The organism is Fulvimarina fulva (assembly GCF_039652615.1).
Lineage (GTDB): Bacteria > Pseudomonadota > Alphaproteobacteria > Rhizobiales > Rhizobiaceae > Fulvimarina.
Window position 1 is genome coordinate 111968 of record NZ_JBDJAC010000009.1, and the last position, 50499, is coordinate 162466.

43 protein-coding genes and 1 pseudogene (1 of these 44 running past the window's edge) are annotated in these 50499 nt (G+C 63.0%); 33 read left to right on the plus strand and 11 right to left on the minus strand.

Going from position 1 to position 50499, the window contains the following annotated elements:
- Positions 1–283, plus strand: the final stretch of a protein-coding gene (locus ABDX79_RS13730) for an exopolysaccharide biosynthesis protein (RefSeq protein WP_346220868.1). Its footprint begins 332 nt before the window's first position; only the last 283 of its 615 coding nucleotides appear in the window; its start codon lies off the left edge, out of view; its stop codon occupies positions 281–283.
- A 21-nt stretch (positions 284–304) separates the two neighbouring features.
- Here the strand turns inward: ABDX79_RS13730 and ABDX79_RS13735 are convergent, their stop codons facing one another.
- From ABDX79_RS13735 to ABDX79_RS13750, 4 genes are all read right to left on the minus strand, one after another.
- Positions 305–1750: an alpha,alpha-trehalose-phosphate synthase (UDP-forming) gene (locus ABDX79_RS13735; RefSeq protein ID WP_346220869.1), complete on the minus strand. Its 1446-nt coding sequence runs from the start codon at positions 1748–1750 to the stop codon at positions 305–307.
- Positions 1743–2513, minus strand: a complete 771-nt coding sequence (gene otsB / locus ABDX79_RS13740; RefSeq protein ID WP_346220870.1) for a trehalose-phosphatase — start codon at positions 2511–2513, stop codon at positions 1743–1745. Before otsB ends, ABDX79_RS13735 begins: the two co-directional genes overlap by 8 nt.
- Positions 2514–2594: 81 nt before the next feature.
- Positions 2595–3404 (minus strand): N-acetylmuramidase domain-containing protein, encoded by an 810-nt coding sequence (locus tag ABDX79_RS13745; protein WP_346220871.1) that lies wholly within the window; start codon positions 3402–3404, stop codon positions 2595–2597.
- 100 nt (positions 3405–3504) lie between these two features.
- Positions 3505–4779: a D-amino acid dehydrogenase gene (locus tag ABDX79_RS13750; RefSeq protein ID WP_346220872.1), complete on the minus strand. Its 1275-nt coding sequence runs from the start codon at positions 4777–4779 to the stop codon at positions 3505–3507.
- Between the two features lie 301 nt (positions 4780–5080).
- On the opposite strand from ABDX79_RS13750, the gene ABDX79_RS13755 reads away from it, so the two are divergent.
- From ABDX79_RS13755 to ABDX79_RS19740, 3 genes and pseudogenes are all read left to right on the plus strand, one after another.
- The gene (locus tag ABDX79_RS13755; RefSeq protein WP_346220873.1) at positions 5081–5605 is read left to right on the plus strand and encodes a TetR/AcrR family transcriptional regulator; all 525 of its coding nucleotides are present in this window, start codon (positions 5081–5083) and stop codon (positions 5603–5605) included.
- Positions 5602–6735, plus strand: coding sequence for an MFS transporter (locus tag ABDX79_RS13760; RefSeq protein ID WP_346220874.1), 1134 nt, complete (start codon positions 5602–5604; stop codon positions 6733–6735). Before ABDX79_RS13755 ends, ABDX79_RS13760 begins: the two co-directional genes overlap by 4 nt.
- Before the next feature lie 377 nt (positions 6736–7112).
- A pseudogene (locus ABDX79_RS19740) lies at positions 7113–7427 on the plus strand (arginase family protein); the annotation flags it as partial.
- Between the two features lie 160 nt (positions 7428–7587).
- Here the strand turns inward: ABDX79_RS19740 and ABDX79_RS13765 are convergent.
- Together ABDX79_RS13765 and ABDX79_RS13770 are read right to left on the minus strand one after the other, a co-directional pair.
- A complete protein-coding gene (locus ABDX79_RS13765; RefSeq protein WP_346220875.1) occupies positions 7588–8772 on the minus strand; it encodes an extracellular catalytic domain type 1 short-chain-length polyhydroxyalkanoate depolymerase in 1185 nt (394 codons plus the stop codon).
- A 128-nt stretch (positions 8773–8900) separates the two neighbouring features.
- On the minus strand, positions 8901–9320 hold the full coding sequence (locus tag ABDX79_RS13770) for a CopG family transcriptional regulator (protein ID WP_346220876.1): 420 nt from the start codon (positions 9318–9320) through the stop codon (positions 8901–8903).
- 309 nt (positions 9321–9629) lie between these two features.
- Here ABDX79_RS13770 and ABDX79_RS19745 point away from each other — a divergent pair, with 309 nt between their 5' ends.
- The 11 genes from ABDX79_RS19745 to preA all read left to right on the plus strand — a co-directional run bounded on the left by ABDX79_RS19745 (position 9630) and on the right by preA (position 24472).
- On the plus strand, positions 9630–9821 hold the full coding sequence (locus ABDX79_RS19745) for an aldehyde dehydrogenase family protein (RefSeq protein ID WP_463671175.1): 192 nt from the start codon (positions 9630–9632) through the stop codon (positions 9819–9821).
- Positions 9822–10106: 285 nt separating this feature from the next.
- The gene (locus ABDX79_RS13780) at positions 10107–11138 is read left to right on the plus strand and encodes a TAXI family TRAP transporter solute-binding subunit (RefSeq protein WP_346220877.1); all 1032 of its coding nucleotides are present in this window, start codon (positions 10107–10109) and stop codon (positions 11136–11138) included.
- Positions 11139–11203: 65 nt separating this feature from the next.
- Positions 11204–13312, plus strand: coding sequence for a TRAP transporter permease (locus ABDX79_RS13785; protein ID WP_346220878.1), 2109 nt, complete (start codon positions 11204–11206; stop codon positions 13310–13312).
- Between the two features lie 452 nt (positions 13313–13764).
- Positions 13765–15450 carry an acetolactate synthase large subunit gene (locus ABDX79_RS13790; protein ID WP_346220879.1) on the plus strand — a complete coding sequence of 562 codons (1686 nt, stop codon included), beginning with the start codon at positions 13765–13767 and terminating at the stop codon, positions 15448–15450.
- The gene (locus ABDX79_RS13795; RefSeq protein ID WP_346220880.1) at positions 15447–16601 is read left to right on the plus strand and encodes an iron-containing alcohol dehydrogenase; all 1155 of its coding nucleotides are present in this window, start codon (positions 15447–15449) and stop codon (positions 16599–16601) included. Before ABDX79_RS13790 ends, ABDX79_RS13795 begins: the two co-directional genes overlap by 4 nt.
- Before the next feature lie 4 nt (positions 16602–16605).
- Positions 16606–17439, plus strand: a complete 834-nt coding sequence (locus ABDX79_RS13800; RefSeq protein ID WP_346220881.1) for a poly(R)-hydroxyalkanoic acid synthase subunit PhaE — start codon at positions 16606–16608, stop codon at positions 17437–17439.
- The gene (locus ABDX79_RS13805) at positions 17429–18532 is read left to right on the plus strand and encodes an alpha/beta fold hydrolase (protein ID WP_346220882.1); all 1104 of its coding nucleotides are present in this window, start codon (positions 17429–17431) and stop codon (positions 18530–18532) included. The genes ABDX79_RS13800 and ABDX79_RS13805 overlap by 11 nt, the downstream gene beginning before the upstream one ends.
- Positions 18533–18536: 4 nt before the next feature.
- Complete coding sequence (locus tag ABDX79_RS13810; RefSeq protein ID WP_346220883.1) at positions 18537–20453, plus strand: acyl CoA:acetate/3-ketoacid CoA transferase; 1917 nt, start codon at positions 18537–18539, stop codon at positions 20451–20453.
- Between the two features lie 113 nt (positions 20454–20566).
- The gene (locus ABDX79_RS13815; RefSeq protein ID WP_346220884.1) at positions 20567–21436 is read left to right on the plus strand and encodes an alpha/beta fold hydrolase; all 870 of its coding nucleotides are present in this window, start codon (positions 20567–20569) and stop codon (positions 21434–21436) included.
- Positions 21437–21749: 313 nt separating this feature from the next.
- Complete coding sequence (locus tag ABDX79_RS13820; RefSeq protein ID WP_346220885.1) at positions 21750–23108, plus strand: NAD(P)-dependent oxidoreductase; 1359 nt, start codon at positions 21750–21752, stop codon at positions 23106–23108.
- Positions 23109–23119: 11 nt separating this feature from the next.
- Positions 23120–24472, plus strand: coding sequence for an NAD-dependent dihydropyrimidine dehydrogenase subunit PreA (gene preA, locus ABDX79_RS13825; RefSeq protein WP_346220886.1), 1353 nt, complete (start codon positions 23120–23122; stop codon positions 24470–24472).
- A gap of 27 nt (positions 24473–24499) precedes the next feature.
- Here preA and ABDX79_RS13830 read toward each other — a convergent pair whose 3' ends face one another.
- Positions 24500–25141 carry a TetR family transcriptional regulator C-terminal domain-containing protein gene (locus tag ABDX79_RS13830; RefSeq protein ID WP_346220887.1) on the minus strand — a complete coding sequence of 214 codons (642 nt, stop codon included), beginning with the start codon at positions 25139–25141 and terminating at the stop codon, positions 24500–24502.
- Between the two features lie 149 nt (positions 25142–25290).
- On the opposite strand from ABDX79_RS13830, the gene ABDX79_RS13835 reads away from it, so the two are divergent.
- From ABDX79_RS13835 to purU, 17 genes are all read left to right on the plus strand, one after another.
- The gene (locus ABDX79_RS13835; RefSeq protein ID WP_346220888.1) at positions 25291–26538 is read left to right on the plus strand and encodes a Zn-dependent hydrolase; all 1248 of its coding nucleotides are present in this window, start codon (positions 25291–25293) and stop codon (positions 26536–26538) included.
- A gap of 33 nt (positions 26539–26571) precedes the next feature.
- Positions 26572–26793, plus strand: a complete 222-nt coding sequence (locus ABDX79_RS13840) for an antitoxin MazE-like protein (protein ID WP_346220889.1) — start codon at positions 26572–26574, stop codon at positions 26791–26793.
- Positions 26790–27155 carry a type II toxin-antitoxin system PemK/MazF family toxin gene (locus tag ABDX79_RS13845; protein ID WP_346220890.1) on the plus strand — a complete coding sequence of 122 codons (366 nt, stop codon included), beginning with the start codon at positions 26790–26792 and terminating at the stop codon, positions 27153–27155. The genes ABDX79_RS13840 and ABDX79_RS13845 overlap by 4 nt, the downstream gene beginning before the upstream one ends.
- Positions 27152–28603 carry a dihydropyrimidinase gene (hydA, locus tag ABDX79_RS13850; protein ID WP_346220891.1) on the plus strand — a complete coding sequence of 484 codons (1452 nt, stop codon included), beginning with the start codon at positions 27152–27154 and terminating at the stop codon, positions 28601–28603. The genes ABDX79_RS13845 and hydA overlap by 4 nt, the downstream gene beginning before the upstream one ends.
- Before the next feature lie 16 nt (positions 28604–28619).
- Positions 28620–29246, plus strand: coding sequence for a hypothetical protein (locus tag ABDX79_RS13855; protein ID WP_346220892.1), 627 nt, complete (start codon positions 28620–28622; stop codon positions 29244–29246).
- Entirely contained in the window at positions 29243–30019 is a 777-nt protein-coding gene (locus tag ABDX79_RS13860; RefSeq protein ID WP_346220893.1) for an ABC transporter ATP-binding protein, read from the plus strand. The genes ABDX79_RS13855 and ABDX79_RS13860 overlap by 4 nt, the downstream gene beginning before the upstream one ends.
- A 24-nt stretch (positions 30020–30043) precedes the next feature.
- A complete protein-coding gene (locus ABDX79_RS13865; RefSeq protein WP_346220894.1) occupies positions 30044–30937 on the plus strand; it encodes an ABC transporter permease in 894 nt (297 codons plus the stop codon).
- A complete protein-coding gene (locus ABDX79_RS13870) occupies positions 30934–31803 on the plus strand; it encodes an ABC transporter permease (RefSeq protein ID WP_346220895.1) in 870 nt (289 codons plus the stop codon). The genes ABDX79_RS13865 and ABDX79_RS13870 overlap by 4 nt, the downstream gene beginning before the upstream one ends.
- 42 nt (positions 31804–31845) lie before the next feature.
- On the plus strand, positions 31846–32871 hold the full coding sequence (locus ABDX79_RS13875; protein WP_346220896.1) for an ABC transporter substrate-binding protein: 1026 nt from the start codon (positions 31846–31848) through the stop codon (positions 32869–32871).
- A 235-nt stretch (positions 32872–33106) separates the two neighbouring features.
- Positions 33107–34105: a BMP family lipoprotein gene (locus tag ABDX79_RS13880; protein WP_346220897.1), complete on the plus strand. Its 999-nt coding sequence runs from the start codon at positions 33107–33109 to the stop codon at positions 34103–34105.
- A gap of 22 nt (positions 34106–34127) precedes the next feature.
- A complete protein-coding gene (locus ABDX79_RS13885; protein WP_346220914.1) occupies positions 34128–35705 on the plus strand; it encodes an ABC transporter ATP-binding protein in 1578 nt (525 codons plus the stop codon).
- Complete coding sequence (locus tag ABDX79_RS13890; RefSeq protein WP_346220898.1) at positions 35705–36868, plus strand: ABC transporter permease; 1164 nt, start codon at positions 35705–35707, stop codon at positions 36866–36868. The genes ABDX79_RS13885 and ABDX79_RS13890 overlap by 1 nt, the downstream gene beginning before the upstream one ends.
- On the plus strand, positions 36868–37836 hold the full coding sequence (locus tag ABDX79_RS13895; RefSeq protein WP_346220899.1) for an ABC transporter permease: 969 nt from the start codon (positions 36868–36870) through the stop codon (positions 37834–37836). The genes ABDX79_RS13890 and ABDX79_RS13895 overlap by 1 nt, the downstream gene beginning before the upstream one ends.
- Before the next feature lie 5 nt (positions 37837–37841).
- On the plus strand, positions 37842–38633 hold the full coding sequence (locus tag ABDX79_RS13900) for a purine-nucleoside phosphorylase (RefSeq protein WP_346220900.1): 792 nt from the start codon (positions 37842–37844) through the stop codon (positions 38631–38633).
- Positions 38634–38722: 89 nt separating this feature from the next.
- Positions 38723–39466, plus strand: coding sequence for a deoxyribose-phosphate aldolase (gene deoC, locus ABDX79_RS13905; protein WP_346220901.1), 744 nt, complete (start codon positions 38723–38725; stop codon positions 39464–39466).
- Between the two features lie 12 nt (positions 39467–39478).
- A complete protein-coding gene (deoA, locus tag ABDX79_RS13910) occupies positions 39479–40834 on the plus strand; it encodes a thymidine phosphorylase (protein ID WP_346220915.1) in 1356 nt (451 codons plus the stop codon).
- Positions 40835–41177: 343 nt separating this feature from the next.
- The gene (gene purU, locus ABDX79_RS13915) at positions 41178–42062 is read left to right on the plus strand and encodes a formyltetrahydrofolate deformylase (RefSeq protein WP_346220902.1); all 885 of its coding nucleotides are present in this window, start codon (positions 41178–41180) and stop codon (positions 42060–42062) included.
- Between the two features lie 51 nt (positions 42063–42113).
- Here purU and ABDX79_RS13920 read toward each other — a convergent pair whose 3' ends face one another.
- The 3 genes from ABDX79_RS13920 to ABDX79_RS13930 are packed head-to-tail and all read right to left on the minus strand — an operon-like array spanning position 42114 to position 47496.
- Positions 42114–45203, minus strand: a complete 3090-nt coding sequence (locus tag ABDX79_RS13920; RefSeq protein ID WP_346220903.1) for an efflux RND transporter permease subunit — start codon at positions 45201–45203, stop codon at positions 42114–42116.
- Positions 45200–46327, minus strand: a complete 1128-nt coding sequence (locus ABDX79_RS13925; RefSeq protein WP_346220904.1) for an efflux RND transporter periplasmic adaptor subunit — start codon at positions 46325–46327, stop codon at positions 45200–45202. The genes ABDX79_RS13920 and ABDX79_RS13925 overlap by 4 nt, the downstream gene beginning before the upstream one ends.
- Positions 46328–46356: 29 nt before the next feature.
- A complete protein-coding gene (locus ABDX79_RS13930; RefSeq protein WP_346220905.1) occupies positions 46357–47496 on the minus strand; it encodes an efflux RND transporter periplasmic adaptor subunit in 1140 nt (379 codons plus the stop codon).
- 72 nt (positions 47497–47568) lie between these two features.
- Here ABDX79_RS13930 and ABDX79_RS13935 point away from each other — a divergent pair, with 72 nt between their 5' ends.
- Positions 47569–48081, plus strand: a complete 513-nt coding sequence (locus ABDX79_RS13935; protein WP_346220906.1) for a MarR family winged helix-turn-helix transcriptional regulator — start codon at positions 47569–47571, stop codon at positions 48079–48081.
- Between the two features lie 492 nt (positions 48082–48573).
- On the opposite strand, the gene ABDX79_RS13940 is transcribed toward ABDX79_RS13935, so the two are convergent.
- A complete protein-coding gene (locus ABDX79_RS13940) occupies positions 48574–50175 on the minus strand; it encodes a bifunctional metallophosphatase/5'-nucleotidase (protein WP_346220907.1) in 1602 nt (533 codons plus the stop codon).
- Positions 50176–50499 lie beyond the last annotated feature (324 nt).

Here is a 50499-nt window from a genome sequence, read left to right on the forward strand (position 1 = left end):
GCGGCTGGACCGGCTGTTCAAGGACCGTTTGGAGGCCTTGACGAGCATGGTCTTCGAGCGCATCGCGGCGCTATGCTGCGTGCTGCTTGCGCTCCTTGTCCCGCCGCTCGAATTCGTGCCTTTCGCTGCCGCGGTGCCGTTTCTCGCGATCCTCCTCTTCGGCATCGCGCTCGCGGTTCGCGACGGCCTCGTCATGCTGGTCGCTTTCGCATCCGCAGCCGGCGCGGCCTATGCGGCCTACATCTTTTTCCCGTCGGACACGCCGTCCTGGGTGCCGTTCTGAAGGCTGCGACGGCCAGAAGGATCAGGAGGCTTCGGCCTCGCCGCCCTGCTCGTGGCTCGCTTCCAGCGTCTCGATGAAGCTCTGACACCAGCTTTGGGCCGTGACCGTAAAGACCGCCTCGCGCATCGCTTCCCAGCGGCGCTTGCGTTCTTCAAGCGACATGGTGAGGGCTCGCTGCATGGCGGCGGCGACATCGTCGGTGTTGTAGGGGTTGACGACGATACAGCCGCTTTTGAGTTCGTCGTGCGCACCCGCGAAGCGCGAAAGGATCAGGACGCCGGGATCTTCCGGGTCCTGGGCTGCGACGAATTCCTTGGCGACGAGGTTCATGCCGTCGCGCAGCGGCGTGACGAGGCAGACGCGGGCGGCGCGGTAGATACCGGCCAGCGCCTTTCGGGTGAAGCCGCGCGTCATCATCTGCAGCGGCGTCCAGTCGAGGGTCGCGAACCGGCCGTTGAGATGGCCCGCCGTGCGTTCCAGTTCGTCGCGAAGTTCGGCATAGGCGTCGAGTTCGGAGCGCGAGAGCGGCGCGACCTGAAGGAAGATGGCGCTTCCCCGGTTCGCCGGATAATCTTCCAGCAGGCGCTCGAAACCATAGAAGCGTTCGAGCAGGCCCTTGGAATAGTCCATCCGGTCGACGCCCACGATGAGCTTGCGCTCGGCATCCTCGCCTTCGCTGTTGCGCCGGTCACGTGTCATGGAGACCAGCATTTCCTCGTGCTCGCTCGCCTCCGGGGAGACCGCGAATCGGGCATAGCCCTCGGCATCGATGCCGATCGGGAAGGCCTTGGCGATGACCGTGCGATCGCCGACCCTGACGCGGTCCCCGTCCAATTGTTCGCCGCCGAGCTCGCCGACGCAGAAGCGCACGAAATTGCTCCGGTCGGTATTGGTCTGGAAGCCGATCACATCATAGGCAAGGAGCGCGCGGGCGATATCGTGGCTCGCCGGCAGGGCGGAAAAGACCTCCGGCGCGCAGAAGGGAATATGCAGGAAATAGCCGAGCCGGCCCTTGTAGCCCGCCTGGCGCAGCTCCGATCCCATGTAGAAGAAGTGGTAGTCGTGGATCCAGACGAGATCATTTTCCTTCAGATGGGGGATCAGGCGAACGGCGAACCGGTGGTTCACCTGCCGGTAGACCTTGTCCGAGGCCCGGTCGAATTCGGCGAGATCCAGCCGGTAATGCAGCAAGGGCCACAGGGAGCGGTTGGCGTAGTGGTAGTAAAAGCCCTGCAGTTCGTCCGGGGTCATGTCGATCGTGGTCATTTCCACGTTGTCCTGAACCTCGGTCCTGGCCTCTCCCTGGGTGCCCTGGTCCGAGGTCTCGCCGCTCCAGCCGAACCAGAGGCCGCCGCGCCGTTTCAGGGCGTCGGAGAGACCTACCACGAGACCGCCGGCCTGCCCTTCGTCGCTGAGCGGACCGACGCGGTTCGAAACCGCAACGAGACGCGGATTGCTGTCAGCCATGGGAATTCACCTCGTTCTTGTCCGTATTGCCGGTCGCAGCGGCGATCCAGCGATGAACTGCCGCGACATCGGCCAGTCGATAATCGGCAGCGCTTTCCCGGCTGCCGACCTTGACCGAGAGTCCGCCTCGCCGCTTCACCTCTTCCAGCGCGTATTCGTCGGTCGTGTCGTCACCGGCATAGACCGGTATGCGCCCCCTGAAGGGCGCGGTCTCCATCATCGCGGCGAGCGCGCGGCCCTTGTCCATGCCGGCGGGATGCACCTCGACGATGTTGTCGCCGTCCATGACGAGAAGATCGTCGCGGTTTTCCACCGCGCGCTTCATGGCCGCTCGGGCGGCCTCTTTCAGGTCCGGTGCGGTCCGGTAGTGAAGGACGAGGGCGAGCCCCTTGTCCTCGAGATGAAGACGCGGATTTTCCTCGACCAGCGAGGCCAACGCGCGGCGCACGGGATCGAGTTCGTCCTCGGTCATCAGGCGGCTCGTCTCGCCGCCCGGCTCGATCCGCCGCTCCAGACCGTGGACGCCGGCCGCCGCAAAGGTCATCGGGCTGAGGAAGCGGTCGAGGTCCGAGACCTTGCGACCGCTGACGATCGCGAGCGCCCCGTCCGAGGCTTGCTGGAGCGCCATCAGCGGCTCGAGCGTGCCCTCAGGAAGCGCGACGGCATCGGGATCGTCGACGAGTTCGGCGAGCGTGCCGTCGAAGTCGAGAAAGATCGCGTGGGTTTCGGGATCAATCGGGGGCGGTGCGGTGTGATCTGTCATGATGACCGGGAACCTAGCGCCAAGGAGACTGGCGCCAAGCGTTTTCAAGCGAACGAACGCCTCTGTGAACGGTTCAATCGGCTAAAGGCGAAGCATCTTCCCGGTGCGTTCGTCGACGACGCCGGTGGGGGCAAGGCCTGCCGCCACCTGCCAGGCAGCAAGGGCCGCAGCGGTGCGCGAACCGAAGAGACCGTCGACACGGATGGCAGATCCTGCGGACCGCAAGGCTTCCTGCAACTGGAGCACCGCCCTTCCCCTCGCGCCAATGGCGAGCGGCCCGGTCTTGTGGTCCAGGGCCTCCAATGCCGCGCAGGCGCGCCTGTAGGCCGCCGCGATCTTCGTGTCGTAACCGTTGCGGCGATAGCCGGGGCCGTTATAGCGCCGCGCGAAACCGGCATAATCGCCATTGGACAGGCGATCGCACAGGGCGCCGATCCTGAGGAACCGCGCCGCGACCTCGAACTGTCCGGCGATGGAGCGCCGCGCCGCCGCCGCGAGTGCTTCAGCGGACTGATAGCCGAGCGCTTCGCCATGCGATCCCATCACCTGGCAGAGCCCCCAGGACACCGAGGCGCAGGCCGCCTCCCCATCGATCCTAGAGGCCCGCTCGAAGAGCTCCCAGCGTGCGGCCTGTCCGACCGGATTCATGATCCGACCGGCGCGCGGACTGGATAGGCCCTCACCGCGTGCGAGCGTCCGCGCCGCATCCGAAAGCCGCCGGTCGAAGTAATGGCCTTCGAAGCGGATCAGCGGTTCTGGCCGCCCTTTAATCTCGGCAAAAGGCACGGCGCGGGTTTCGACCAGCGCAACCGCCAGCAACACATCGGGGCCGACGCCCGTTTCATCGGCGGTCTGCCGCGCCGCCTCGATCACCCGTTTCTCGATTCCCATCGTCACCATCCTTGTCCTCGGCTTCAGTTCCGGGGATCGAGGATGCGGGCGGTCTCAAAGGGCGGGGACAAGGACCGGCCGGGGCATGGGGATATCAGGCCTATTCGGCAGCCCTCGGCTGGGCCGGCACCTCGCTGGCAACCGAGGTCCGACCAAAGGCTTCGGCGATCTCGTTCGAAATCATCTCGGCGGTCACGGGCCCGAGGGTCCAGCCGAGATGGCCATGGCCGGTATTATAAAAGACCGTCTTCGTGCGGCCCGGCCCGACCTTCGGCATCATGTTCGGCATCATCGGTCGAAGGCCTGCCCAGGATTCGTAATCGCCAATCGCAACGCCCGGAAAACGCGTGCGGCACCAGGCCAGAAGCGGCTCGATCCGTTCCTGTCGCACGGTCCGGTCCTCGCCGGTGAATTCGGCAGTGCCGGCGATCCGCAGGCGCTCGCCGAGACGTGTACCGACGATCTTGGCGTGATCGTCGAGGATCGAGACATGGGGCGCGGCCTTCCGGCTCTCCTCGTCCTTCAATTCGATCGTGATCGAATAGCCTTTCACCGGATAGACGTTGACGCGGTCGCCCAGCATCTTCGCGATCGCCCGGCTTCGAACGCCGGCGCACACGACCACCGCATCGAAGGTTTCCGAGCGTTCCGGCCCATCGTCGCCGAGATCGCGGGCCGTCAGCTCGACGCGGCTTTCGTCCGCGTTCGCGCCGGTTACCTTCGTCGCATAGCGGATCGTCGCCCCATTGCGCTGGCAGGCTTCGGCAAGGCCGCGCGTGAAGGAGTGAATGTCGCCGGTAAAATCGCTTTCCGTGTAATATCCGCCGATGAAATTCCCGGTGACGGCCGGTTCGATGCGCCGGATATCCTCGGGCGAGATGTAGCGGCGGTTCAGCCCGCCCCGTTCAAGAAGCCTGTTGACCTCGGTCGCATGCTCCAGTTCGCCCGTATCCTCGAACACATGCATGATGCCGCGCTTTTCGATGTCGAAATCGATGCCCTCGCGATCTGCCATGTCGAGAAGGTGATGCCGGGCCGCGATCGCCATCTCAGTCGTGCGGACGGTATTCTCCTCGTAGGAGCGCGAGGCGAGCACGAACTCCACGAGCCAGGAGAGCTTGTGCGGGGTCGGGGCCGGATGGACGAGCAGCGGCGCATCCTTGGTGAACATCCATTTCAGACCTTTCAAAAAGGTCGAAGGCCGGTTCCAGACCTCGGCATTCGAGGCGGACAATTGCCCGGCATTGGCGAAAGAAGTTTCCATCGCAGCGCCCGGACGCTGCTCGAAGACGGTGACGTCGAACCCTCGCTCCAGCAGCTTGTAGGCCGTGGTGATGCCGGTGATCCCGGCTCCAAGAACGGCGATGGAGGTCATGGCGTCACTCCGCTTTTAAGCTCGAACAGACGGTCAAGTCTGGGCGCTGGAGGGCGGAAAGGCAATCGTCGGGCTTCACATCACCGCGAAGACGGATGGCTCGCGAGGGATGGCGGAGGCGAACATTCATGAAAGCGTTTCAAAAGCGGGTGCCAGAAGGACTGTGACGCCAGGGGCGGGCGGTCGCAAGATCTCTCACCGTGGCAGCGATGCGGCGTGAAGCGTCGGTTGATATCGATCGCCTTGAAATGTAAAACGATCGTTTTACATTAGTGTCTGCGGAAACACACGGAGACACGCCATGGACACGACAACCAAGCTCATCGCCGCCGCCGAGCGACTGTTCGACCGCCGCGGTTTCGTGGCGACCGGCATGGACAGGCTGACCGAGGCCGCCGGCATGTCGAGCCGGACCCTCTACAAGCATGCCGGCAGCAAGACGCAATTGATGGCCCGTGTTCTCAGCGAGAGAGACCGCCGGTTCATGGCGCGGCTCGATGTCCGGACGGTCGACGCACTCTTCAAAGCCCTCGACGACTGGATCCGGGTCGAGGGACCACGCGGATGCCTGTTTCTGAGATCGCGGGCGGAGACCGGCGGCGATACGCCCGAGATCGCGGAAGCCGTTCGGCTGCACAAGACAGCCTTCCAGAACCAGATCGCGCGGACCGTCGCCGCCGATCTCGGCCGCGAAGACGCCGAGCTTGCCGAGCAGGTGCTGGTTCTCTTCGAGGGCGCGACCCATGCGGCGGTCTATAGGGGCGAAGGAGCGGTGCGCGCGGCGCAGTCCGCTGCGGCAATCCTGACCGACAGGGCTCGCTCGTGAGCCCGGCCCTTCGCATCGGCGCCGTCGGCTTCGGTGTCATCGCCGTCTGCTACGGCTTCGCCCGCTTCGCCTTCGGGCTATTCCTGCCGCAGATCGACGGCGATCTTAGCCTTGGTCCCTCGATCAGCGGCATCATCTCCGGCGGCTCCTTCGCGGGCTATTGCATCGCCATCATCATCTCGGCGAGCCTGACGGAGCGGATCGGGGCACGCGGGGTCGCAACGGCCGCAGCGATCGTTGCCGCGATCGGCATGGCAGCGATCGCGCTCGCGCCGAGCCCCATCATCCTGGCCGTCGGCGTCCTCGTCGCCGGATCGAGCACGGGCCTCGCCTCGCCGCCCATGGCGGCCGCGGTCGCCGCGGCGGTCCGCAAAAGCCGGCAGGATCTCACCAACACCGTCATCAATGCCGGCACCAGCGCGGGCGTCGCCCTCTCGGGGCCGATCGCGCTGGCAATGGCCGGACAATGGCGTCTGGCCTTCGGCATCTTCACCGCGGTCGCGATCGTGCTGGCGTTCGCCGCCGCCTTTTCGCTGCCGAATGCGGCGAGCGGCCAAGGAGCGGGCGGCTTCCCGCCGATGTCCGGCCCCGTTCTTCGCCTGATCGCCGCCTCCTTCCTCATGGGTGCGGCAAGCACGGCGCTCTGGTCCTTCGGCGGGCAGATCGTCTCGGCGCGCCTTGACTGGGGATCGACGGGAACGGGCATCCTGTGGAGCTGTATCGGCGCAGGCGGCATCGCCGGGGCATGGGCCGGCAGCCTCGTCGCACGGTTCGGTCTCGACCGGGTCCACTGGGCATTCCTGGCGGTGATGTCGACAGGGATTCTCGCGGTCGGCTTTGGCCCGACGTTTCCGGCCGTCGTGCTGGCCGGCGGGGCGTTCTTCGGTGCGGCCTACGTCATGCTGACCGGAGTCTATCTGCTCTGGGGCGTCCGCGCCCTGCCGGACCGGCCAGCGACGGGGCTCATGATCGGGTTTTTGACCATCGCCGTCGGTCAGACGGCGGGTGCACCCATCTTCGGTCTTGTCTTGCAGGGACCGGGGATGGGACCCGCCGTCATCGGCTTTGCAGGTTGCGCGCTCATTGCGGGAGCGTTCCAAGTGCAGCGCGCAAGTGCGACGGCGTCTTGAAGGATGCCGTCGCGGCCTTCGACCAGCTCGCCCCCGGGCTTTTGACGGATCATGGCCCGATACCGTGGTGACTGCGCAATCGTCATTCCTTGCTGCGCCAGAAGCTACAAATCACGATTTCGGTTTCGTCCCGCACGACTGATACGGATCGGCGGATCTTCGAATGACTGGTTTCCACCATTCAGCTCCATTCGCCGAGCAGCGCGGCACAAGCCCGGGGCCACCTCGATCCGGTTGAGCCTGCTGGCCGAAGCCGATACATTCGGCGATCCACTCGGCCAATCGCTCGCGACCTATCGCAGTCTGGTCCGGAACCTGGCCCGGCGCATACCGCCCCGGCTGCTTGCCGAAACTGCCGATGGCGCGGAGGTGCAATGATGACCGGGGACACAAAGACCTGCGTTCTGATCGGAGCTCCGGTCGACAGCGGCAAGATGCGCAAGGGCTGCCTGATGGGGCCGGACAGCCTGCGCACAGCCGGCATCGCCGAGGCGTTGCGGGATCTCGGCCACATGGTCATTGATCAGGGCAATCTGATTGCGATACCGCAACCGGATGATGCGCTTCCGCCCCATATCATCGGCGGCAGCGAAACCATCGGCTGGACCGAGGTCATCGCCGACGCGGTCGAGGCCGCGATGGGCGCCGGGGGCTGTCCCATCAATCTCGGCGGCGATCACAGCATGTCCCTCGGCACACCGACGGCCCGATGTCGGCTCAGCCTGCAGCATCGGACCGAAGAGTGGTTTTCAGGTTTTCGGATGATCCGATGCGTACCTGCTGGCGCCTGGCCTTTGGTGGCGCAATCCGCTCGATCGCTTGGCGACAGCGGGTTTCTCATGTCCGTGAGGATCAGCCGGTCACCCGAAGAAAGAAGCGGATCATCTCCTTGCTTGCGTCGGGTCCGCCCGGCAGGGTGTAGCTTCCCGAAGCGTCGCCGCCCGACCAAGCATGGCCGACATTATGGAGACGCCAGCTTTCGAGCCGTTCGCGTCCATCTGCCTCCCGCTGGACGATCCGCGTATAGGCAACGCCGCCTTCGGTCGTCCCGCGCGTTTCCACAGCTTCGGAATGCATCCCGGCTTGCGCCTGCTGCAACACCTGATCGCCGTTGACCGGCGCGACCGTGGTATCGCGATCGCCGTGAAAGACGATCGTCGGGACGATCCGCTTGCCCGACTGGATCGGCGCCCCGCCGCGCATTGCGGAAAACGCCGAATTGAGATCGCGGGCAGCGCCGCATGCCAGTCCCGAATGGACGCCGACCGCGGCATAGATCTCAGGGTATCGCTGGCCCATGATCGCCGCTGCCGCGCCGCCAGCCGAAAGCCCTGCCACAAAGACCCGCTTCGGATCGACCCTGTAATCCCCCATGACCTCACGTGTGATCCCGGCGATGAGGCTCGGCTCGCCGGTGCCCCGCTGCTGATCCTTCGCCTCGTACCAGTTCCAGCATTTCTGCATGTTCGCCGATTGCGACTGGCCGGGATAGACGACGAGAAATCCCCTCTCCTCGGCGATCTCGTTCATCCGCGTGCCCCGGGCGAAATCGTCCGGGGACTGGGTGCAGCCATGCAGCATGACCACGAGCGGCAGTCGTGGGCCCGCTTCCGCGTAGGTGCTCGGCAGGTAGAGCTTGTAGTCCCGCTGGCCGCCTGGCCCGCTATGAACGTGATCGGTGAAGCTCGCGCCCTTCGGCATTGCAGGATCTGGCGCCGAGCGGCGTGCGGCCGGATTTGGCTGCACGCGCCGCAATTCTTCCGGAAGAGCATTCATGCCCGAGGTCCAGTCCGCCGGCATTCGAGCAAATCCGTCTGCCGGGCGGGTTTTCGCACCGAATTGCCCACCGGGCATCGACCAGCGGCTTTGCCAATCGGGTGCCCGTTCGCGATCGGGTTTTGTCCCGGCGGCGTCATCAGCCGTCGAGTCTTCTGCTTGCGAAGACGCGCCGCGCAGCACCGCCATTGCCTTCTTGAGTTTGCCTTGCCGAGTAAGGCGGGTCACCTCGGCCATGTCGATCTTCAGGCGGTAAGCCATCAGTCAAACTCCTCGTTCATGATCGGCCACGCCAAGGATTGACGTGGCGAGAAAGGGACCCTCGGAGCCCGTCCGGTTCATTCCGGCGTGCCGGAGACGCGGATCGCGCGGAGGGATTATGCCACAGTTCATTTGATACGCGGCTTGAGCGCGGCTTTGACCGCCGGGGATGCCTGAAACGCACCGAGCACGTGGATGGATGCTATGGCTGCGAGCGCGAGATCCGCCGGGACGTCGTGTTCGATGACGGCCAGCCCCAGAACCTCGATCGCCAGCATCTCGCCGCTCGCAACGACCTGCTCCAGATCGGCGCGCGAGTAGCGCCTTATTCCCAGTTCGATCTCCCGGCGCGCAACGCTCGCCCGCAGCTGATCGTCGTGCCGTCCAAGCTGGTTGCGAATGGCGGTCCGAATGAAGTCGGTCCTGTTGGCATAGAAGCCTTCCGCGACCAGCAGATCTATCTGGCCGAGATCGACCGGCCCGAGATTGATCGTGATCTTCTCGCTCTCGGGCGCTTTCGCGCCACTCGCGGCCGTTTTGTCGATCATCACGCTCTCAAATCCAAAACCATCCTGCTGGATGGTATGTGGATGTTCGAAACCGATAAGACAAGATCCTGATGCCATCGTCTTGCGAGGCAGGCTTTCTGGCTTCAGGCGGCAGGCCTCTGCACTCGAAGCGCGCAAGAGTCGTTAGAAGTTCACGAGTAATCCGAAGGTCGCGAAGAGCACCTTCACCGGCTCGACCCGTGTCGGGCGCTAGCTGATGCGAGAGAGCGCCGGCCAGATCAAGATACTGTCGCTGGAACGCGGCGGAACCTTCTTCAAGCCGACCGTGATCTGGGGGGCGACCGGTCGATGATCGTCTCCAAGGAAAAAACGTTCGCGCCGCTTGCGCCGCTTATTGTGTTCGAGGACGAGGCCGACGCGATCGTCATGGCAAACGACACGGAATTCGGTCTCGCATCCTATTTCTTCGCGCGCGATATGGGGCGTATCTTCCGCGCCTCCGAGGCGCTGGAAACCGGCATTTCAGCGTCAAAGCGCTGACCGAGCCCCCCGCGGTTTCGGCCACAAATATCGATCCGCGCAATCGAAAAGGCACCGGATTTTGCAAGAAGCTTGAAAAGGCTTGCAGAGCCAGCGCCCCCTCACGTCCGGCCCACGGAAAGGCTGCTCGGGAAAATCGGCCGCAAAGCCCTGAAACTCAAGATTTTTCCAGTATTCTGGCTGTCTCCAAACCTGCGAACCCTTGGCTTTGCGAGAACTTTACGGGTACGCTTCGAAGAAGCCGGTCATTTATTCGCGCCGGCTGATCGATAAAGGAGGAAATACATGACGAATTCCATCGCGCGGCGGGCTGCCCTGAAGCTCGGCGTGGCCTTTACCGTTGCGCTCGGCCTGGCTGGCACGCCGGCAAAGGCCCAAGAAGAAGCAAATTATATTCTCGCGACCGCCTCGACGGGCGGCACCTACTACCCGGTCGGCGTCGCAATCGCCACCCTCGTCAAGACGAAGCTCCAGCCGGAATACGGCATCGGCCTGTCGGCGATCAACTCCGCCGGCTCGGCCGAGAATGTGCGCCTGCTTCGCGAAAACGAGGCCCAGTTCGCCATTCTGCAGGGACTTTTCGGCTATTATGCCCGTACCGGCACCGGGCCTCTCGAAAGCGAAGGACCACAGAAAAACCTCCGGTCCATGACCATGCTCTGGCAGAACGTCGAGCATTTCGTGGTCGCAGAGGCGGCGGCCGAAACAGGCACGATGTCGGACTTCGTTGGACTCAAGGGCAGCAATATCGGCCTTGGCGGCCGCAATTCGGGCTCGCGCATTTCGTCGGGCGAGATCCTCAAGGGTCTCGGTGTCGATCCGGATAAGGACTACAGCCTGATGTTCGCGGGCTACGGCCCGACGGCCGAGGCCTTGCAGAACGGTCAGATCTCAGGGCTCTCGACACCCGCGGGTGTCCCTGCCGGCGCGATCAGCCAGCTGAAGGCCAGCATGGGCGACGGAGCGAAGATCCTGAACTTCACCCCTGAGCAGCGTGAACAGGCCGATCAGGGCCGCGAACTGTGGACCGAATACGTCATTCCCTCCGGCACCTATCCGGGCCAGAAGGAGGACGTCACCACCATTGCACAGCCGAATTTCCTCGCGCTGAATGCCGATCTTCCGGAAGAGAACGTCTACCTCATCACGAAGGCAATCTACGAGAACCTGCCCTTCCTCCAGGCGATCCATCCCGCCACCAAAGCCATGTCGCTGGAGAAGGCGATCGAAGGCCTGCCCCTTCCGCTGCACCCCGGCGCTATCCGTTACTACGAGGAGCAGGGTATCACGATCCCGGATCGCCTCAAGGCGAACTGACGCAAGAATGATATCGACGGCGGCTCTTGAGACAGCCGCCGTCCCACATTCCTGAGAGGGATCACATGACCACGTATGACGAAGACTACAGCGATCCGAAGATGCGCCGATTTGACGGTCTGTTCGGCGCGTTCCTTTCGGTTCTTGCCGTCTTCATCGCTCTGGCGCACATGGCGCTGGCCTTGTTTCCGTTTTTGTCGGAGCTTGAGCGAAACATCTTCCACTTCGCGAGTTTCGCATTTCTCTGCGCGGTTTACTATCCGGCCTTCCTGGCACTCAAGAACAGCCGCTTCGCAATCATCCTCGACATTTCGCTGGGCATCGCCGTCGCCGCGGCCTGTCTCCATCTGGCCCTCTCAGTGGATGCGATCTACGCTCGCGGCGTCCGGCTTCTTCCAGTTGACTGGATCGCAGCCGTGATCGCCATTCTCGGCGCGATCGAACTGACGCGCCGGGCGGCCGGCATCGTCATCCCCATCCTGATCATTCTCGCGATTTCCTACGTCACGATCTGGGGCTCTTGGATCTCCGGCGTCTTCGCCTTTCCGGGACTGTCCTGGGAGACGACGCTGTTCCGGTCGATCTACGGCGACGACGCGCTGTTCGGCACGATCGCCCGCATCTCGTCGACCTACGTCTTCCTCTTCATCATCTTCGGCGCCTTCCTGATCAAATCGGGTGCCGGCGATTTCGTCATCGATCTCGCCAAGGCCGCCGCCGGCAAGCTGGTGGGCGGACCCGGCCTCGTCGCCGTCATCGCTTCGGGCCTCACCGGCACGATTTCCGGCTCGGCCATCGCGAACACGGCCTCGACCGGTGTCATCACGATCCCGCTGATGAAACGCGCGGGCTTCAAGTCCAAGTTCGCGGCCGGCGTCGAGGCGGCCTCCTCGACTGGCGGCCAGCTCATGCCGCCGATCATGGGTGCCGGTGCGTTCGTCATGGCGAGCCTCACCCAGATTTCCTACGAGTATATCATCCTCGTCGCCGCCCTTCCGGCGCTGCTCTATTTCCTTTCGGTCTGCTTTTTCGTGCGCATCGAGGCGAAGCGTCTGAACCTGCCGCCCATGGGTGATGGCGAGCAATCGCTCACGAAGGCGGTGAAGGAAGGTGGTGCAAGCTTCATCATACCGATCGTCGTGCTGATCGGTCTCCTCGCATCCGGCTTCACGCCAACCTATGCTGCGGTCATCGGCATCGTCGCGGTCATCGCGTCGAGCTGGCTCACCACGCGCCCCATGGGTCCGCGCCAGATCTGGGAGGCGCTGGAATTCGGCACCCGCAACATGATTACCTCCGCCGTGCTGCTCTGTGCGGTCGGCCTTGTGGTCAACGTCATCGCGACCGCCGGCGTCGGCAACACGTTCAGCCTGATGATCACGAACTGGTCCGGCGGCGTCCTTCTGATCGCGATCATCCTGATCGCTCTCGCATCGCTGGTGCTCGGCATGGGGCTCCCCGTGACCGCCGCCTACATCGTGCTCGCCACGCTCTCGGCTCCGGCCCTCGCCGGCATGATCCAGGATCTCTGGATGGTCGACATGATTGCTGCGGGTAACTTCCCGGACTCGGCAGTTCCCATCGTGATGCTCGGCGCGCCGGAGGCTGCCTCCCAGCTCGGCTCCGCCATGTCCTACGGCGCAGCCCAGGACCTCGTTGCGTCCCTGCCGCTCGCGGTCTCCGAACAGCTTCGCAACATGCTCGTGCCGGCAACGGTCGCGACGACGGCGCTCCTGTCCGCACACATGATCGTCTTCTGGCTCAGCCAGGACTCGAACGTAACCCCGCCGGTCTGCCTTGCGGCCTTCACGGCGGCGGCGATCGCCAAGTCGCCGCCGATGGCGACGGGCGTTGCCAGCTGGAAACTCGCGAAGGGCCTCTACATCGTCCCGGTGCTGTTTGCCTACACACCCCTGCTCTCTGGGGATTGGGGCCAGGCGCTGACCATCTTCGCCTTCGCGGTGTTCGGAATCTACGCCCTCGCCGCGGCCCTTCAGGGCTGCATGGAGAGCCGCTTGAACATCGGCCTCCGGCTGCTTGCCGGCGCTGCCGGCATCGCATGCCTCTGGCCTTTCTCGGTGATCGTCAACATCATCGGCGTGATCGCGACGGTCGCGATCTTGGCCTACAATGTATCGAATTCAAAACCCGGCACTCTTGTCGCTGCGTCCTGACGCGCAAATGGTCAATACGCCTTCTTGCCTTCACGGCGGCGATCGACACGATCGCCGCCAAATACAACTCTAGATAGATTTTGGGGCCGACCGGTATTCGCTTTCGCGGCGCTTGGCACCGTACCATGCACAGAAGGCCTCCGGGGCTGCACGGGAAGTCCATTTCAATCAACGGCTCACAGGGTCTGCCGGTCTGCTGGCAGCGCTTGTCGATAATTTTCAAAATCGCTGGCAAGGTCGTGACAGGTCGCGATTTTTACCTACAATGAGTACAAAGCAGAACATGCCGCAATGGCAGCCGCAAACTCAAGCATGATGACGATGAACCGTATGACTAGGCGGATCACATTATGCGTAGATCACACGGATAGAGCGCGATTTCGATTTCGAATTCACTCATCTGGCGCTCGCACGCCCGCGAAATATTTCGGCACCGAAGGAATTAATACATCATGCTGAAGAAAAATCCCGACACCGCTTCAACCGTTTCAGGTGGTGCGCTTCTGGCCCGCTGCCTCGAAAACGAAGGGGTGGAATATATTTTCGGGGTACCGGGCGAAGAGAATATCGACTTTCTCGACGCTCTGATCGACAGCCCGATCGAATTCGTCGCGACGCGTCACGAGCAAGGTGCGGCGTTCATCGCTGACGTTTACGGCCGCCTGACCGGACGCGCCGGCGTTTGCCTGTCGACGCTTGGGCCCGGCGCGACGAACCTCGTCACCGGCGTCGCGGATGCCAATATGGACCGCGCTCCCCTCGTCGCCATTGCCGGCCAGGGATCGACGACGCGCCTCCACAAGGAAAGCCACCAGATCCTCGATCTGGTGAACCTTTTCGCTCCAATCACCAAGTATTCGACGCAGCTGCGCGAGCCGACCATCATCCCCGAGGTCGTGCGCAAGGCCTTCAAGCAGGCCCAGAGCGAAAAGCCGGGCGCGAGCTTCATCGACTTCCCCGAGAACATCGCCGCCGAAGAAATTCCCGATATGCCGCCGCTCAAGGTGCAGTATCCGGTCGCTCCGACCGCGCCCGTCGGCAAGTGCGCCCAGGTTGCCGATATCATCAACGCCGCGAAGGCTCCGGTCATCATGGCAGGCAACGGCGTCATCCGCCAGCACGCGTCCAAGGCACTCGTGGAATTCGCCGAGAGCCTCAACGTTCCGGTCGCGACGACCTTCATGGCAAAGGGCGTCATCCCCTTCAGCCACCCACTCTGCCTCGGCGCGATCGGCCTTCAGGCCCATGACTACGTGGCCTTCGGCTTCGACGACGCAGACGTCGTGATCTGCATCGGCGTCGACATGGTCGAGTACCATCCCGAGAAGTGGAATCCGGACCGGGACAAGAAGATCATCCACATCGACACCCAGCCGGCGGAAGTGGACGCACATTATATTCTCGAGGCCGGCGTCGTCGGCGATATCAGCGACACGCTCGAGCGCATCGCGGCCAAGACCAACAAGCGCCCGGACGCACCGGTCCACAAACTCTCCGAGGTCATCAAGCGCGAGATCGGCGAATATAGCGACGATACCGAATTCCCGGTCAAGCCGCAGAAGATCATCTGGGATCTGCGTCAGGCGCTCGACAACGAGGACATCGTGATTTCCGATGTCGGCGCCCACAAGATGTGGATGGCCCGTATGTACCGCGCGGAAGCCCCGAACACCTGCATCATCTCCAACGGCTTTGCGTCGATGGGCATTTCGCTGCCCGGCGCGATCGCGGCGAAGGTCGCCTTTCCGGACCGCAAGGCGGTTGCGGTCAGCGGCGATGCGGCGTTCATGATGAACAGCCAGGAGATCGAGACCGCACTGCGGATGAACCTCGACATCGTGGTCCTGATCTTCAACGATTCGAAATACGGCCTCATCGAGTGGCACCAGCTACGCCACTTCAATCGTGCGACCGGCATCGAGTTCGGCAATCCGGACTTCGTCAAATATGCCGAGAGCTTCGGTGCGAAGGGCTACCGCGTCGAGCGGACCGAAGACTTGCTTCCGACCCTCAAGGAAGCGCTTGGCGACGGGACCGTCTCCATCATCGACTGTCCGGTGGACTACCGCGAGAACATGAAGCTCACCGAAAAGCTCGGCAGCCTCATCTCGCCGCTCAGCGCGGAGGGCAACAAATGAGCGCGTTCACGTTCCAGACCACGCCTTCGGTGATGTCCGAGGTCGGATCGACGTCCAAGATGGGCGAGATCATGGCCAAGAAGGGCTGCAAGAAGATCTGCTTCGTCACGGATCAGGGCATTCTCGATCTCGGCCTCGCCAAGGCTGCGCTCGATGGCTTCGAAAAGGCCGGCGTCGAGGTGCTGATGTTCTCGGACGTTCAAGCCGATCCCCCGGAATCGATGATCCTCGGCGCCGTCGAAAAGGCGCGTGAGGCAGGTTGCGACGGCGTCGCATCGGTTGGCGGTGGATCCTCCCTGGACACCGCCAAGCTGATCGCTGTTCTCCTGAAAGGGAACCAGAATATCTCCGAGATCTACGGCGTCGGACAGGTGACGTCCGAGCGGCTTCCGCTCGTGCTCGCTCCGACGACCGCAGGCACCGGGTCCGAGGTGACGCCGATCGCGATCGTGACCACCGGCGAGGCGGAGAAGAAGGGCGTCGTCTCGCCCCAGCTTCTGCCCGACTGGGCGATCCTCGATGCCGAACTCACCGTCGGCCTGCCCAAGCACGTGACCTCGGCCACCGGCATCGACGCGATGGTGCATGCCATCGAGGCCTATACCTCGGCGCACAAGAAGAACCCGGTCTCGGATTGTCTCGCCCGCGAGGCGCTGTCGCTCCTCGGCGGCAATATCCGCACCGCCTGCAACGATCCGCAGAACCGCGAAGCGCGGGCCAACATGCTGCTCGGCTCGTTGCTAGCCGGCATGGCCTTCGCCAATGCTCCGGTCGCGGCCGTTCATGCCCTCGCCTATCCGCTGGGCGGGCACTTCCATGTGCCCCACGGTCTCTCGAACGCTCTCGTCCTGCCTTACGTTCTGGACTTCAACATGCCGGAAGCGAAGGCCCATTACGCGGAACTCGCCCCGATCGTCTTCCCTGAGCTTGCGGGCAAGTCGGAAGACGAGGCAGCTCAGGGCTTCGTCGAAGGCTTCCACAAGCTTGCGCCGGAGCTCGGCATGAAAACGCAGCTGCGGGATGTGGGCGTCAGCCACAACAATCTGCCAAAGCTCGCCGAGGATGCGATGAAGCAGCAACGGCTTCTCGTGAACAACCCGCGAACCATGACCTACGAGGCCGCCCTCGACATCTATCAAAGGGCGCTTTGAGGCGATGAACGACCGAGAGACCGGCAATCCATGGTTGGATGCCTGGAATTCTGCCAGCCAAGCCTGGTGGTCCGCCCTCGAGGCCCAGCAGGTCACCGGCGGCGATCGCCAGAACGACAGCTCGATCTGGGAGTTCGCCCACCGGCAGGTCGACGACTGGTGGCGGACCTATGCCCGTTTCCTGAAGGAAGGTGACAACGGCGGCGGCGGAACAACCACGGACATGCTCAGGCGTGCGATGGATCCATCGCAGTTCCTGACCGCCGGTTCGTCGGAGATCAATCAGGCGATCCGCCGTCTGGTCGAGGCGCCGGAATTTGCCGATGCGGGGGTGTTCGAACGCGATTTCCTGCGCACCGGTTCGGAATGGATGGCGCTCCAGGACGCCACCAATTCCTATCGGCAGATCACGACGGCCGCCTGGATGCGCGTCTATCAGACGTTCTCGAACGAGATGATGTCGGATTCCGAGCTCCTTCAGAAAGATGCGCGCTCTGTCCTCGATCGCTGGCTCGCCCTTGCCAACAAGGAGCTGATCGAAACCCAGCGCAGCGACGAATTCCTCGAGGCCCAGCGCAAGATGCTCGCAGCCAGCGTCAATTACCGGCTGGAGCAGCGCAAGCATACCGAGCGCTGGTGCGAGGCCCAGTCGATCCCGACCCGTACAGAGGTCGACGACATGCAGGAGATCATCCACACCCTTCGCAGCGAACTGCGCGAAACGCGCAAGCGTCTCGACAGACTGGAAGCCGCGGGCACCGGCCCTGCGGAACGCGAAGATGCGGCGAAGCCGAAGACCACTTCGCGCCGGAGCAAGGGGCAGAGCGGTGGCCAGTAAGAGCAACGACCAGACAAACCCGATGACCGAGTTCGCCGACTATTCCGAGCGCGTCGCAAAGGGTGCCCAGGTGCTGAGCCGCATCCGGGAAGAAGACGTCAAGATTGGAGCAACGCCCAAGACCGAGGTGGCGAACTTCGAGAAAGTCCGGCTATTCCATTACGATATGCCGGACGATGTGAAGGTCGATACCGGGCCCGTCCTGATCGTCTACGGGCTGATCGGCAGATATACCATGGCCGATCTGCAGGAGGATCGCAGCCTCGTTCGCAACCTGCGCGATCGCGGCGTCGATCTCTGGCTCGTCGACTGGGGGCACCCCACACGCGCCGACCGGTGCCTGAAGATCGACCATTACGTCGAATGGTATCTCGACGACTGTGTCGAGAAGATCCGCGAGATGACCGGCCATGACAAGGTGACGATCCTCGGCATCTGCGAGGGCGGCGTGTTCTCGGCCATCTACGCCTCGCGCTTCCCGGACAAGGTGAAGAACCTCATCGTCACCATCACGCCCTTCGACTTCCACGGTGACATGGAGGACGAGGACCCGACCCACGGCGTTCTCAACCTGTGGACCCGGTCCCTCACCGAAGAAGACATCGACAACATGCTGGAAGCGTTCGGAAACCTGCCGGGCGAGATCATGGGATCGGTCTTTCAGCTGATGACGCCGATCCGCTCGCTGACGAAGTATAATGTCGACCTTCTCGACGCGGCACAGGACGAAAAGCGCCTGCTCAACTTCCTGCGAATGGAGAAGTGGCTGGCCGACCGGCCGAACCATCCGGGCGCCGCGGCCCGGCAATGGCTCCTCGAGCTCTACAAGAAGAACCTGCTCATCAAGGGCGAGTTCATGGTCTCCGGCAGGCCGGTGGATCTCGGCGCGATCACCATGCCGGTGCTCAACGTCTTCGCCAAGAACGACCACATCATTCCGCCGCCCTGCGCACGCGCCCTGAAGGACCACGTCGGGACAAACGACTACACCGATCTCGAACTGCCGGGCGGACATGTGGGCGTCTATGTGAGTTCGAAGAGCCAGGGAATCGTCGGCGACGGCATCCATTCCTGGCTTATCGAAAGGAACTGATTTCATGCCATCGAAAACGGTCTGCGCGGGAGACGCCGTGTCCGTCATCCGCGACGGCGACACCGTCGCCGTATCCGGCTTCGTGGGCATCGGAACGCCGGACGAACTCCTGATCGCGCTGGAAAACCGCTTTCTCGAAACCGGCCATCCACGCGACCTGACGCTCGTCTTCGCGGCGGCGCCGGGCGACGGCAAGGATCGCGGGCTCAATCGCCTCGCCCATGACGGTCTCGTCAAGCGCGCCATCGGCGGGCACTGGGCGCTGGTGCCCAAGCTCGCCAAGATGGCGATGGAAAACAAGATCGAGGCCTATAACCTGCCGCTCGGCTGCGTCTCGCACCTTTATCGCGAGATCGCCGGCGGCCGGCCGGGCATGCATTCCCGCGTCGGTCTGAAGACCTTCGTCGATCCGCGCCTCCAGGGCGCCAAGATCAACGAGCGGACCACCGAGGACCTCATCCGCCTCGACGTGATCGACGGTGAGGAATGGCTGTTCTACCGTTCCTTCAAGATCGACGTGGCGCTTCTGCGTGCCACCACCGCCGACCAGCGCGGAAACGCCACCATGGAACGTGAGGCGCTGAAGCTCGACGCGACCTCGACGGCAATGGCAGCTCATAACAGCGACGGCGTGGTGATCGTCCAGGTAGAGCGCGTCGCGGTGGCGGGCTCGCTCGCTCCCAAGAAGGTGCTGATCCCCGGCGTATTCGTCGACTGTGTCGTGGTGGCCAAGCCCGAAAACCATCCCCAGACCTATGCGACGGCGCACAACCACGCCTTTTCCGGCGAACTGCGCGTGCCCTCAGACGAACACAAGCCCATGAAGCTCGATCAGCGCAAGATCGTCGCCCGCAGGGCCGCGATCGAACTTCCGATCGACGGAGTCGTCAATCTCGGCATCGGCATGCCAGAGGGCGTCGCCAATGTCGCGGCGGAAGAAGGGCTGCTCGACCATGTCACGCTGACCGCCGAGCCGGGCGTCATCGGCGGCATGCCCCAGGGTGGGCTCGACTTCGGCGCGGCGCTCAACCCGGACGCGATCATCCAGCAGGCGACCCAGTTCGACTTCTACGACGGCGGCGGCATCGATATGGCCTGTCTCGGCATGGCCGAGGCCGACCGGGCGGGCAATGTCAACGTCTCCAAGTTCGGGCCGAGATTCGCCGGAGCCGGTGGTTTCATCAACATCAGCCAGAATGCGGCGCGTCTCGTCTTCGCCGGAACGTTCACGGCAGGCGGTCTGAAGGTCGAGGCGGCGGACGGCAAACTCACCATCGTCAACGAGGGCCGAAGCCGGAAGTTCGTCTCGCAGGTCGAGCACATCACCTTCTCCGGGCCCTTCGCCGCAGAGAAGGGCCAGCCGGTGCTCTACGTCACGGAGCGTTGCGTCTTCGAGGTCCAGCCCGAGCGCCTCGCCCTCATCGAGGTCGCGCCCGGGATCGATATCGATCGCGACATCCTGGCTCACATGGATTTCGAGCCGGCAGTCGACGATCCGAAACTGATGGACGAAAGGCTCTTCAGGCCCGAACGCATGGGCCTTCGCTCCGACTTTCTCGAGCCGCCACTGGAAAAGCGCGTCGCATTCGACGAAGAACGCGACCTTCTGGAAATCAATCTCAGGGGCTATGTCGCCAGGACGCAGGCGGACCTCGATGAGATCAGGCGCCGGGTGGAAGCGGTCTGCGACCCCCTTGGCCGCAAGATCAGAATGGTCGCCTGGTATGACGGCTTCGATCTTCATCCCGATCTCACCGCCGCCTTCGGCCAGATCATCGCGGATATGGAAGAGAAGTATTACCACTCGACCATGCGCTACACGCGCAGCCCGTTCCTGAGGATGCGGTTCGGCGCGGAATTGGCAAAACGCGACGTGTCCATGCGCATCAATTCGGATGCCATCGAGACTCGCCCCAAGTGAGATGCTTATATGACGGTTAGACGACGCAATCGGAGTATGCTTCGCCACCGTCGCAACGACCGCGGCCATCGGGAGGGGCCGACCGGGACCTTGAGGAAAGCATTACAGACCGCATGCTGGATATCGTAGACGTTCCGCAGAGCCGGCAGGCCCAGAGCCTCAGCCGCAGCGGGTTTCACCAGATCGCCTATCGGGACTGGGGCCGAGAGACAGACAAGCGTCCTCTCATGTGCATCCACGGGCTGACCCGCAACTCCCACGACTTCGATGACCTGGCGGCGCGGGCTTGCATCGATCGCCGGGTCGTGACGCCCGACATCGTCGGACGCGGACGGAGCGAGTGGCTCGCCGATCCTGCCGACTACAACCTGCTGCAATATAATGTGGACATGACCGTCGTCGCGGCCGATGCGGGTATTTCCCGCTATGACTGGATCGGCAATTCGCTGGGTGGCCTGATCGGCATGTCCCTCGCCGGCGTCGAGAATTCGCCGATCAGCCGGCTCGTCGTCAACGACATCGCGCCGGAGATCCCGTTCTCCGCCCTTCGGCGGGTCTCGAGCTATATCGCCGACCGGACCTTTCCGAATATCGCGGTGGCCGAGGCGCATTTGAGAGAGTCGCTTGCCCCCTTCGGACCGATGACGGATGATAACTGGCGTCATCTCGCCAGGACGAGCGTCATTCCCGAAGGCGATGGCTACCGGCTCGCCTTCGACCCGGGGATCTTCGAGAATTTCCGCCGATACTGGCTGATCGTCCATTTCTCCCTCTGGAAATACTGGGAGCAGATCAAGTGCCCGGTGCTGATCCTGCGCGGCGAGAATTCGGACTTTCTCACGCCGAACCTTCTCGACAAGATGGTCAGCCGCCTCCCCCATGCGGACGTGATCGAGTTCCCCGGCGTCGGTCATACGCCGACGCTCAACGCGCCGGAACAGATCGAGCCCGTGCTCGACTGGCTGAACTCGGACCTCATTTGATACCGCGCGACGCGCGGAACAATGGTCTCTTTCAACGCCGTGCGTCTCATACCGCCGGACGAATGAATTGACCCGCTGGGTCAATCCACGCCCGGCAAACGGCTCAAACGCCGCTCGGGCTGCCGACGACCCATGAAACCGATGGTTTCAAAGGTCCGCCGGTATCATGTCGCAACGCGGCCGAGCGGATTGGCCCCGAGGCGTCCGGCCGTCATGCGCGCGCTTTTTCTTTCATTGCCGCAATAAAAAATTTGACCTTTCGGTCAAAAATGGCAGACTGCGCTTTGAACGTTTCCAAACTCTGGAGAACCGCATGAGCGCAGCGTCCGACCGTCCCGACATCGCTTCCGGCCGGCTTGGCGCGGATGCGCTCGAGCAGAACTTTGCCGATCTTCATCCGGCCCTCACCCGGCACGAAGCGGTGGTCGAGGCGGATCGTTGCTATTTCTGCTACGACGCGCCTTGCATGAACGCCTGCCCCACAGGCATCGACATCCCGCTCTTCATTCGGCAGATCGGTGCGGACAACCCGGACGGCGCGGCAAAGACCATTCTCGACGAGAACATCTTTGGCGCCATGTGCGCACGGGTTTGCCCAACGGAAACGCTGTGCGAGGAGGTCTGCGTCCGCGAGGTGGCGGAAGGCAAACCGGTGCGGATCGGTATGCTGCAGCGCTATGCGACCGACCATCTGATGGCCCATGCGAGCGAGCATCCGTTCAAGCGTGCACCCGAGACCGGCAAGCGGATCGCCGTCGTCGGCGCAGGTCCAGCGGGCCTTTCCTGCGCTCACCGGCTCGCAATGCATGGTCACGACGTCACGGTGTTCGAAGCCCGCGAGAAGGCGGGCGGTCTCAACGAATACGGGATCGCGGCCTACAAGGCGACGGATGGCGTCGCTCAGGCAGAGATCGACTTCCTGCTCGGTATCGGCGGCATCACGATCGAGACCGGCAAGGCACTTGGGCGCGACATCCATCTTCACGAACTCGCAGAAACCTTCGACGCGGTGTTCCTTGGCATGGGGCTGGCCGGTGTCAATGCACTGACCGCCGATGGTCATGACGCGGAGGGGTCGCTGGACGCGGTCGGCTGGATCGCGGACCTGCGCCAGACCACCGATCTCTCTGAGGTTCCCGTCGGTCGGCGCGTGGTCGTGATCGGCGGCGGCATGACGGCGATCGACGCGGCCGTTCAGGCAAAGAACCTCGGAGCCGAGGACGTGACGATCGCCTATCGCCGGGGACGCGAGGCGATGGGTGCATCCGCTTACGAGCAGGAGGTGGCGGCAACGCGCGGCATCCACCTGCGCTTCAACCTTCAGCCATCGCGCATTCATGCCGAGAACGGCCATGTGACGGGCATCTCGTTCGAGAAAACCGCAAGTGGACCGGACGGCAAGCTCTCAGGCACCGGCGAGGACGTGACCATCGAGGCCGATCAGGTCTTCAAGGCGATCGGCCAGAGTTTCGAACCTCAGGGCGTCTCGGCGGACGCTGCGAAGCTCGATCTCGAAGGGGGACGGATCAGGGTCGGCGAGGATCGCAAGACCTCGATGGCGAAGGTCTGGGCCGGCGGCGACTGCATTTTCGGCGGATCGGACCTCACCGTGGTCGCCGTCGAGGACGGCAAGGTCGCGGCCGAGAATATCAACGCGGCGCTGGCAGGTTGAAGGAAACAAACATGGCTGACCTCACCACATCCTTCCTCGGCATCACATCGCCCAACCCGTTCTGGCTGGCTTCGGCACCACCGACCGACAAGCAGTACAATGTGGAGCGCGCCTTCCGGGCCGGATGGGGCGGTGTCGTGTGGAAGACCCTCGGCGAAGAAGGCCCGCCGGTGGTCAACGTCAACGGCCCGCGATACGGCGCGATCCATGGTGGCGACCGCAGACTTCTCGGGCTCAACAATATCGAGCTCATCACCGATCGCGACCTCGACACCAATCTGCGCGAGATCGAAGCAGTCAAGAAGGCGTGGCCCGACCGGGCGATGATCGTCTCCCTCATGGTGCCGTGCGAGGAAGACGCCTGGAAGGCGATCCTGAAGCGCGTCGAAACCACCGGCTGCGACGGGATCGAGCTCAATTTCGGCTGCCCCCATGGCATGAGCGAACGGGGCATGGGCTCAGCGGTCGGTCAGGTGCCGGACTATATCGAGATGGTTGCGCGCTGGTGCAAACAGCACTGCGATCTGCCGGTCATCGTGAAGCTGACTCCCAACATCACCGATATCCGATATCCTGCACGGGCCGCCAGGAAAGGCGGCGCGGATGCGGTCTCGCTGATCAACACGATCTCCTCGATCACCTCGGTCGATCTCGATCTCTTCGCGCCGGAGCCAACCATCGACGGCAAGGGCTCCCATGGCGGCTATTGCGGCCCGGCGGTGAAACCCATCGCGCTCAATATGGTCGCCGAAATCGCGCGCGACCCCGAGACCGCCGGCCTTCCGATTTCCGGCATCGGCGGCGTCACCACCTGGCGGGACGCGGCGGAGTTCATCGCGCTCGGCTGCGGCACCGTCCAGGTCTGTACGGCGGCCATGACCTACGGCTTCCACGTGGTTCAGGAGATGATCACCGGCCTCTCCAACTACATGGACGAAAAGGGCTACACCTCGATCGAGGATTTCCGCGGCCGTGCGGTCCCGAACGTCACCGACTGGCAGTATCTCAACCTCAACTACGTCACCAAGGCGCGGATCGATCAGGATCTCTGCATCCAGTGCGGCCGGTGCCATATCGCCTGCGAGGACACCTCCCATCAGGCGATCACGAAGGAAGTGGACGGTAGGCGCCATTTCGAGGTGATCGATGCCGAATGCGTCGGCTGCAACCTGTGCGTGAATGTCTGTCCGGTGGAGGACTGCATCACGATGGAACAGATCGTCGGCACCGACCCCAGAACCGGCAAGCCGGCGAACGACGGCTACGCGAACTGGACCGAGCACCCGAACAATCCGTCTTCGAGCGTTTCGCGGCAGGCCCAGCAATTTGCCGCCGAGCCAGTTTTGCCGGATGCGGCGGAGTGATTGTCAAACCGGAGAACGCCGCGCGTTCTATCGCGGCGTGACGCCTTTCAGGAGGATGGTCAGCACCGCCTGTGCCGCCTGTTCCTGAAACCCGGGCTTGCCGGTCTGCTTGCCGAGAAGCGCCCTGATCTGCACGTCGAAATCGGCGTAGTGCTGGGTCATCGCCCAGATCGCGAAGATCAGATGGTAGGGATCGATCGGCGCAAGACGACCTTCGGAGACCCATCGGGAAATCGTGCGCGCCTTCCGGTCCACGATCTCCTTCAGTTCGCCGGACAGGTAGGTTTCGATATGCGGTGCGCCGGCCAGCATCTCGCCCGCGAACAGGCGTGATGCCTGGGGATGCTCGTAGGAGAGCTTTATCTTGGCGCTGATGTATCGCCTCAGCTCCTCGATCGGGTCGCCCTCGGGATCGAGAGCATCGAGCGGCAACAGCCAGTCCGTGAGAACCTCTTCGAGCACCGCCCGGTAGAGATCGGTCTTTCGCCGGAAATAGTAGAGCATGTTCGGCTTGGACATGCCGGCGGTGGACGCGATCTCGTCCAGCGTCGCACCCCGCAGACCGTGCCGCGCAAACACCTCGCGGCCGGCCGCGAGGATCGTCTCGCGGTTTTTCGCCTGAATGCGCGTGCGCGCATCCTCCGCCGGTCGATCCGTCAATTGATCCAAGCCTTTGCCCTCGCCCTCTGCCCGCTCATTGTGCAGTGCGATCTGATGCACAGATGCCGTGCGCAAGTGTCTTGACCCGCCGCCACGCCTTTCATAGGGTCGTTTTTGACCAAACAGTCAAGAACGAACCGTCGATCGAGAGGTGCCCGATGAGCCTGCAATCCAATATGCGGATCGATGCTGACAGGCTCTGGAATTCGATCCACGAGATGGCGGAGATCGGTCCCGGTATCGCCGGCGGCAGCAATCGTCAAACCCTGACCGACGACGATGCCAAGGGCCGCGCGCTCTTCCAGACCTGGTGCGAAGAGGCGGGCCTCACAATGAGCGTCGATGCCATGGGCACGATGTTCATGCGACGCGAGGGGACCGACCCCGATGCCCTCCCCGTCTATGTGGGCAGCCATCTCGACACCCAGCCGACGGGCGGGCGCTATGACGGCGTGCTCGGGGTTCTCGGCGCGCTCGAAATCATCCGCACGCTGAACGATCTCGGCATCAAAACGAAGCATCCGATCGTCGTCACCAACTGGACGAATGAGGAAGGCACGCGCTTTGCCCCGGCCATGATGGCCTCGGGCGTGTTTGCCGGTGTGATTCCTCTGGAGGAGGCTTACGCCAAGACCGATGCGAAGGGACTCACCTTCGGTGACGAGCTGGAGCGAATCGGCTGGAAGGGCGAGGAAACGGTCGGTGCGCGCAAGATGCATGCCTTTTTGGAGCTTCACATCGAGCAGGGCCCGATTCTCGAAGCCGAAGGCAAGGATATTGGCGTCGTCACCCATGGTCAGGGCCTGCGCTGGATCCAGTGCACGGTGACGGGCAAGGAAAGCCATACGGGCTCGACACCGATGCCCATGCGCAGGAATGCCGGGCGCGGCCTCGCCCAGATCACCGAACTTGTCCACGAGATAGCGATGGACAACGCTCCGAACGCCGTCGGCGCGATCGGGCATATCGACGTCTATCCCAATTCCCGCAACATCATCCCCGGCAAGGTCGTTTTCACCATCGACTTCCGCAGCCATGAGCTCGACCGGCTGAACGCCATGGTCGCACGCTTCGAGAAAGAAGCGCCGAAGCTGTGCGAGGCGCTCGGCGTGGAGCTGTCCCACGAGATCGTCGGCCAGTTCGACCCGCCGGAATTCGATGCCAAACTGGTCCAGTCGATCCGCGACGGCGCGAACAGGCTCGGCTACAGCCATATCGACATCGTTTCAGGTGCCGGACACGACGCCTGCTGGATCAATCAAGTCGCGCCCACCGCCATGATCATGTGCCCCTGCGTCGATGGCTTGTCCCACAACGAGGCCGAAGAGATCACCAAGGACTGGGCGAAAGCTGGCGCGGACGTGCTGTTACATGCGGTGGTGGAGACGGCCGAGATCGTGGAGTAGGATGGCTTCGGTAACCAGCTGCAGGAGGCCGCCATGGGCCGACCGAAGGAACTGACGGAAGAACAGCGCGCCGAACTGCGCGCCAAGGGGTTTGTACCCGTCGAAATCTGGGTGCCCGATTGGGACAATCCGGAATTTCAGCAGCGCATGAAGCGCGAGATGGAGATGATCGCCAAGTCCGACGCCGAAGATCAGACAATCGGTGAATGGACCAGACAGGTCAGCGGCAAGCTCTGGGACGACATCGAGCCGTGAAGAGAGGCGATATCGTCACCGTTTCGACGAAGGGACTGGCGGCCAACCCAAGGCCGGGTGTCATCGTCCAGGCAAGCCATCTGATCCGTGACGATCATCCCGTTCTCGTCTGCCCGTTGACCAGGCATCTGGTCGAGGGTTCACTCATATGTCCGACGATACAGCCCACGCCGGCCGACGGCCTACGCAGCCCATCCCAGGTCATGGTCGATCGCCTGTCTGTAACGATGCCGAATACGATCGGTGAAATCATCGGCGACCTCGACGACGCGGACATGCGGTCGGTCGACCTCGCGCCGCTGACGATCATGAGCCTCGGACAGGTGCTGATGAAAACACCAAAGACAGGAGACACACCATGAGCCTCGTCATCAAAGGCGGCACGATCGTCACCGCCGATCTCACCTACAAGGCCGATATCCTCGTTGATGGCGGCAAAATCGTCGAAATCGGCGAGAACCTTGACGGCGACGAGGCGATGGATGCCTCCGGCGCCTACGTCATGCCGGGCGGGATCGATCCGCACACCCATATGGAAATGCCCTTCATGGGCACGTTCTCCTCCGACGATTTCGATTCCGGCACTGCGGCCGCGCTCGCCGGCGGCACGACCATGACCGTCGATTTCTGCCTGCCGGGGCCGAACGAAAGCCCGCTCGAGGCGCTCCAGACCTGGTTCCAGAAGGCCGGGCCCGCCCGCTCGGACTATGGGTTCCACATGGGCGTCACCTGGTGGGGCGAGAAATTCTTCGACGATATGCCGAAGGTGGTCGAGGCCGGCATCAACACCTTCAAGCACTTCATGGCTTATAAGGGCGCCTTGATGGTGAACGACGACGAGATGTTCGCCTCGTTCAACCGCTGCGCCGAAATCGGCGCGATGCCGCTGGTCCACGCCGAGAACGGCGACGTGGTCGCCTTCCTTCAGCAGAAGCTGATGGAAGAGGGCAATAACGGCCCCGAAGCCCATGCCTATTCCCGCCCGCCCGAAGTGGAGGGCGAGGCCGTGAACCGCGCAATCATGATCGCCGATCAGGCCGGCGTGCCGCTCTATGTGGTCCACACCTCCTGCGAACAGGCCCATGAGGCGATCCGCCGGGCCCGGCAAAAGGGCATGCGGGTCTATGGCGAGCCGCTGATCCAGCATCTGGTTCTGGACGACACCGAGTACTCCCATCCCGATTGGGATCACGCCGCACGGCGTGTGATGAGCCCGCCTTTCCGCAACAAGCAGCATCAGGATTCGCTCTGGGCGGGCCTCGCGAGCGGCTCGCTTCAAGTCGTCGCGACCGATCACTGCGCCTTCACCACCGAGCAAAAGCGCATGGGCCTTGGCGATTTCACCAAGATCCCGAACGGCACCGGCGGGCTGGAGGATCGGCTCGCCGTTCTCTGGACCAAGGGCGTCGTCACCGGCCGGCTGACCATGAACGAGTTCGTCGCGGTCACCTCCACGAATATCGCGAAGATCCTCAACATCTACCCCCGAAAGGGCGCGATCCTGAAGGGCGCGGATGCCGATCTCGTCATCCTCGATCCGGCCGCGACGAAGACGATCTCCGCCAGGACCCAGAAATCGGCGATCGATTACAACGTCTTCGAAGGCGTCGAGGTGACCGGCCTTCCGGTCATCACCATCTCGCGGGGCAAGGTGGCTTACAAAGAGGGAGACGTGCGCGCCGAGAAGGGCGACGGCCGCTTCGTCGAGCGCCCTGCCAACGCACCGGTCAACAAGGCGCTCTCCACCTGGAAGGAACTCACCGCCCCACGAAAGGTGGAGCGGACGGGCATTCCGATGAGCGGGGTTTGAGGTTAAACTGAATCGAATGGAAATCGTTCAAAAGATACTTGAATGGTCATCCGGTCTTGCATTCGTTCCGAAGGTGCTGCTTTCATCTATTATTGGCTTGGTAGCTTTCTTTCTACTATCTGTCTTGTGGTCGTCGTCCCTTGGAATGCAGCGTCCAGATAACAATCGTCCAAAATCCGGCGCGGTAAATCTGCCGCCATACGCATTTTCATATAACGTTCTCGATTTGAGAGCCGAAAGTGGCGTGAAGATTTTAGATGAGCGTCAAGAGGGTAGGCGGATGGGTCAGTTACCAGATGGCGTATATGGGTTTTCGCCGCCTTGGATGCTCAACACGGACCCAGAGGGTGTTGTTGGGGGAACTGGAATAGAAAAAATAGCGCTTTCGGCTGAACGCGGTGGCACAGCAGTAATGGAGGTGCATAAATCGGCCGGGGGCAATTTTTTCATTATCGCTTACTGTTCTCGTGATTTTGCTACTGTACTGGAAGATCCGTCTCGTAAAGAAAAAATCAGCATTGTTTTGTATTTTTTTCGGACAGAATTCGCCGACATCGCAATTCGAATTCCCTTGGACAGAATTGTTGACTGGTCGTCTCGACGAAGTGGTTCTTCTTCAGTCGTGGATAGTGTGTTGATATGAATCAAGTCATTGAAATATCTAAAGTTGACCTCATCTTCGAGACCGCCGATGCCCCGGTCCACGCCCTTAAGGACATCGACCTCGACATCCATGCCGGGGAATTCGTTTCTCTGATCGGCCCGTCCGGCTGCGGCAAGACCACGCTGCTCCGCGTCATAGCCGATCTCGAAACCCCGACCGGCGGATCGATCACCGTCAACGGCATGAGCCCGGAAGCGGCGCGCAAGGCGCGGGCCTATGGCTATGTCTTTCAGGCAGCGGCGCTTTTTCCCTGGCGCACGATCGAAAAGAATGTCGGCCTGCCGCTGGAGATCATGGGGATCGACAGGTCTGAGCGGGACCGCCGCGTGCGTGAGAATCTCGCGCTTGTGGACCTCAAGGATTTCGGCAGAAAGTTCCCCTGGCAACTCTCGGGCGGCATGCAGCAGCGCGCCTCGATCGCCCGCGCGCTCGCCGTCGAGCCGGACATGCTGTTGATGGACGAGCCCTTCGGCGCGCTGGACGAGATCGTCCGCGACCATCTGAACGAACAGCTGTTGAAGCTGTGGGCGCGCACAAAGAAGACCATCGTCTTCGTCACCCATTCGATTCCGGAAGCCGTGTTTCTGTCGACCCGCATCGTCGTGATGAGCCCGCGACCGGGGCGCATTCACGAGATCATCGACTGCGATCTTGGCGAGGATCGCCCGCTCGACATCCGCGAGAGCCCGGAATTCTTGAAGATCGCCCACCGCGTACGCGACGGGCTGAGGGCGGGCCATGCCTATGATTGAGCGGTTCGAGACGGAGCACCGCCCATGAGGCTCGGCGCGTTTATCACGGTCCTGCGGCTGAGGCTGCTGCCGATCCTGACCGTCCTCGCCGGCATCGTGGCGCTCTGGTATCTCGGGGCGATCTGGCTGAACGCGCCTTTCGCCTATGATATGGCCGCCCGCGCCGACACCGAGCTTTCCTTCGGGGCGATGGTGGCCGACACGATGAGCCAGAAGCGCCCGGTCCTGCCCGCGCCCCATCAGGTCAAGGCGGAAATGTGGAAGACCATCGTCGACACCGCGCCCACCTCCAAGCGCAGCCTCCTCTACCACGCGTCGATCACGCTCTCCTCCACCCTCCTCGGCTTCCTCATGGGCACCGCGCTCGGCGTCGCGCTGGCGGTGGGCATCGTCCACTCCAAGGTGCTCGACAAGAGCCTGATGCCGTGGATCATCACCTCCCAGACGATCCCGATCCTCGCCATCGCGCCGATGATCATCGTCATCTTCGCGACGCAAGGGATCACCGGCCTCCTGCCGAAGTCGTTCATTTCCATGTATCTGGCCTTCTTTCCCGTCGCGGTCGGCATGGTGGCCGGGCTGAGATCGCCGGACGGCATGCATCTCGACCTCATGCGCACCTACAACGCATCGGGCCCGCAGACGCTGGCCAAGCTCCGGTGGCCGGCCGCAATGCCCTATCTCTTCGCCTCCATGAAAGTTGCCGTTGCCATCGCCCTTGTCGGCGCGATCGTCGGCGAACTGCCCACCGGCGCGGTTTCAGGCCTCGGCGCGCGGCTTCTGGCGGGCTCCTATTACGGCCAGACCGTGCAGATCTGGAGCGCCCTGATGACAGCCGCGATTCTGGCCGCGATCCTCGTGATGCTGATCGATTTCGCCGGCCGCGTCGTAAACCGTCGGATGGGAGTGCAGGCGTGAGTGGGTCGACCATCCTTTATGTCGCGATCGCTGTCTGGGCGCTCACATTCGCGGCCAATCTCCGCCTTGCGCGCCTGCGCACCGGCAACACCTTCAGCCAGCGCGCGATCGATCTGACGATCCCGATCTTCTTCGGCATCGGGCTGCTGGTTCTCTGGGAAGGGATCACACGCGGTCTCGGCGTACCACAGGTCATCCTGCCGCCGCCCTCCATGATCTGGGACCGGATCACCGGTTCGGTCCCGACGCTTTGGGCCGACTTTCAGCAGACCTATCTGAAGGCCGTTCTCGCGGGCTACGCCATCGGCTGCGGCTCGGGCTTTCTCGCTGCCATCCTCATCGATCGCTCGCCGTTCCTGAGAGCCGGCATGCTGCCCGTCGGCAATCTCGTCTCGGCCCTGCCAATCATCGGAGTCGCCCCGATCATGGTCATGTGGTTCGGCTTCGACTGGCCCTCCAAGGCGGCGGTGGTCGTCATCATGACCTTCTTTCCCATGATGGTGAACACGCTCGCGGGGCTTTCGGCGGCAAACCGGATGGAACGGGACCTGATGGCGACCTACGCCTCGTCCTACTGGCAAAGCCTGCGCTATCTGCGCCTGCCCGCCGCCATGCCCTTCATCTTCAACGCGCTCAAGATCAACTCGACGCTAGCCCTCATCGGTGCCATCGTCGCGGAGTTCTTCGGCACGCCCATCGTCGGCATGGGCTTTCGCATCTCCACGGAGGTCGGGCGCATGAATGTCGACATGGTCTGGGCGGAGATCTTCGTCGCCGCTCTGGCCGGTTCGATCTCCTACGGCCTTCTCGCGCTCGCCGAGCGGGCCGTCACCTTCTGGCATCCCTCCAACCGCCGCAGGGCATGACACCTCTTTTTCGCTTCACGTAACCTCAACAAGGAAACCGCCATGAATCTGAAGACCCTGATGGGCCTCACCGTCGCCACAGTGCTGACGCTCGGCGCCGGCACCGCCGCCGCGATCGCCCAGGAGATGGACGATGTCACCCTGCAGCTGAAATGGGTGACCCAGGCTCAGTTCGCCGGCTATTACGTGGCTGAAGACAAGGGCTTCTACGAGGATGCTGGCCTCAACGTCACCATCAAGCCCGGCGGGCCGGACATCGCGCCGCCCCAGGTGCTGGCCGGCGGCGGGGCCGACGTGATCGTCGACTGGATGCCGTCAGCCCTTGCCAGCCGCGAAAAGGGCGTACCGCTCGTCAACATCGCCCAGCCCTTCAAGCGCTCCGGCATGCAGCTCACCTGCCTGAAGGAAACGGGCATCGAAAGCCCGGAAGATTTCAAGGGGCGCACGCTCGGCGTCTGGTTCTTCGGCAACGAGTATCCGTTCCTGTCCTGGATGTCGAAGCTCGATATCCCCACCAATGGCGGCGAGAACGGTGTCGAGGTGCTGAAGCAGGGCTTCAACGTCGATCCGCTGATCCAGAAGCAGGCCGACTGCATCTCCACCATGACCTATAACGAATACTGGCAGGTGATCGACGCCGGCTATACGCCCGAGGATCTCGTCGTCTTCAACTATACCGATCAGGGCGTCGCGACGCTGGAGGATGGCCTCTACGTGAACGAAGCCGATCTGGAAGATCCCGCGAAGGTCGACATCTATGCGCGCTTCGTCGCCGCCTCGATGAAAGGCTGGGATTATGCCCGCGAGCACCCGCAGGAAGCCGCCGAGATCGTTCTCGAAAACGATGCCACCGGTGCCCAGACCGAAGAGCATCAAGTCCGCATGATGGAAGAAATCAACAAGCTCACGGAAGGCTCCGACGGCACCCTCGACGTCTCCGCGGCGCAAGCGACGGTCGACACGCTGATGTCCGGTGGCTCGGACCCGGTCATCACGAAGAAGCCGGAAGGCGCCTGGACCGACGTGGTCACGAACAAGGCCAAAGAGATGAGCAAGTCGCAGCAGTAAGCGCGCGCGGTATTACCTCTTCGCCAAGGCTCATGCCGGCGGACCTTCGAAACCATCGGCTTCGGGGGATCGGCGGCATCACATCCGAGGGAGACGGGCAGCCTCCAATTCGGCCCGTCTCCCGCTTCTCTCACTCGACAAAGCTTGGACTTTGCGCTTTCCTCCAGAACATATCCTGACACGCGGACCATGGCCGCCAAAGACGGCAAACCCCTCAAGAACAAGGAAGAATTATATGCGTCTTACCTGGATTGCGGCGGCTGCCGCTGCGCTTATTGCCACGCAGGTTCAGGCAGCCGAGGTCAAACCCGCCATCGTCTACGATCTCGGCGGCAAGTTCGACAAATCCTTCAACGAGGCGGCCTATAACGGCGCCGAGCGCTACGAGAAGGAAACCGGCACCGAGTATCGCGATTTCGAGGTCCAGTCGGACTCCCAGCGCGAACAGGCCCTTCGAAACTTCGCGCGCAAGGGCTTCGATCCGGTGATCGGCATCGGTTTCTCGCAGGCCCAGTCGATCGAAAAGGTCGCCGAAGAATATCCCGACACCCATTTCGTGATCGTCGATGCCGTCGTCGACAAGCCGAATGTCCGATCGATCCTCTTCAAGGAAGAACAGGGGTCCTATCTCGTCGGCATGCTCGCGGCCATGGCGTCGGAAACCGACAAGATCGGCTTCGTCGGCGGCATGGACATCCCGCTCATCCGCAAGTTCGCTTGCGGCTATGTGGAGGGCGCGAAGGCCGTCAATCCCGACATCACGGTCTATGAGAACATGACCGGCACGACCGGCGCTGCCTGGAACGATCCGGTGCGCGGCGGCGAGCTTGCCAAATCCCAGTTCGATCAGGGCGCGGACGTCGTCTATCACGCGGCGGGTGGCACCGGCCTCGGCGTTCTTCAGGCGGCGGCGGATGCCGGCAAGCTCGGCATCGGCGTCGATTCCAACCAGAACATGACCCATCCGGGCTCGGTCCTCACCTCCATGGTCAAGCGCGTCGACAATGCGGTCTACGATACGATCGAGGATGTCGCGAACGGCGAATGGACGGCGGGCGTCGAAGAACTCGGTTTGAAGCAGGACGGTGTCGCCTGGGCGCTCGACGAGAACAATCGGGAACTCATCACCGAAGAGATGGAGACCCGCGTCGGCGACGCACGCGAGAAGATCATCGCGGGCGAGATCGAGGTCCACGATTACATGTCCGACGATTCCTGCCCCGCGAAATCGTAAGGGCGACGCACTGGTGAACAACATGCAACGCTCGGCCCATTCGGGTGCGGCGTCGGGGACGGTGGTGGGTGATCCGCCGCCGGCCATCGAGCTGATCGGCATCGACAAGAGCTTCGGCCCGGTTCGTGCCAATCGGAACATCCACCTCAAGGTTGATAAGGGCACGATCCACGGCATCGTCGGTGAAAACGGAGCCGGCAAGTCGACCCTGATGTCGATCCTATACGGCTTCTATCAGGCCGACGGCGGAGACATCCTGGTCGATGGGCGGACGGTGGATATTCGCTCGTCGGACGATGCGATCGCCGCCGGTATCGGCATGGTGTTCCAGCACTTCATGCTGGTCGAGACCTTTACCGTGCTCGAAAACGTCATGCTCGGTGTCGAGGGCGGCGCCCGGCTGAAAGGCGGCGTCGCGAAGGTCCGGGCGGAGCTTCAGCGGCTCGAACGGGACTTCGCGCTGGAGGTCGATCCCGACGCCGTCGTCGGGGACCTGCCGGTCGGGCTGCAACAGCGCGTCGAGATCCTGAAGGCGCTCTATCGCGGTGCCGAGACCCTGATCCTCGACGAGCCGACCGGCGTTCTGACGCCGGCAGAGGCCGATCATCTCTTCCGCATTCTTGCCCAGCTTCGCGACGAGGGCCGGACGGTCATCCTGATCACCCACAAGCTGCGCGAAATCATGGAAGCGACCGATGCCGTCTCGGTGATGCGCAAGGGCGAGATCGTCGCGACAATGAAGACCTCCGAGACCTCGCCGGCCGAGCTCGCCGAGGAGATGGTGGGCCGCAGGGTTCTTCTGCGTGTCGACAAGGAGCCGGCGAAACCCGGTCGCCCTCTTCTGGAGGCGCGCGGCCTATCACTGACCGACAAGCGCGGCGTGAAACTGCTTCAGGATGCGAGCTTTTCGATCAAGGCCGGCGAAATCGTGGGCGTTGCGGGCGTCGCCGGCAACGGCCAGTCGGAACTTCTGGAGGTTCTCTCCGGCATGCGCACGGCCACCGGCGGCACGCTTCATATCGACGGAGAGCCCGTCGATCTCGCCATTCCCGCTGACGCCGCCGCCCGTCGCAAGCTGGGCCTTGCCCATGTACCGGAAGATCGCCATCGCGCCGGCCTCGTCACCGCCTTTTCGGCGGACGAAAACGCCATTCTCGGCTATCATCGCGATAGCAGCTATAGCAGCGGACTTCTTCTCGACCGCGCGGCGATCCGCAAGCAAGCCGAAGCCTATGTCGAGCAATACGATGTCCGACCGCCAGATCCGAGCCTGAAGGCCGCGAACTTTTCCGGCGGCAACCAGCAGAAGATCGTGCTTGCCCGCGAGATGGAGCGCGCACCGAAGATCCTCCTTGTCGGCCAGCCGACCCGGGGCGTCGACATCGGCGCCATCGAATTCATTCACGCCCGTCTCATCGAAATGCGCGACGCGGGTTGCGCCATTCTCCTCGTCTCGGTCGAGCTCGACGAGATCCGCGGGCTCTCCGATCGCATTCTCGTGATGTGCGGGGGGCGAATCGTCGGCGAACGCGGCCCCGAGGCGAGCGAGGGCGAACTCGGCCTCCTGATGACAGGCATGAGTGCCGAGGAGAGCGCATAATGGCGAATATCGCGGCAAAGCGCGGCGGATCGGGCAAGCTGCCGGGCTGGATCGACTATGGGGTCATTCCGCTTCTGAACGTGGCGGCGGCCTTTCTCGTCTCCGGCCTTGTCGTTCTCCTCATCGGGGAGAACCCGCTCGAAGCCGTCGGCTATCTCCTCTACGGCGCGCTCGGCTATGGCGAGGGGATCGGCTTCACCCTGTTCTATGCCACCAATTTCATGCTGACAGGTCTTGCCGTCGCCGTCGCCTTCCATGCCGGCCTCTTCAATATCGGCGGCGAGGGTCAGGCCTATCTGGGCGGGCTCGGCTGTGCGCTCGCAGCCCTTATGCTGGACCAGTACGTCCCCTGGTGGGTGACGTTTCCGGTCGCGCTGGTCCTGTCTGCGGCCTTCGGCGCGGCCTGGGCTCTCATCCCCGGCTGGCTTGCGGCCAAGCGGGGCAGCCACATCGTCATCACGACGATCATGTTCAATTTCATCGCAGCGAGCTTCATGGTCTGGCTGCTGGTGGAAGTTCTCTCGCCGGCCGGCTCCATGCAACCGGAAACGCGAACCTTCGGGCCCGGCGGCTCGCTGCCGAAGCTCGACGGGCTGTTCTCGCTGATCGGGATCGACATCGGCTCCTCGCCGCTCAATCTCTCCTTCATCGTTGCGCTTCTCGCCTGTGTCTTCGTTTATGTCCTGATCTGGCGCACCAAACTCGGCTACGAAATCCGCACCCTCGGATACAGCCCGACGGCAGCGCTCTATGCCGGCATCTCCCCGGTCCGCATCACCGTGATCGCCATGATGATTTCCGGCGCGCTCGCCGGGCTGATGGCGCTCAATCCGGTGCTTGGCGACCAGCAGCGCCTGCAGATCGATTTCGTCGGCGGGGCCGGCTTCGTGGGGATCGCCGTCGCGCTGATGGGCCGGGCCCATCCGGTCGGCATCGTGCTCGCCTCGATCCTGTTTGGCATGCTCTATCAGGGCGGTGCGGAGCTTGCCTTCGACATGCCCTCGATCAGCCGCGACATGATCGTCGTCATTCAGGGCCTCGTCATTCTCTTCGCCGGCGCGCTGGAGCACATGTTCCGGCCGGGCCTGACACGCGGCTGGTTGCTGATCTCCGGGCCACGAGAGGCCGGAACCGGCGCAGAACCGATGGAGGCCGGACGCTGATGAGCTTCGACGCCCTGATCCTTCTCCTCGATTCCACGGTCCGGCTGTCGGTTCCGTTGATCCTTGCGGCCCTCGGCGGCCTGTTTTCCGAGCGGGCCGGCGTCTTCGACATCGGCCTCGAAGGCAAGATGCTGATCGCCGCCTTCGCGGCGGCCTCCGTCGGCGCGGTCTATGGCTCGGCATGGCTGGCGCTTGGCGCGGGTATCGTCGCTTCGATTGCGCTGTCCCTCGTCCACGGCTTTGCCTCGATCACCCAGCGCGGCAATCAGATCGTCTCCGGTGTCGCGATCAACTTCCTCGCGGCAGGGCTGACGGCGTTCCTCGGCTTTGCGTGGTTTTCGCGCGGTGGCCAGACCCCGCCGCTACCGGCGAGCGGACGCTTCACTTCTCTCACCCTGCCCTTCGCCGATGCGGTGAGAGGCGTGCCGATCATAGGACCGATCTACGCAACGCTCATCTCAGGCCACAACCTGATCGTCTACATCGCTTTCCTCGCGATCCCGCTGACGGCGTGGATCATCTACAAGACGCGCTTCGGCCTGCGGCTCAGGGCCGTCGGCGAGAACCCGGCGGCGGTCGATACGGCGGGCATCTCCGTCGCCTGGCTGCGCTACCGGGCGGTCATCATCTGCGGCGTCTTCTGCGGGCTCGCCGGGGCCTATCTTTCGATCGCGCAGTCGGCCGGCTTCGTCCGGGACATGACGGCGGGCAAGGGCTTCATCGCGCTCGCCGCCCTCATCTTCGCCAAATGGAAACCGTGGCCGCTTCTCGGCGCCTGCCTCCTCTTCGGCCTTCTCGATGCGAGCGCGATCCGGCTTCAGGGCGTTTCCCTGCCGCTGATTGGCGAAGTTCCTGTGCAGTTCATGCAGGCGCTTCCCTATATTCTCGTCGTCGTGCTTCTCGCCGGCTTCATCGGCAAGGCCATCCCGCCCCGGGCCGGCGGCGTTCCCTACGTCAAGGAACGCTGAGCGTGATGGCAAGCGCAACGGACACCATCCGCAGCCACACCGATCTCGAGCCGAAAATCGCCCTTGTCCTCGGATCAGGGCTCGGCGGCCTCGTCGGTCTGATCGAGGAGCCTGTCACGATCGGCTATCAGGAGCTTGACGGCTTTCCGGTCTCAGCCGTTTCCGGCCATCAGGGCGCGCTCGTCCTTGGCCGCCTCTCGGAAACGCCCGTCGCGGTGATGGCGGGACGCTCCCACTATTACGAACACGGCCGGGCCGATGTCATGCGCCGGCCGCTGGAAACCCTCGCGGGTCTCGGCGTCGAAACCCTCATCCTCACCAATTCGGCAGGAAGCCTGATGCCGGACGCGGGGCCGGGCTCGGTCATGATGATCGAGGATCATCTCAATCTTGCCGGCACGAATCCGTTGTTCGGCGAACCGAGTGATCGCCGCTTCGTCGGCATGACGACCGCATATGATCTATCCCTGCGGGAGCGCGCCCGCTTGATCGCGAGCAAACAGGGCATCACCCTTCATGCCGGCGTCTACGCCTGGTTTTCGGGCCCGAGCTTTGAAACGCCGGCAGAAATCCGCATGGCCCGGACGCTGGGGGCCGATGCCGTGGGCATGTCGACGGTGCCGGAAGTGATCCTGGCGCGGTTTTTCGGGCTGCGCGTTGCCGCCTTCTCCGTCGTCACCAATATGGGTGCCGGGATCAGTGGCGATGAACTCAGTCACGAAGAAACAAAGACCATGGCCCCGCAAGGCGGTGCTGTGCTCTCGCGTCTTCTGGCGGAACTGATCGCCGGCCTCTGATCCGCGTCCCATGCGGCGGAGATGCACCCCTGAAATCTGATATCGCAACGCGATCGGACGGATTTTCCGTGACCCTTTGGAGGAAACCGATGAACGACACGCTCAGGGCCCTTGCCTGCCTCGACCTGACGAATCTGGAGGACGACTGCACTGAGGCCGATATCGCCCTCCTCTGCGAGCGTGCGGTCACGCCCCACGGCGCGGTCGCGGCCGTCTGCATCTGGCCGCGGTTTGTTGCGCAGGCCGTGGAAGCACTTGGCGGCACGCCCGTGCGGATCGCGACGGTCGTGAACTTTCCGGGCGGCGACAAACCGCTCGATGAGATGATCGCTGAGACGAAGAGCGCCATCGACGACGGCGCGCACGAGATCGACCTCGTCATTCCCTATCGCCGTCTTGCCGAGGATGCCGGCATGGTCGCAGCCTATGTTTCAGACGTCAGGCGGGCAGCCACCGGCGTGACGCTCAAAACGATCATCGAGACCGGCGAACTGAAGGACGAGGCCGCGATCCGGCTCGCAAGCGAGGTCTGTCTTGCGGCCGGCGCGGATTTCCTGAAGACCTCGACCGGCAAGGTGCCCGTCAATGCGAAACCGGAAGCGGCGCGCCTGATGCTGGAGACGATCCACGATCATGGCGCAGGGGCCGGCTTCAAGGCAGCCGGCGGCATCCGCACGCCTGCGATCGCGGCGGCCTATCTTGCCCTCGCGGACGAGATCATGGGGAAGGAATGGGCAAGCCCGAAGACATTCCGCTTCGGTGCGTCCGGCCTTCTCGACGCTCTGCTCGCGGAGCTTGAAGGAAACGAGGCACCAACCGGCACGGGTTACTGACCGGTGGCCGACATCCTACCCCAGGAGATCATCCGGAAGATCCGCGACGGAGAACCGTCAGCGCAGGGCGAGATCGCCGCTTTCGTCGCCGGCATGACCGATGGCAGCATCAGCGAGGCGCAGGCCGCCGCCTTTGCCATGGCGGTGTTCTTCCGCGGGCTCGATACGGATGCCACCGTCGCCCTCACCCAGGCCATGCGCGACTCCGGACGAGTGCTCGACTGGCCGGACGACGACCGGCCGGTCCTCGACAAGCATTCGACCGGGGGTATCGGCGACAATGTCTCGCTGATCCTCGCTCCGATCCTCGCCGCCTGTGGCGCGCGGGTGCCGATGATCTCCGGGCGCGGCCTCGGTCATACAGGCGGCACGCTCGACAAGCTGGACGCCATACCTGGCTATCAAACCGCGCCCCATCTCGACGCCATGAAACGCGCAGTCGACGAGACGGGGCTCGCCATCGTTGCCTCGACGGCAGATCTCGCCCCCGCAGACAAGCGGCTCTACGGCATCCGCGACGTGACCGCGACGGTCGACAGCGTTCCGCTCATCGTCGCCTCCATCCTGTCGAAGAAGCTTGCGGCAGGCACCGATGCACTCGTTCTCGACGTGAAGACCGGGTCCGGCGCGTTCATGGAGAGCCTTCCCGACGCGCTCGACCTCGCCCAGACGCTCGTTTCGGTCGCTAACGGTGCCGGACTGAAGACGACCGCCCTCATCACCGACATGAACGAACCGCTCGCGTCGGCGGCAGGGAACGCCGTGGAGGTGTCGAATGCGATCGCGTTTCTGACAGCCGGGCACCGGGACGCCCGGCTCGAAGCGGTGACGCTGGCGCTCGCAGCAGAGCTCCTTCAGCTCGCGAACCTGGCGGCCAGCGAAAACGAAGGTTTCACACTGGCGAGGAATGCCCTCGAAACTGGGAAAGCCGCCGAGCGCTTCGGCCATATGATCAGCGCTCTCGGCGGGCCTGCCGATTGTCTCGAACATCCCGGTCGGCATCTCGCGAACGCACAGGTCACGCGCCCCGTGTTTCCCGAAGAAAGCGGCCATATTGGCGCAATCGACACGCGCATGATCGGCCTTGCAGTGATCTCCCTCGGCGGCGGTCGCCGCCAGCCATCGGATGTCATCGACCATTCCGTTGGCTTCACGGGTCTTTCCCGGATCGGAGAAACGGTCGGCCCGAACCAGCCGATCGCGACCGTCCATGCTCGCAGTGCGGATGCGGCGGAACACGCGGCGAAGACATTGCGCTCCGCCTACCGGATCACGGCTGAAAACCGCTCGCCCGGCCCTGTCATCCATCATCGTATCGATCAAAGCGGCCAAGTCCATGATGCTGACGAACAGGCAGACGACAGGTGAGGCTAACACGCCTCCTGATCGTATGCTTGTGCGTCGAACGCCAAGGGTGACGCAGCTTCTTCAAGCAAGGCTCGATGTCGAGATCCGTACGATCGCCTGTGAGGGCATGGCATCGCAAGAGTGCCTTTTGCGCTTGCAGAGCCGCGGGATCGCCGCCTAAAGATCCATCTGAATGGAAGACGTCTCTCTTCGGTTCGACGCGTAGTCCTGCGCTGAAGGATCTGACGACGAACATTCTTGCGCAAACCGATGCCTTGCTTCGCCTCACTTCGCTCGCTCACCTGCCGTGAATGTTCGAGCCGGCCTCTCAAATCCCACGAATAAAGCTGCGAAAAACTCGGATATGAGCACCTACACCCTCACAGTCGCCTGCCCTTCCACAAGGGGTATCGTCGCGGCGATCTCGACCCATCTGGCAAAACGCGGATGCAACATCATCGATTCCGCGCAATACGACGATCTCGGCACCGGTCGCTTCTTCATGCGGGTCGCGTTCATCTCGGAGGAAAAGCGCGACCTCGACGAGATCCGGGAAGGCTTCGACGATCTCGCAGCGCCCTTCGCCATGACATACACCTTCCACGACGCGCGCGATCGCATGAAGGTGCTCCTCATGGTGTCGCGCTTCGGCCATTGCCTCAACGATATTCTCTACCGCTGGCGGATCGGCGCTCTGCCGATCGACATCGTCGGCGTCGTCTCGAACCACCTCGACTACCAGAAGCTCGTCGTGAACCACGACCTTCCCTTCCACCACGCCCCCGTCACGAAGGACAACAAGGCGAAGGCGGAAGAGCGCATCATGGAGATCGTGCAGGGTACGGGCACGGAACTCATCGTTCTTGCGCGCTACATGCAGGTCCTGTCGGATGAGATGTGCCAGAAAATGTCCGGCCGCATCATCAATATCCACCATTCCTTCCTGCCGAGCTTCAAAGGCGCGAACCCGTACAAGCAGGCATATGAGCGCGGCGTGAAGCTGATCGGCGCGACAGCGCACTATGTCACCGCCGATCTCGACGAAGGCCCGATCATCGAGCAGGACGTCGCCCGGGTCACCCATGCGCAATCGGCAGCCGACTATGTTTCGATCGGGCGGGACGTTGAGGCGCAGGTGCTTTCGCGCGCCATCCACGCCCATATCCTCCACCGGGTCTTCCTGAACGGATCGAGCACGGTGGTCTTTCCTGCGTCCCCCGGCAGCTACGCCTCGGAACGGCTGGGCTGACGGTCCGGGAATGCGGCGGCATTCTCGGAGACACGCATCGCCCTTTGCCCGTTATAGTGGCCGCACCTCTGCCAGACCTGCCTCGTCGTCCGGCGTCGCGCCATCGTCCGGCTCCTTCAGGCGGAAAACGGCGAGATAGAGCGCCGGTATGAAGAGCAGCGTGATCAGGGTTCCGGCGATGATGCCGCCCATCATCGCGTAGGCCATCGGTCCCCAGAAGACCTCGCGCGAGATCGGGATGAGGGCGAGAGAGGCCGCTGCGGCCGTCAGGACGATCGGCCGGGCGCGCATCTCGCTCGCCTCGAAGACGGCGCGCCACGGATGCATGCCTTCCTCCCGAAGAACGTCGATCTGATGCACGAGAATGATCGAGTTGCGGATCAGGATTCCGACAAGGGCGAGGACGCCGAGAATGGCAACGAAGCCGAGCGGCGCGCCTGAAGGCACGAGAGCCGCGACCACACCGATGAGCCCGAGCGGAGCGGCGCACAGGACGATGAACATCGCCCGGAAGCTCTGCATCTGAACCATGATCAGCGTCAGCATGACGACGAGCATGATCGGCACGACGGCCGCGATCGGTCCCTGGCTCTCGGCCGAGGACTCCACCGCACCACCGACCGCGATATTCGTGTCGATTGGCAGGCTTTTTTCGAATTCGGCGATCTGAGGGGCGAGGTCGGCGACGATCGTTGCCGGCTGGGTGGGGCCGAGAATCGCGCCGCTGACCGTGATCGTGGGAATGCGCGAGCGCGAATAGAGGATCGGGTCTTCCCAATCGTAACCATAGGTCACGAGGCTCGCGAGGGGAATTGCGGCGCCTTGAGCATTGGTGAGCTGAAGGTTCTCGATCGCCTCGATGGAATCGCGATCCGACTTGCGACCGCGCGCGACCACATCGACGAGATAGATATCGTCGCGGATCTGGGTGATCGTCTCACCGTCGAGAATGAGGTTGAGACTTCCCGCGATCTGCTGGGAACTGATGCCGAGCTGGCGCGCCTTGTCCTGAAGGATCTGAACTTTCAGGACACGCGCCGGCTCGTTCCACTCAAGAACGATGGAATGCAGGCGCGGATCGCTCGCCATGATCGCCGCGACCTCGCGGGCCTTGGCGCGCACGACGGCAAGGTCAGGCCCTCCGATCCGGTATTGCACGGGCCGGCCGACCGGTGGGCCAAGTTCGAGATTCTTCACATAGACGTCGATACCGACGAGATGCTCGCGGGCGAAGGCGTTGATCTTTTCGCGAACCCGTTCGCGCGCCTCCAGATCCTTGTTGACGATGACGATCTGGCCGAAGAACGGATTATCGGGCTGCACGTCATAGGCGAGGATGAAGCGTACGGCCGAGCGGCCCACATAGGAGCTGAAATGGTCGATGTCCTCCTCGCCCTTCAGCATCACCTCCAGCTCGTCCATTCGCGCCTTGGTCTCCGCGATCGTCGAATTGTGGCGCAGGGTGAAATCGACCACGAGCTCAGGGCGATCGGAGGTCGGGAAGAACTGCTGCTGAACGAAGCGCATCGAATAGATCGAGCCGGCAAAGAGCAGGACCGTGACGAGGATCGTCACCCAGCGAAACCGCATCGCGCCCTTCAGCAGCCGACTGAAGGCCCGGCGGGCAAAGCCCGGCTTGGCGTCATGACGGTGCATGGTCCTGGGCAGCAGCATGACGCCGATCAGCGGCGTGAAGAGCACCGCCACGATCCAGGACAGAAGCAGCGCGAGCGCAATCACCACGAAGAGCGAGAACGTGTACTCGCCGGCATTGGAATTGTTGAAGCCGATCGGCAGGAAGCCGGCGACGGTCACCAGCGTGCCCGACAGCATGGGGAAGGCGATGGATGTCCAGGCAAAGCTCGCCGCCTTCTCGCGGCTCTCACCCATTTCGAGCCGTGAAACCATGGTCTCGATGGCGATCATGGCATCGTCGACCAGAAGGCCGAGAGCGATGATGAGAGCACCCAGCGAGATGCGCTGGAGCGCCAGTCCGTAGAACTCCATGCCGACGAAGGTGAGCGCGAGCACCAGCGGGATCGACAGGGTGACGACGAAGCCCGCCCGGACGCCGAGCGAGATGAAGCTGACGGCGAGAACGATCACCACCGCCTCGAACAGGGCCTGGGTAAAGCCACCGACCGATTCCTCCACGACGGCCGACTGATCGGCGACGAGATGGACATCGATGCCGACCGGAAGTTCGGAAATGATCGTGTTCATCTCCGCTTTCAGCGCCTCGCCGAAGTCGACGATATTGCCGCCCTTCCGCAAACCGATGGCAAGGCCGATCGCCGGCTCGCCCTCGTAGCGGAACAGCGTTTCGGGCGGGTCCTCATAGCCGCGGCTGATGGTGGCGATATCGCTGAGGCGGAAGAAGCGATCGTTGACGCGGAGATTGACCTCGCGCAGGCTTTCCTCCGACTGGTACTGGCCGGAAACCCGAACGAAGATCCGCTCGGGGCCCGACTGGATCACGCCGGAGGGGGCGATGGCATTCTGCGCCTGAAGCGTCGAGATCACCTGCTGCGGGTCGATACCGAGGCTGGCGATGCGTCGCAGAGAGAATTCGAGATAGATCTTCTCGTCCTGGGCCCCCACCAACTCCACCTTGCCGGAATCGGGCAGTTGCAGGATGCGGGTGCGAACCGCCTCGACCGTGTCGCGCAGCTGGCGCTGGGTAAAGCCGTCGGCGGTAAAGGCGTAGATATTGCCGAAGACGTCGCCAAATTCGTCGTTAAAGGCAAAACCCTGGAATTCCGATGGGAAGGTGGAGCGAATGTCCGCCATCATGTGGCGCACCTTCGTCCAGATTCCGGGGATCGTCTCGGCCCGCGTGGTGGGCAAAAGATTGACGAAGACGACCGAGCGACCGGGTGTCGTGATCGAGCGCGTGTAATCGAGACTGTTCAGCTCCTGCAGCTTCTTCTCGATGCGGTCGGTCACCTGTTCGGCCATCTCCGTCACCGTCGCGCCGGGCATCGCGCCGGAGACGACCATCGTCTTGATGGTGAAGGGCGGGTCCTCCTCACGGCCAAGCCCCAGATAGGCAAGCGTGCCGGCGACCACGGCAATGATCATCAGGAACCAGACAAAGGAACGGTGATGCAGCGCCCAGTCCGAGAGATTGAAACCCTTCACGCTGCGCTCCCGCTCGTCTTGTCCCGGCCGGTCTCGGCTTCGGCCTCCTCGTTCTGACCCTTCTCGCCGATCCCCTCCTGAAGGGAGATGGCCTGACCGTCCTTCAGGCTGCCGACGCCCGCCGTGACCACCCGCTCGCCGGCCGAAAGACCGCTCATGACCGTCACTTGGTCGTTGCGGGTGGGTTCGATCGTCACCGTCCGGCTTTTCACCTCGGACGCGGCCTCGTCGACGACCCAGACCTTCGTTTCCCCACCGGCCTCGAACAGCGCGGTCCTTGGAATGCGGATCGGCGTCGCGTCGCCCTCGACGGCAGGTATCGCGTTGATCAGAGCGCCGATCCGAAAGGCCTGAGGCGGATTGTCGAGCGCGATCCGAACCCGGTTCGTGCGGGTGAGCGAGTCGGCCTGCGGCGAGATTTCCCGGACCCGGCCGTCGACCTCGACCGAGGGGTCGATCTGGAGGAGGACGCGAAAGGCCTGGTGATGCTTGAATTTCGCGATATCGGAGGCGGGAACGTCGACAACCGCCTCGCGCTCGTCGGTGCGCGCCAGCGTCATCACGCTCTCTCCCGCAGAGACGACATCGCCGACAGCGGCGGAGCGCGCCGTCACGACCCCGTCGAACGGTGCCTTGAGGACCGCGAAGGTCAGGGCGTTCTCGGCCTTGTCGAGCTGGGCTTCCGCGTCCTTCAACTCGGCCTCTGCGACGCTGCGGCTCTGGCGCGCAACGTCGAGGTCGGATTGGGACAGCGTGTTACCCGAAAAGAGCGTCTGGGCACGCTGCTCGCTTTCGCGGGCGGTTCTCTCCTGGATGCGCGCATTGGCAAGCTGCGCCCTGGCCGAGCGCACATTGGCGGCAAGCGTCTCCGCGTCGATCGCCGCGAGCGTCTCGCCCTTCTTGACCAGATCGCCGACATCCACTTCGCGCGAGACGATCCGGCCAAGCGTGCGGAACGCCAGCGCCGTCTCGTAGCGCGGCTCGATCGTACCGCTATAGCCGAGCATCTCCAGAGGAGCCGGTTCCGCGACGATGCTCATCACGGGGCGCGGCGCCTTTTGAACCGGTGCCGCACTTTCATCCTCGGACTGGTTGCAGGCCGAAAGTGCAAGGAGGACGCTCAAAAATAGGCTATTCAGACAAGCACGCGCCTTCATGATGCGTCGTCCTTTCCGCCAGCGGCGGCGTCGATCGGCTCGTCCGGCTTGACGAGCTTCGGGACCTCGCCGGGCCGGACCAGCTGCGAGCCGGCCGTCAGCACCTTGTCGCCGGCGGCAAGCCCGCTTTTCACCAGGACGATGCCGCTGCGATAAGAGCCGACGGTGATCGGGGTCAGTTGCGCAGCGCCGGTCTTGGCATCGACCACCCAGACCGCCGGGCTGTCATTGGCGGTCATCAGGGCTGACCAGGGGATGATGATCGCATCCTTGATGATCTCGCCCGTGCCTGTACCGATGACCGCCGCGCCGAGGGTCATTTCGGGCGGGGTGTTTTCCAGCCCGACCTTGACCTTCACCGTGCCGGTCGTGGTGTCGATCAGCGGCGAGATCTCGCGAACCGTGCCGCGCGTCTTCACGCTGGGATTGTTGAGGAGTTCGACGATGATCTCGGGTGCCTTGTCATGATGGATGAGAAGCTGTTCCTGAATATCGAAGATCGCATCGCGCGGCCCGTTTTCGGCAAAGCCGAAAGCGGTCTGGGCGGCGCTGACGACCTGTCCCGGATCGATGCTGCGGCTCGTGATCACCCCGTCGGCGTCGGCTCTGAGAACGGTATCCTGCAGATCGGTATTTGCCGTTTGGAGATTGGCATTCGCGGTGTCGACGCCGCTGGTTGCCGCGGACAGCGCCTTTTCCGCGTCGTCATAATTGGCACGCGTGGTAAACCCCTTGGCGAGAAGTTCCTTCTGGCGCTGGAAGGCGGCTGTGGCCTGCGTCGCCTGCGCCTTGGCGGAGGCGACGGCCGCCTCGGCCGCCGAAACGTCGGCCTTCTGCTGGGTGGGATCGAGCCGCGCGAGAACGTCGCCGGTCTTCACCGCCTCGCCCACATCGACTTCGACATCGGTCACGCGGCCGCTCGTCTGGAAGGAATAGGTCGCGGTGTGCCGCGCAACGATTTCTCCGGTGAGCGTCGTCGTCTGGCTCACCGTTTCAGGTTCGGCGGTGACGAAACCGATCGGCTCGGGCGGGCGTTCCTCGGCAGCGTCCGGCGTGCAAGCCGAAAGCCAGAAAGCTGAAAAGGCGATTGCCATCAACCGGATCGATCCGGCAGCCCGATCAGTTCGTTCGCTCATCGCCATCATCGCAGATTGCTTTTTTGTGAAGTTGCTTTATCATAAAGCTAAAAGAAGAACGGGAATTCGTCAATGGCGAATGGCAGCGGCGCTCGCGACGAGGACGAGGCGGCACGGGTCGGGTCGCGAACCGCTTGCGGCGGCGGCGCGCATGGAAGCGCCGCGTCGATGGAGATGGCGCGTCTCTTCAAGCGGGTCATGCGGATCGCCGTGGAGCTCGACAAGGAACTTGCCCAGCGCCACGATCTCGCGCTGACGGATCTTGCCTGCCTCGGGTTTCTGGAAAGCAGCGAGGCCCCGGTCACCGGCCGGATGATCGCCGACCATGTCGGGCTCTCGACCGGGGCGACCACCGCGCTTCTTGACCGGCTGGAACGGTCGAGCCTCATCGAGCGACGACCGAACCCCGCCGACCGGCGCGGGATCGTGATCACTCTGATTTCGGAAAACTCGGACCCGATCCTCAACGACCACCGCCATATCCGCGATCGGTTGCAGGCTACCTTCGAGAATCTGACGGAGGGAGAAGCGCGAACCGTGAGCAAATTCCTGAAGACGCTGGTGGACGAATTCGAGGCCTTGTAGGCGGGAAAAGCCGGCCGGGACCCGTGCCGGTCTTTCCGCTCTGGAGCTGTCTCGCCACGACGCGTTGCAGGACAAGAACTCGGATCTGAACACGAGACCATGAAACCCGATTTCGGAATCGGGCTTAATGCTATCGCCCATTGTTTTCGCGTCGGAGTTTCCGAAAACCGGCATCCGCTTTTCGGTCCGTTACGACACCGCCATAGCGCGACTTCGAGCGCCTCCCGACGGCCGCGGATCGGGATGCTCCGCCACGGCCGACCGATAACGTTGACGAAACCAATAGCTGCCGCATCGGCGAAGCGGGCATGGGCACGAGAAAAATCGCGGCCATAACGCTCGGACAAGGCTTCTCCCAGCCGCAGAACCGGTACCTTGAAATGGGTCATCCGGCTTGCAGACCCGACCATCGATAACCCTCAGACGAAAAGACCCGGCGCTCCGTCGCGCCGGGCCTTTTATGCGGGTGTTCCGATCGAAGTCAGACGATGATTATTCGGCTTTGGCGATGCGGCCGTCCGTATAGGGCTCGTAAGCCGAATTGTCCTTCTGCAGGTACTCGGTCAGGACATCGGCCAGGAGCGGCCCGAAATCATAGGCCTCGCTTCCCTTCTCCTCGAAGACCGAATAGCCGTCACCGCCCGTGCGCATGTAGTTGTTGGAGACCACGAGATAGGTTGCGTCCGGATCGTACGGCGTAAAACCGCCCTTCCCGTCGGCGATCTCGATCGACGTGATCCGGTCTTCGCCGGCCGTTCCGTGCGGTGACCAGGTGATGCGCATTCCCGCGATCTGCGGGAAGCGTCCCCCGCCCTCCTCGACCTGGCTGACGCCGTTTTCCAGCGCAGCCTTGAGATCTGAGCCCTTCAGCTTGAAGGTGGACAGCGTATTGCCGAAGGGCAGGACGGTCAGAATCTCGCCAAGGGTCACGTCGCCCTCGTCGAACGAGGCACGCAGACCGCCGCCATTGGTGATCGCCAGCTGGACGCCCTGATCGGCGACACGGTCGAGCATGGCGTCGGCGACGAGATTGCCCATCTGGCATTCGCCGGCCCGGCAGGTGTCGCGCCCGCCATCGATAGGGCCGCCGGTCTTGCCGATGACCTTCTTCTGAATCTCCTCCAGCGGCTTGGCGAGTTCGGCAATTCGGGCCTTCAGGGCCTCATCCTCGGGGATCGACGCATCGAGAAGAATCGGAGCGCCTTCCGCCTTCAACACATTGCCGTCGTCGCCGAAGGTGACGACCAATTCGCCGAGATATTTGCCATAGGCATAGGCCTGGACGATCGGAACATCGATGCCGTCCGGATTCTTGACGACGGTCGGATAGGGCCCCGAGGCCTTATCGTCGGTGTTGGACAGAAGCGTATGGGAATGGCCACCAACGATGACATCGATGCCGGGAACGTTCCCGGCAATCCGCTTGTCCACCTCGTAGCCGGAATGGGAAAGAAGGATGATCGTGTCGATCCCCTCGCCTTCGAGGCGGGCCACCTCGGTCTTCAGCGCCTCGACCGGATCGGAAAAGGTCACGCCTTCGCCCGGGCTCGCTAGTTGATCATTGTCGCTCGGTGTCACTCCAACGAGTGCGATTTTCTTGCCCGCCTTCTTGATGATGGCCGAGGGCTCGATGACATCCGCGAGCGCCGGTTCGTTGGAGACGTCGGCATTTGCCATCACGACGGGAAAATCCACCGCGGCAATGAAGTCGCGCAAGACCTCCGGCCCGTCGTCGAACTCGTGATTGCCGACGACCATCGCCTCGTAGCCGAGAGCGTTCATCATCTCGGCTGTGGCCTTGCCCTTGTACTGGTTGTAGAAGAGCGTGCCCTGAAACTGGTCGCCGCCATCGACGAGGATCGGATTCGTCGCCCGGTCCTTTGCGGTGTTGATCGCCGTCAGCATCCGCGCCGCGCCACCGAAACAGGCGTTTTCCGCAGCATCCTCCTCACCGCAGGCCGCATCATACTTGTTGATCGGCTGAATGTGGCTGTGGACATCATTGGTGTGCAGGATGGTGAGGACGGTTTCGGCGGACGCCGGAATGGCGGCCGAGAGGAGAAAGGCAGCTGCGAAGGGAGCGAGGCGACGCATGAATTCCTCGTATTGAAGATCGGAAAAAGCGAGAACCGGCCGACACCGCATGCGAACGCCGCGACACCGGCGGTTCGGATCATAACCAACCGCCGGAATGTAGCAATGAGCAAAGGAAATGGCTGTGTGCCGACGGGCGGTGCATGTGCCGTCCAGATTTGCGAGAGCGCGCTTTCCCGATAGCACCTCAACGGGATACGACGTTAGCGTCCGAGTACGTGGTGTAATTTCTCCGGCGCTGCCGGTGTGATCTTGGGTGGCCATCGAGGTGTATGATCGAGGTGGAGTTTGGCGACTTCAACCGAGAACCATACGGAGACCCCG

Bases quoted from the DNA above. Each gene is read 5' to 3' on its own strand.
- ABDX79_RS13735 (WP_346220869.1), bottom strand. From the start codon at position 1,750: ATGGCTGACAGCAATCCGCGTCTCGTTGCGGTTTCGAACCGCGTCGGT.
- otsB (WP_346220870.1), bottom strand. From the start codon at position 2,513: ATGACAGATCACACCGCACCGCCCCCGATTGATCCCGAAACCCACGCG.
- ABDX79_RS13745 (WP_346220871.1), bottom strand. From the start codon at position 3,404: ATGGGAATCGAGAAACGGGTGATCGAGGCGGCGCGGCAGACCGCCGAT.
- ABDX79_RS13750 (WP_346220872.1), bottom strand. From the start codon at position 4,779: ATGACCTCCATCGCCGTTCTTGGAGCCGGGATCACCGGCATCACCACG.
- ABDX79_RS13755 (WP_346220873.1), top strand. From the start codon at position 5,081: ATGGACACGACAACCAAGCTCATCGCCGCCGCCGAGCGACTGTTCGAC.
- ABDX79_RS13765 (WP_346220875.1), bottom strand. From the start codon at position 8,772: ATGGCTTACCGCCTGAAGATCGACATGGCCGAGGTGACCCGCCTTACT.
- ABDX79_RS13770 (WP_346220876.1), bottom strand. From the start codon at position 9,320: ATGATCGACAAAACGGCCGCGAGTGGCGCGAAAGCGCCCGAGAGCGAG.
- ABDX79_RS19745 (WP_463671175.1), top strand. From the start codon at position 9,630: ATGATCGTCTCCAAGGAAAAAACGTTCGCGCCGCTTGCGCCGCTTATT.
- ABDX79_RS13780 (WP_346220877.1), top strand. From the start codon at position 10,107: ATGACGAATTCCATCGCGCGGCGGGCTGCCCTGAAGCTCGGCGTGGCC.
- ABDX79_RS13785 (WP_346220878.1), top strand. From the start codon at position 11,204: ATGACCACGTATGACGAAGACTACAGCGATCCGAAGATGCGCCGATTT.
- ABDX79_RS13790 (WP_346220879.1), top strand. From the start codon at position 13,765: ATGCTGAAGAAAAATCCCGACACCGCTTCAACCGTTTCAGGTGGTGCG.
- ABDX79_RS13795 (WP_346220880.1), top strand. From the start codon at position 15,447: ATGAGCGCGTTCACGTTCCAGACCACGCCTTCGGTGATGTCCGAGGTC.
- ABDX79_RS13800 (WP_346220881.1), top strand. From the start codon at position 16,606: ATGAACGACCGAGAGACCGGCAATCCATGGTTGGATGCCTGGAATTCT.
- ABDX79_RS13810 (WP_346220883.1), top strand. From the start codon at position 18,537: ATGCCATCGAAAACGGTCTGCGCGGGAGACGCCGTGTCCGTCATCCGC.
- ABDX79_RS13815 (WP_346220884.1), top strand. From the start codon at position 20,567: ATGCTGGATATCGTAGACGTTCCGCAGAGCCGGCAGGCCCAGAGCCTC.
- ABDX79_RS13820 (WP_346220885.1), top strand. From the start codon at position 21,750: ATGAGCGCAGCGTCCGACCGTCCCGACATCGCTTCCGGCCGGCTTGGC.
- preA (WP_346220886.1), top strand. From the start codon at position 23,120: ATGGCTGACCTCACCACATCCTTCCTCGGCATCACATCGCCCAACCCG.
- ABDX79_RS13835 (WP_346220888.1), top strand. From the start codon at position 25,291: ATGAGCCTGCAATCCAATATGCGGATCGATGCTGACAGGCTCTGGAAT.
- ABDX79_RS13840 (WP_346220889.1), top strand. From the start codon at position 26,572: ATGGGCCGACCGAAGGAACTGACGGAAGAACAGCGCGCCGAACTGCGC.
- hydA (WP_346220891.1), top strand. From the start codon at position 27,152: ATGAGCCTCGTCATCAAAGGCGGCACGATCGTCACCGCCGATCTCACC.
- ABDX79_RS13855 (WP_346220892.1), top strand. From the start codon at position 28,620: ATGGAAATCGTTCAAAAGATACTTGAATGGTCATCCGGTCTTGCATTC.
- ABDX79_RS13860 (WP_346220893.1), top strand. From the start codon at position 29,243: ATGAATCAAGTCATTGAAATATCTAAAGTTGACCTCATCTTCGAGACC.
- ABDX79_RS13865 (WP_346220894.1), top strand. From the start codon at position 30,044: ATGAGGCTCGGCGCGTTTATCACGGTCCTGCGGCTGAGGCTGCTGCCG.
- ABDX79_RS13875 (WP_346220896.1), top strand. From the start codon at position 31,846: ATGAATCTGAAGACCCTGATGGGCCTCACCGTCGCCACAGTGCTGACG.
- ABDX79_RS13880 (WP_346220897.1), top strand. From the start codon at position 33,107: ATGCGTCTTACCTGGATTGCGGCGGCTGCCGCTGCGCTTATTGCCACG.
- ABDX79_RS13885 (WP_346220914.1), top strand. From the start codon at position 34,128: ATGCAACGCTCGGCCCATTCGGGTGCGGCGTCGGGGACGGTGGTGGGT.
- ABDX79_RS13890 (WP_346220898.1), top strand. From the start codon at position 35,705: ATGGCGAATATCGCGGCAAAGCGCGGCGGATCGGGCAAGCTGCCGGGC.
- ABDX79_RS13895 (WP_346220899.1), top strand. From the start codon at position 36,868: ATGAGCTTCGACGCCCTGATCCTTCTCCTCGATTCCACGGTCCGGCTG.
- ABDX79_RS13900 (WP_346220900.1), top strand. From the start codon at position 37,842: ATGGCAAGCGCAACGGACACCATCCGCAGCCACACCGATCTCGAGCCG.
- deoC (WP_346220901.1), top strand. From the start codon at position 38,723: ATGAACGACACGCTCAGGGCCCTTGCCTGCCTCGACCTGACGAATCTG.
- purU (WP_346220902.1), top strand. From the start codon at position 41,178: ATGAGCACCTACACCCTCACAGTCGCCTGCCCTTCCACAAGGGGTATC.
- ABDX79_RS13930 (WP_346220905.1), bottom strand. From the start codon at position 47,496: ATGAGCGAACGAACTGATCGGGCTGCCGGATCGATCCGGTTGATGGCA.
- ABDX79_RS13935 (WP_346220906.1), top strand. From the start codon at position 47,569: ATGGCGAATGGCAGCGGCGCTCGCGACGAGGACGAGGCGGCACGGGTC.
- ABDX79_RS13940 (WP_346220907.1), bottom strand. From the start codon at position 50,175: ATGCGTCGCCTCGCTCCCTTCGCAGCTGCCTTTCTCCTCTCGGCCGCC.